The organism is Ruegeria sp. CDSA221 (assembly GCF_059611825.1).
Genome location: NZ_JBXWPK010000009.1, coordinates 1 through 57,671, shown reverse-complemented (window position 1 = coordinate 57,671; position 57,671 = coordinate 1). Strand labels below are relative to the sequence as shown.

Sequence of the window (57,671 nt, the reverse complement as noted above, 5' to 3'; positions counted from 1 at the left end):
GCCGCTGCCGACGGGTCGGTTACCCTCCTACATCAAAGATCATCGCAAGCGGCTGCGCGAACGGTTCCTGTCTGGCGGGTCCGCCGCCATGCCGGATTATGAGCTGTTGGAACTGGTCCTGTTCCGTTCAATCCCCCGGCAGGATGTGAAACCGCTGGCGCGTGCGCTGATGGAAACGTTCGGCGATTTCAATCGGGTGCTGACCGCGCCCGAGGAACGGCTGCGCCAAATCAAAGGTGTCGGGGATACTGTGATCACCGATCTGAAAATCCTTGAGGCCTGCGCCCATCGTATGGCCCGCGCGCGGGTGATGCGGCGACATGTGATTTCCGGATGGGACGCATTGCTGGACTATTGCCACACCACCATGGCCCATCGTGAGACCGAACAATTCCGTGTGTTCTATCTGGATCGCAAAAACGTGCTGATCGCTGATGAGGAGCAGGCCAAGGGCACGGTGGATCATGTCCCTGTCTATCCGCGCGAGGTTGCCAAACGGGCGCTGGAGCTGAATGCCTCGGCGTTGATACTTGTGCATAACCATCCGTCAGGTGACCCGACCCCGTCGCAATCGGATATCGACATGACCAACCGAATTCAGGATGCCTGCCTGGCACTGGGCCTGACGCTGCATGACCATCTGATCATTGGAAAGTCGAACGAGTTGAGCTTCAGGTCCGAAGGCTATCTGTGAGTGCTATTGAACCCAGACCTCGACCCGGCGGTTGACCTTTCGGCCCCATTCCGTGTCGTCGCAGGCCATGGGCATGGCCTCGCCAAAGGCGTCGACCGTGATTTCGACGCTGTCCCCGATAGCGGTTTCAATCTCGGCCAATACGGCATTGCGAACGGTTTTTGCCCGCAACAATGCGATCCGCGCATTGGTTGACGCTGCCCCTTCGCCATCGCTGAAGCCGACAAACCTAAGCTTTCGGGCATCGAGGGTCCCGGATTCCAAAAGAAGGGCAAGATGTCGGATATTGGACCGTGACTGCGCATCCGGGCGCGAGGAACCGGGCTCGAACCGGAAGGACAGTGACAGGCGGGACATGGGTCTGAAAATCTCGACCAGCCGCTGAAGTTCCTCCATACCAACTTCTGATCCGCCCGACGCGATCGCATTGGCAAGTCGATCCCCTTGCACCCCAAGACCCATAGTCTCGGGGGTTTGATCGACAAAGCCAGCTTCGCGTATTGCCATCTGCGCCTCGATTCCTTGGGTGTAGGCCAGGAATTGACGTGCAAAACGCGGCATTCGCCGGTCCGGCAGGTATAGAAACATAGGCGAGGTCAGCGGATAATCTTCGGTCTTGATTGACTGCCGAGTTGCCGCCAGCGCATGACCGCACCCGCCGGTCAAAGGCAGGGCACGCGCGGTGCTGGCTTCGGCTTGGCTTGCGACACCTATTGAAAAGGGATCCGCAGCTACGGTACGCACCAGATCAGTACTGCGGTCATGCCGAATGGCCGCCTCGGAAAGGGCTGTGCCGGAGGGTGCCAGAAGCCTGTCTTCGACATTCTGGGCTAGACCCGAACCGGCTTCCGGAAGGTGCAGTGAAATTGGCGCATCGGGTCCGCCCAACTCGGCCCAACTCGTAATCTCGCCCGAAAACACCCGGGTTAATTCCGCAAGCGAGATTTGCTGTAACGGGTTCGAGTTGGCAACGATTGGTACCAAAGCGTCAAGCGCGATGACGCGGGCCCGGCGGGTGCGGGTCAGATCGCCAAGGCCTACCGCTTGTGCGGCTTGCTCCTCTTCGGGTCGGATTTCGCGCAACGCCAGAACAATATCAGCCTGGTTTTCTGCCTGCGCCCTAAATCCGCGCTCAGTGTTCCCTGCGTCAAAGAAGAACCGACCCAGCGGTGCTGCCCTCCCGGGTTGGTGCAGTTCGTAAGAAAATGTGTTGGCGGTCAGCCTGTTTGGGGTCGCCGACAACCCTTGCTGCTGTGCGAAGCCAACAATCAGCGCTGGTAGAACCTTTTCCGCCATGACCGAAGATCCGGCAAATCGGATTTCAGCCACAAAATCGGTCAGGCTTGGGCAGGCAGGTCCGGTACAGGTCACACCGGACCCATCAACTGTCAGCGTGCCGAATTGTGTTGCCACGCGATAGAACTCGCCGTCAAATCCCAGCAGGTCACCGGTGACTTCAACCTTGCCGTCATGCGACATAAGCGAGATGTCTTGCGCCTGTGCGCCCGAAGCGATTGTAACGGAAGCCAGTGCAGCCGCTGCCACACGAAAGAATGTCATAAGATGCCCGAGCCTGCCTGCGGATTTAGTTTGCGGCGATTGTCAGGTCTTGGAAGAGATTATTCAACACCAGAAACTCTCCGGTGCGGGAGCATTCAGGAAAACTCAGCGTCCTGTCTTTTGATCTCAACCGATCATCCCGCAATTCAAGCGACTGGATGTTCAGGTCGCGCCCGCAATTTTCTGAAGTCACCTCGGTTTCGACAGTGATTTCTATCGACCCGTTTTGGTTGGAAAGACCAGCAGGGAACGAATAGATTTCGATGTTTTTCATGTCCCCGGTTCCGGTATTGCCCAGACGCACTACCTGTCCGGCGCCTTCGGTCGGGGTCTCGGCCGAGACATGGCCATTGCCGCCATAGATGGCCCCGAATTCCAGCGCATGAATTTGCAGGTCAGTTTCACCCTGCCATTGCAGGGCAATGCGTTCGTAATTGGCAATGTCAGCGATATGGGTGGTTGCGACTGTTCCATGCTGGTCTTCAAACGAGATCAGAAAGATCGCATATTCTGACAGGGCCGGGATTGTCATGTCCATGCGCCCTACTGCGTCGGTGCGCTGTGTGACTGTCAGACCGCTATGGTGAATTTCCACGGATTCATTACTGTGGCAGGGGGCGTTGACGACCAGCCGGGCGGCAGCACCGGGAACGGCAGTAGCGCGCGCACTGAGGGTGCAGTCAACGGAATTGACAGGTTCTGATCGACTGGATTCGATAAAACGGTTGTCGGACCCGGTCTCTTCGCTTGTTCCGTGAACCGGCGCAGATGAGGTCAGAACGACTTCGCTTAACCCGGGGATGATTGAAGCCTGATCTGTAACTGATGCCACATCAACAGAAGCCCGCTCCCCTCGCGGTTGCGCAGGGGTTCCGTTCTGCATGAGGTAGCCAATGGCCAATGCACAAGCAACGGTGCCGCCAGTGGTTACGTAGTTCTTAATTACAAACAAGACACCCTCCCCAGTTGAAGGAGCGATTCGCACCCTGCAGTTGAATCACGGCTAATATGTGGCCGTGAGGCGGACTCATTGTGTCTCGATTGTGGTGACGTTAGGTCAACCGGCCATGGCAATGCTTAAACTTCTTGCCTGAACCGCAGGGGCACTTGTCGTTGCGCGACGGGTTTCCCCAAGTTGCCGGGTCGTCTTCGACAAATCCAGGCCGCGCATCACCCGAGGCTTCGGCCTCGGCCACCGCTTCGGCGTGACCAGTGGCCTGATCTACCGCCTGCTGCGCCCGTGCCTGCTGCGCTTGCATCTGGGTCAGCATTTCGCGCTGCTCCTCTTCGGTCAGCGGTCGCACGCGGGACAGCTGCTGGGTCACGGTTTCGCGCAACGAATCCAGCATGGATTCGAACAGCTGGAAGCTTTCGTTCTTGTATTCGTTCAGCGGGTCGCGCTGGGCATAGCCGCGGAAGCCCACGACCGAGCGCAGATGTTCCAGCGTCAACAGATGTTCGCGCCATTTGCTGTCGATCGTGTTCAGCAAGACCTGCTTTTCGATGTTGCGCATGTTCTCGGGGCCGAACGCGGCCACTTTTTGCGCCATCATCTCGTCGGCGGCATTGATCAGCCGTTCGCGCACCTGGTCGTCATCCACGCCTTCTTCGGCGGCCCAGTCCTGAACCGGGGCGTCGATGGTCAGCTTGTCCTTGACCGCCTCGTGCAGACCCTCGGTATCCCACTGATCAGCATAGGATTTCGGCGGCATATATTCGTCGATCAGATCGTCGATCACCTGTTCACGCATGTCTGATACGATTTCTGACAGATCGTCAGCGGACATGATTTCGCGCCGCTGGCTGAAGACCACTTTACGTTGGTCGTTCATCACATCGTCGAATTTCAGAACGTTCTTGCGCATGTCAAAGTTGCGACCTTCGACCTTGGATTGCGCCCGCTCCAGCGATTTGTTCACCCAGGGGTGGACGATGGCTTCGCCTTCTTTCATGCCTAGCGTGGTCAGAACCTTGTCCAGACGTTCCGAGCCAAAGATACGCATCAGATCGTCTTCAAGGCTCAGATAGAACACGGTGCGGCCTGGATCGCCCTGACGGCCTGAACGGCCCCGCAACTGATTGTCGATGCGGCGGCTTTCATGGCGTTCCGAGGCCATCACGTAAAGGCCTCCTGCGGCCAGAACCTTTTCTTTTTCTTCGGCATGGCGCGCCTCTTCAGTGGCGCGCAACTGGGCCGGGTCGGCATCGGGGTTTTCTTCCAGCGCCTGCAGAACCTTCATTTCCACATTGCCGCCCAGCTGAATATCAGTACCGCGACCGGCCATGTTGGTGGCGATGGTTACTGCGCCATATCGGCCCGCATCGGCAACGATCTGCGCCTCTTGCTCGTGTTGGCGGGCATTCAGAACATTGTGCTGGATACCCTCTTTGGTGAGCATCTGGCTGAGCAATTCGGACTTTTCGATGGACGTGGTGCCCAGAAGGACCGGTTGTCCGTTTTTCTGGGCTTCCTTTGTCTCGTCGATCATGGCGCCGTATTTTTCGGCCGCGGTACGAAAGACCTGATCGTCCTCATCCAGACGCGCGATCGGTTTGTTGGTTGGTACTTCGACAACGCCCAGACCGTAGATTTCGGCAAATTCCTCAGCCTCGGTCAGCGCGGTGCCGGTCATGCCGCCCAGCTTGTCATACAGGCGGAAATAGTTTTGGAACGTCACGCTGGCCAATGTTACGTTTTCGGGCTGGATCTGCACGTTTTCCTTGGCTTCGATGGCCTGATGAAGACCTTCCGACAGGCGACGACCTGGCATCATGCGACCGGTGAACTCATCAATCAGAACGACATTGCCGTCCCGCACGATGTAATCTTTGTCACGTGTAAACAGCTTATGCGCGCGCAAGCCCTGGTTCACGTGGTGAACGACTGTGGTGCTTTCAGGATCATACAGCGAATTGTCTTCTGGGATCAGGCCGTTGGCAATCAACTGTTGCTCCAGAAACTCGTTACCCTCATCCGTGAAGGTCACGTTCCGGGACTTTTCGTCCAGCGTGAAGTGATCTTCTCCCAATGACGGAATCAGCGCATCAATCGCGGTATACAGGTCCGACCGGTCCTCGGAGGGCCCGGAAATGACCAGCGGCGTCCGCGCCTCGTCAATCAGGATCGAGTCGACCTCATCCACGATCGCGAAATTGTGGTGTTTCTGGTAAATTTGATCCAGTTCCGCCTTCATATTATCGCGCAGATAATCAAAACCCAGCTCATTGTTGGTGGCATAGGTCACGTCACAGGCATAAGCAGCCTTTTTCTCGGCATCGGGCTGCCCTGACCAGATGACACCGGTGGTCATGCCCACGGCGGCAAACACCTTGCCCATCCATTCAGAGTCGCGCTTGGCCAGGTATTCGTTCACCGTGACCACATGCACGCCCTTACCGGTCAGCGCGTTCAGATAGGCGGGGAGGGTCGCAACCAATGTCTTGCCTTCACCCGTTTTCATCTCGGAAATATTGCCCTGATGCAGGAAGGCGCCGCCCATCAACTGCACATCAAAGGCACGCAGGCCCAGCGCGCGTTTTGCCCCTTCGCGTACGTTGGCAAACGCCTCGGGCAGCAGATCATCCAGGCTTTCGCCTTCCAGCGCACGTTTGCGCAGCTCGGCGGTCTTTGCGATCAGGCCGTCATCCGACAGATTCTCGAACTCGGGCTCCAGCGCGTTGATCTGTTCGATCAGGGGGCGGGTCGCCTTGATCTTGCGGTCGTTCGGTGTTCCGAACACCTTTTTGGCGAGCGTTCCGAGTCCCAGCATGTTCACTCCAGCGGATCTGTTCTTGTCTTGGTTTTGACAGGCTTGCCCACCTTGCGCGCAACCCATAGATACGGGGGGTGAAAGGCGGCCCTGTCCAAGGCTTCAAAGCGATGTAAGCGGCAGGTTCCGGAGTGTCAACGCTGCGCCCTGCCGTGGCAAAGAAATAGGATGATTCCATGCCCAAAGGCCTCACTTTTCTGCCATCGCTGGCCCTTGCAACGGTGATGGCGCTGCCATTGGCCGCCGAAACCAAGCCCGATGCCAGCACGGTGGTCGCCCGCGTAAACGGCGAAGAAATCACTCTGGCGCATGTGATCGCAACAGTTGCGACACTGCCCCCCAACTACCAGCAGGTCGAAGATGATGTTCTGTATGATTTCATCATCGAACAGCTGATTCAGCAGCAGTTGCTGGGCCAAGAGCAAGAAGGGCTGAGCAATCTGAACGCCTTGGCCATCGAGAACGAGACGCGGTCGTTGCTGGCGGTTCAGACTGTAAATGCCCTGATCGACGAAGTTGTAACGGCAGAAACCATTCAGACCGCCTATGATGCGCGCTTTGCCGAGTTTGAAGGCGAAGATGAGTTTAATGCCAGCCATATTCTGGTCGAGACCGAGGATGAGGCCAAAGACCTTAAGGCTCAGTTGGATGATGGCGCCGACTTTGCCGAGCTGGCCAAAGAAAAATCAACCGGTCCTTCCGGCCCGAATGGCGGGGTGCTGGGTTGGTTCGGCAAGGGGCAGATGGTTCCCGAGTTTGAAACCGCCGTTGTCGCGCTTGAGAAGGATCAGGTGTCGGACCCGGTGCAGACACAGTTCGGCTGGCACGTGATCATTCTGAATGACAAGCGCAAATCCGAAGCGCCCGCACTTGATGCGGTACGCGACGAGCTGGCACAGGATCTGCAAAGTGAAGCAATTCAGGCCCGTATCGGCGAATTGACCCAGGCTGCACAGATCGAACGCCCTGCGCTCGAAGATGTGACCCCGGGCATCGTGCGTCAGTTGGACCTGATTCAGGAGTAACCCCGTGGCCTCGATCACCAAAGTCTCTCCGCTGGCCCCGGCGGCGTTTCCCGAATTGCCCGCGATTGACGGTGTGCGCTTTGCGACCGTCGAAGCCGGCGTACGCTATCAAGGCCGCACTGATGTGATGCTGGCGGTCCTTGATCCAGGCACATCAGTGGCTGGGGTCTTTACCCGCTCGGCCACACGCGCGGCACCCGTGCTGGATTGTCAGGACAAGATCGGCGGGCCAAGTGACGGGCCGGCGGCGATCCTTGTGAATTCGGGCAATGCCAATGCATTTACCGGGCATTATGGCCAAAGCTCGGTCGCCGAGGTGACGCAAGCAGTGTCCAAGACCACAGGCGTACCGGTCGAACGGGTTTTTACCTCGTCAACTGGTGTGATCGGTGAGCCCTTGCCGCATGACCGCATCGTGGCGCAGCTTGAGGCCCTGAAATCCGGGCTCAGTCGCCACGCAATCGAAGATGCAGCGCGGGCCATCATGACCACGGATACCTTTCCGAAAGGAGCCTCGGCGCAGGTCGAGATTGATGGAAAAACGGTCTCTATTGCGGGGATTTCAAAGGGTTCTGGCATGATCGCGCCTGATATGGCGACGATGCTGGTTTATATCTTCACCGACGCCCAGGTCGAGCAATCCGCGCTGCAGCAGATGCTGGGTGCGCAAACCGACCGCACTTTCAACTGCATCACCGTCGACAGCGACACTTCGACGTCGGACAGCCTGCTGCTGTGTGCTACTGGGGCGTCGGGGGTGGATGCGACAGACAATGCCGCCTTTGCCGAGGCTTTGGAAACCGTGATGCTGGACCTTGCCCAACAAGTGGTACGCGATGGCGAGGGCGCCACGAAATTCGTAGAAATTCGTGTGACCGGGGCCGTCACCGATGCCGACGCCAAGGTGCATGGATTGGCGATTGCCAATTCACCACTGTTAAAAACCGCCATTGCGGGCGAAGACCCGAATTGGGGCCGCGTCGTCATGGCCATCGGAAAATCGGGTGCAGCTGCCGACCGTGACCTGCTGAGCATTTCTTTCGGAGACATCCTTGTGGCCGAAAAAGGTTGGGTCAGTCCCGATTACCGCGAGGAAGACGCCGCCGAATACATGAAAGCTCAGGACCTTGTAATCGGCGTCGATCTAGGGCTGGGCGCGGGTAAATCCACCGTTTGGACCTGCGACCTGACCCATGGCTATATCGAGATCAACGCGGATTACCGGTCGTGAAAACAGTTCTGGTTTCTGCGGTCGCCCTGATAGACATTGAGGGCCGGGTGCTGCTGGCGCAGCGCCCCGAAGGTAAATCCATGGCGGGCCTGTGGGAGTTTCCCGGCGGCAAGATCGAACCCGGCGAAACACCCGAGGCCGCCCTGATCCGCGAACTGTACGAAGAACTGGGCATCAACACATGGTCCTCCTGCCTTGCGCCGCTGACCTTCGCCAGCCACAGCTATGATGATTTCCACCTGCTGATGCCGCTGTTCGCCTGTCGCAAATGGGAGGGCATTCCGCAATCGAACGAAGGTCAGGCCCTGAAATGGGTCCGCGCCAACGACCTGCGCAACTATCCCATGCCCGCCGCAGACGTGCCGCTGATCCCCATTTTGCGGGATTGGCTTTAAAGTCCCGTCCGATCTTAAGCGAACGCTGGGTCCCTGCGCGGGATATCACCCTTTTGCAGCGTGCAGCGTTTCAGCGCGCGCAAGGCACACAAGCGCAAGCGCTTGATAAGTATCAAATTATCTAGGGGATTTGGTGCCCAGGAGAGGACTCGAACCTCCACGTCCATACGGACACTAGCACCTGAAGCTAGCGCGTCTACCAATTCCGCCACCTGGGCAGGTGTCGTGGAGGGGCGTTTAAGCCTACTGGCGGAAGGCGTCAACCGGATTCGGAAAGTTTTTTGAAAGTTTTTTAACCACTGCTTTCGAGCGTCTGTGCCGCGTTGCTTTTTCGTGGCTGCGCGGCGTTATTGCGCCTTGTTTGAAAGGGCATTGGGCGGTAGATCGGATCAGGACCCAATAGCAGGAGCCCTCAAATGTCCAAACTGGTCACGATTTATGGCGGATCCGGATTTGTTGGCCGGTATATTGCGCGACGTCTGGCGAATGAAGGCTGGCGCGTTCGGGTTGCGGTGCGCCGTCCGAACGAAGCGATGTTTGTTAGACCCTACGGTGCGGTGGGGCAAGTCGAACCTGTCCTGTGTAACATCCGCGATGACGCTTCGGTTGCTTTGGCGATGCGGGGGGCTGATGCGGTGGTCAACTGTGTTGGTGTGTTGAACGAGATTGGCCGGAATGAATTCGATACCGTTCAAACCGAAGGGGCTGAACGGGTTGCGCGTCTAGCAGCCGCTGAAGGTATAACCCGTATGGTCCATATCTCGGCCATTGGTGCTGATGCCGAGGCGGGGAGCGAATACTCTCGTACCAAAGCGCAGGGCGAGGCCGGTGTTCTGGCGCATATGCCGGGTTCAATGATCCTGCGCCCTTCGGTGATTTTCGGAACCGAGGATCAGTTCTTCAACCGTTTCGCTGCGATGACCCGGATGGGGCCATTTCTGCCGCTGGTCGGGGCCCAGACGCAATTTCAGCCGGTCTATGTGGATGATGTCGCTAAGGCTGCGGTGCAGGGCGTGCTGGGGCAGGCCAGCGGGGGTGTCTACGAACTGGGCGGACCCGAAGTGAAAACCTTCCGTGCGTTGATGCTGCAGATGCTGGATGTGATCAACCGCCACCGGATTATCCTTGGGATTCCCTTTTGGGTGGCCCGGATCATGGCGGGAATGCTGGACGTAATGAAATTTGCGAGCTTTCAGTTGTTTCCGAACAATATCCTGACGCGTGATCAGCTCAAGAATCTGCGTCACGACAATGTTGTCTCAGATAGCGCGCTTGGCTTTGCCGATCTGGGGATCGAGCCGGCGACGCTGGAATCGGTCCTGCCGGATTATCTGTGGAAGTTCCGCCCCTCGGGTCAGTATGATGACATACAGAACTCGGCCAGCAATATGCGGACCTGATCAGCTGTAGGCGATGACCAGAAGGATTGCGCCCACTACTACGCGGTAGATCACGTATGGCGTAAAGCTGACGCTGCGCAATAGGCGCATCATTAGCGACAAGGCAAGCAGCGCGGACAGAAACGCAAAGAACGCAGCAACAGCACTGTCGAACGCCAGTTGGGCATTTGCCTGGCGGATGACCTCTGTGGACAGCAGCGCTCCGGATGCCAGAATCGTGGGTATGGACATCAACATCGCGATGCGTGCACCGTCTTCGCGGCTGTATCCAAGCTGGCGCGCCCCGGTGATCGTGATCCCGGACCGGGATGTTCCGGGGATCAACGCCAGAACTTGCCAAAGGCCCATGATCATCGCATCGCGCAGGCCCCAGTCAGAGGTTTCTTTGCTTTGCGGCCCTTTCTGGTCCATCCAGTAGAGCAATATGCCGAACCCCAGCATCGTCCAGCCGATGACCGTCATTGAGCGCAGAGACTGGCTGAGCCCGGTTTTGAACAGGATCGCTCCGACAATGACGGTTGGGATCGTGGCCAGAATCAGCCCCAGGGCCAATCGGGCTTGTGGTGTATCGGTGCGCCCCAAAAGAGCCTGGGGCAGTCCGGAAATCGCCATTTTTACATCAGACCAGAAATACAGAATTACGGCGCCCAGAGTGCCCACATGCACAGCGACATCGATGGCCAACCCCTGATCGTCCATACCGGTCAGGCTGGGTAAAAGTATCAGATGACCCGAAGATGAGATCGGCAGAAATTCGGTAATTCCCTGAATGACTGCTGCAAGAATCAACTGAAAAAGACTCATTTACCTGCCCGTGCTGCCGTCACGTGTTCTTTGTGATCCCTGCGTATAAGCGCGGTAAGGAAAAGAAAAGGATGCAAATAGGTCCGAATCGGAACTAAAATCCTGTATTTCTCACTGGCCATCGGTGGAATCCCGCAAAGTTTTTGAAAAAAGGTCAGCACACTTGACTTTTAATCCCCCTACGCATCTTTTAAAGAGGCGCGACCAAGCCAATTCATGGAGTCTGACCCGTGGCCAAGCAACCGATGCTGAAATTTGTGCAGATCGACCGAGTAATGCCGGAAAAACGGGCCGCCGATGCCCGCACGGAAGACTTTGACGAAATCTATGCCGAATTCGCTGCTGCCAAAGCTGAAGAACAGGCCAGCCGCTGCAGCCAATGCGGTGTGCCTTATTGTCAGTCGCATTGCCCGCTGCACAACAACATTCCCGACTGGCTGAACCTGACCGCAACGGGCCGTCTGGAGGAGGCCTATCACACCAGTCAGGCCACCAACACCTTCCCCGAGATTTGTGGGCGCATCTGCCCACAGGACCGCCTGTGTGAAGGGAATTGCGTGATCGAACAATCCGGGCACGGCACTGTTACCATTGGCTCGATCGAGAAATATATCACCGACACAGCCTGGGAAAAGGGGTGGGTCAAGCCGGTCGTACCGGGTGCTGAGCGCCGCGAAAGCGTCGGCATCATCGGCGGCGGCCCTGGTGGACTGGCAGCGGCGGACATGCTGCGCCGTGCGGGTATTCAGGTCTCCGTGTATGATCGCCATGACCGGGCAGGCGGACTGCTGATGTATGGAATTCCGGGTTTTAAGCTGGAAAAAGACGTTGTTCAGCGCCGCAATGACCTGTTGGCTGATGGCGGGGTTGAGTTTGTTCTGAATTGCGACGTGGACGCCGCCAAATTCGCGGAAATCCGTTCCAAACATGATGCGATTATCATCGCAACCGGCGTTTACAAGTCGCGTGACCTGTCCATGCCTGGCAGCGGTTTGACGGGTATTGAAAAGGCCATCGACTTCCTGACAGCCTCGAACCGCAAAAGCTTTGGCGACGAGGTCGAAGATTTCGACAATGGCCGTTTGAATGCCGAAGGCAAAAAAGTTGTCGTGATCGGTGGCGGTGATACCGCGATGGATTGCGTGCGGACTTCGATCCGTCAGGGTGCGACCTCGGTCAAATGCCTGTATCGCCGCGACCGCGCGAACATGCCCGGATCGCAGCGCGAAACGCAGAATGCCGAGGAAGAAGGCGTCGTATTCGAATGGCTAAGCGCGCCAAAGGGCTTTACCGGCGATGATCAGGTTTCCGGCGTTTTGGTCCAGAAGATGCGTCTGGGTCAGCCCGATGCCACCGGCCGTCAGGCCCCCGAGTTGATCGAAGGCGCGGACTATGTCGAAGACGCTGATCTGGTGATCAAGGCGCTGGGGTTCGAGCCCGAAGACCTGCCCACCCTGTTTGGCCAGCCTGACCTGCCCGTGACCCGCTGGGGCACTGTAAAAGCAGCATTCGAGACCGGCGAGACCGAGATGGACGGTGTCTATGCCATCGGTGACATCGTGCGCGGTGCCTCGCTGGTGGTCTGGGCGATCCGCGATGGGCGCGACTGCGCCGACGCGATCCTTGACCGTTTTAACAACACGGCTGCGGTTGCAGCCGAATAAGCCCCGCGACAGGAGGGACAGAGATGCCCGAATTGCAAGGCCAATGTATGTGCGGCGCGGTCACAGTGACTGCCACCCCGGCGAAAGAATCGTTGGGCGCGTGCCATTGCGACCAGTGTCGCCGCTGGACTAGCTCGATGCTGATAACGTTTCCCGCGCAAGAGGGGTATGCGGCCCTTGGGCCGGTTAAGACCTTTACGTCCTCGGACTGGGCGGAACGTGCATTTTGCGCCGATTGCGGATCGGCCCTGTGGTACCGGATTACGCTGCCGGGTGAAATGCACGGGCATACCCAAATGGCAGCAGGCCTGTTCGACGAAACGGACAACCCGCTGCAACTGGAACTTTATATCGACAAAAAACCCGACGGGTACGCGTTCGCAGGCGAGCGTCGGCAGATGACCAAAGCTGAGGTCGAAGCCATGTACGCCCTACCGGAAGAAGGAGACAGCCAATGACCAAATATGATGCCGATTGGGTGCGGGCCGAAGAAGCCAAACGTCAGTTCATGGCCGAAAACGGTCTCTATTCCGAGGAAGAAGAGCATTCGTCCTGCGGTGTGGGGCTTGTGGTCTCAGTCGATGGCAAGCCGTCACGCAAGGTTGTGGATGCTGGCATCGCCGCGCTCAAGGCGATCTGGCACCGCGGCGCGGTAGATGCGGATGGCAAGACCGGCGACGGCGCGGGTATCCATGTGCAGATCCCGGTTCCTTTCTTCTATGACCAGATCCGTCGCACCGGGCACGAGCCCAAATTGGATCAGCTGATCGCGGTTGGTCAGGTCTTTCTGCCCCGCACCGATTTCGGCGCGCAGGAACAGTGCCGGACCATCGTGGAATCCGAAGTGCTGCGCATGGGCTACTATATCTATGGCTGGCGCCACGTTCCGGTTGATGTCACCTGCCTCGGCGAAAAGGCCAACGCGACCCGGCCCGAGATTGAGCAGATCCTGATCTCGAATTCCAAAGGCGTGGACGAAGAGACATTCGAGCGTGAGCTTTATGTCATCCGTCGCCGCATTGAAAAGGCTGCCGCAGCGGCCGGGATTTCCGGGCTGTATCTGGCGTCACTGTCCTGCCGGTCAATCATCTACAAGGGCATGATGCTGGCCGAGCAGGTTGCGGTTTTCTACCCCGATCTGATGGATGAACGGTTCGAATCCGCCTTTGCCATCTATCACCAGCGCTATTCCACGAATACCTTCCCGCAATGGTGGCTCGCCCAGCCCTTCCGCATGTTGGCCCACAACGGTGAGATCAACACCCTCAGGGGCAACGTCAACTGGATGAAAAGCCATGAAATCCGCATGGCCAGCGGCACCTTTGGCGATTACGCTGAGGATATCAAACCGATCATCGCTGGTGGATCGTCGGATTCTGCCGCATTAGACTCTGTATTCGAAGTTCTTGTACGCGCAGGCCGCTCGGCCCCGATGGCGAAAACCATGCTGGTGCCCGAAAGCTGGTCCAAGCAGGCGGTGGAATTGCCGCAGGCCTGGCGCGACATGTATTCTTACTGCAACTCGGTGATGGAACCCTGGGATGGCCCTGCCGCGTTGGCCATGACCGATGGCCGCTGGGTCTGTGCCGGTCTTGACCGGAATGGATTGCGTCCGATGCGTTATGTGGTCACTGGAGATGGTCTTGTAATTGCAGGCTCCGAGGCCGGGATGGTCCCGATTGATGAGGCCAGCGTGACCGAAAAAGGCGCGTTGGGCCCGGGCCAAATGCTGGCCGTGGATATGAAAAAGGGCAAGCTGTATCGCGATACGCAGATCAAGAACAAGCTGGCCCGCGCACTGCCATTCGGCGATTGGGTCGGCAAGATCAACGATCTGGACGAGTCTCTGGCTGGCATCACCGAAGCGCCGATCTATGCGGGCGAGGAGCTGCGTAAGCGTCAGATCGCGGCCGGATATTCGATCGAGGAACTGGAGCAGATTCTGGCGCCAATGGCCGAAGATGGCAAAGAGGCACTGGCTTCGATGGGGGATGACACGCCATCGGCTGTTCTGTCGAAACAGTACCGTCCGCTCAGCCATTTCTTCCGCCAGAACTTCAGCCAGGTGACCAATCCTCCCATCGACTCGTTGCGCGAATATCGTGTGATGTCGCTGAAAACCCGGTTCGGAAACCTGAAAAACGTGCTGGATGAAGACAGCAGCCAGACCGAAATTATCGTGCTGGAAAGCCCGTTTGTGGGCAATGCCCAATGGGAAGCACTGGCAGAAAACTTCAATGCCCCATTGGCAGAAATCGACTGTAGCTTTGAAGCCGGACAAGGGGCGCTGGGCGCAGCTTTGGCCCGTATTAGAGCCGAAGCCGAAGAGGCCGTGCGCTCGGGCGCGGGGCATTTGGTGTTGTCCGACATGAATTCGGGTCAGGGTCGCGTGGCGATGCCGATGATCCTGGCAACAAGCGCAGTGCATTCGCATCTGACCCGCAAAGGTCTGCGCACCTTCTGTTCGCTGAACGTGCGGTCGGCGGAATGCGTTGATCCGCATTACTTTGCCGTTCTGATCGGGTGCGGGGCCACTGTGGTCAACGCATATCTGGCCGAAGATTCTCTGGCCGATCGTATTGATCGCGGGTTGCTGGATGGCAGCCTGACCGAGAACGTCGCGCGGTACCGCGAGGCGATTGACCAGGGCTTGCTGAAAATCATGGCCAAGATGGGGATTTCGGTGATCTCATCCTATCGTGGCGGATTGAACTTTGAGGCCGTGGGCCTCAGCCGTGCCATGGTCGCCGAATTTTTTCCCGGTATGACCAGCCGGATTTCCGGCATCGGTGTTACGGGTATTCAATCCAAGGCCGAAGAGATCCATGCCAAGGGTTGGGAAAGCGGTCTGGACGTGCTGCCGATCGGTGGTTTCTATAAGGCCCGTAAATCAGGCGAGACCCATGCGTGGGAAGCGACCTCGATGCACATGCTGCAGATGGCCTGCAACAAGGCGTCTTACGAGCTGTGGAAGCAGTATTCGGCCAAGATGCAATCGAACCCGCCGATCCATCTGCGCGACTTGATGGATTTCAAACCGCTGAGCAAGCCGATCCCGATTGAAGAGGTGGAATCTATCACCTCGATCCGCAAACGGTTCGTGACGCCGGGCATGTCGCTGGGGGCGCTGTCGCCCGAGGCGCACAAGACGCTGAACGTTGCGATGAACCGGATCGGGGCGAAATCCGACAGCGGCGAGGGCGGCGAAGATCCGGCGCATTTCGTGCCGGAACCCAATGGTGACAACCCCTCGGCCAAGATCAAACAGGTAGCCTCGGGCCGGTTCGGTGTGACCGCAGAATACCTGAACCAGTGCGAAGAGCTGGAAATCAAGGTTGCCCAGGGTGCAAAACCCGGTGAAGGCGGTCAGCTGCCGGGCATGAAAGTCACCGACCTGATTGCGCGACTGCGCCACTCGACCAAGGGCGTAACGCTGATTTCGCCGCCGCCGCACCACGATATCTACTCGATCGAGGATCTGGCGCAGTTGATCTATGATCTGAAACAGATCAACCCGCGCTGTAAGGTGACGGTCAAGCTGGTGGCGTCCTCGGGTGTTGGCACGATTGCTGCAGGTGTAGCCAAGGCAAAAGCGGACATTATCCTTATTTCGGGTCACAATGGCGGCACCGGCGCGTCGCCTGCGACATCCATCAAATATGCTGGTCTGCCGTGGGAGATGGGCCTGACCGAGGCGCATCAGGTTCTGGCGATGAACAACCTGCGGGATCGCGTGACCCTGCGAACCGATGGCGGCTTGCGTACCGGTCGTGACATCGTCATGGCCGCGATGATGGGGGCCGAGGAATACGGTATAGGCACTGCCGCCCTTATCGCGATGGGCTGTATCATGGTGCGTCAGTGCCAGTCCAACACTTGCCCAGTTGGCGTGTGTACTCAGGACGAAAGCCTGCGCGCCAAATTCACCGGTAATGCCGATAAGGTCGTCAACCTGATCACCTTCTACGCGCAAGAAGTGCGCGAGCTGCTGGCCAGCCTGGGTGCGCGGTCGATTGACGACATCATCGGTCGGGCCGATCTGCTGGCGCAGGTCAGCCGCGGTTCGGCGCATCTGGATGATCTGGACCTCAACCCGCTGCTGATCACCGTCGATGGTGCCCATAACATCGTCTATAATCGTGACAGAGACCGGAACGCGGTGCCCGATACGCTGGACGCAGAAATCGTGCGCGATGCGGCCCGGTTCCTGAAAGACGGCGAGAAAATGCAGCTGTCTTACGCGGTGCAAAACACGCACCGAACCGTTGGGACGCGGGTTTCCAGCCATATCGTGCAAAATTTTGGGATGCGGAACACGTTCCAGTCGGATCACCTGCACGTGAAGCTGCAGGGCTCTGCCGGTCAGTCGCTGGGGGCGTTTGCAGCGCCGGGACTCAAGCTTGAAGTTTCGGGTGATGCCAATGACTATGTCGGCAAGGGTCTGTCTGGTGGTATGATTGTTGTGCGTCCACCGCAGGTCAGCCCGCTGAAGGCAGACGACAACACCATCATTGGCAACACGGTTCTGTATGGGGCCACGGACGGGTATCTGTTTGCAGCAGGCCGCGCCGGAGAACGGTTCGCAGTGCGCAATTCAGGCGCCAAGGTGGTGATCGAAGGCTGCGGCTCGAACGGGTGCGAATACATGACCGGCGGGGTCGCCGTGATCCTGGGCAGTATCGGCGCCAATTTCGGAGCGGGCATGACAGGCGGCATGGCTTATCTGTACGACCCCGACGGCAAGGCGCAGGCGCTGATGAATATGGAAACGCTGGTGACATGCCCCGTGACCATTGGCCATTGGGAAGACCAGCTTAAATCGCTGATCGAAACCCACCAGGCCGAAACCATTAGCCGCAAGGCTGCGGATATCCTACAGCACTGGGAGGTCGAGAAGGCGAACTTTATCCAGGTCTGCCCGAAAGAGATGCTGAACAAGCTCAGCTATCCGTTGGCGGTCGAGGCAACAGCGGTTCCTGCAGAGTAATCTGAGGACTAATGAAAATGGCAACCCCGCGTGTCTTTTAAACCACGTGGGGTTTTCTTTTATTGGTCCTAGGTGGTCGTTTGCTTGTCGAAACGGGCCCAATAAGCCTAGATTTCGTCACTTTTTGTTCGGAAGTTGCGGTTAGGCTGCTTTGCAGTCGTGCGAACGCGTAGGAGTCTGTTAGATGCCAACCACCTATCTTGATCAGTTTTATTCGTTTGACCCCGCGAATCCGCCACCGGGCGGTACATCGGTAGTTGTTGATAAATTCAACCTCACCGATGTGGATGACGATGGCGAGATCGACGCACCCAGCGGGGATACGGTAAACGGCCAGGATGTTACTTCGTCGTGGCCGGGTGATGTTGTTACGATTAACGTGACAGGCGTTGGTAATGTCACCTATACTGGCACAACCTTCTATCTTGCTGACGGAACCCGTGTCTTTACACCAACAGACGGGCAGGTTCTGCAACCGGGCACGTTTGTCTCATCAACCTTTGTCAACACGCAGGGGCCGCTAGATGTTGGCAATCTTGGCCCGCCCTGTTTCACCCCCGGAACGCTGATTGAAACGCCTGATGGCCCGCGTCTTATCGAAGATCTGAAGCCCGGTGATATGGTCATCACATCGGACAACGGTGCGCAGCCGCTGCTTTGGGTGGGGCGGACCACGGTTGAGGCCGAAGGCAAGCTGGCGCCCATCCGGTTTGAGGCTGGCGTGCTAGGGCTGGAACAGCCTTTGATCGTGTCGCCACAGCACCGGATGTTGGTCTCGGACTGGCGGGCGCCGTATTTGTTCGGCCATTCCGAAGTGCTGATCGCAGCGCATTGCCTGGTCAACGGGGATTCTGTTACGCGTGTTGAGGGTGGTCAGATCGACTATATTCATCTTCTCTTTTCGCGCCATGAGATCGTCATTGCAAATGGGGCCAAAAGCGAAAGTTATTACCCGGGGCACGCGCTCTCTCAGTCTGACGCCGAGACAAAGGCTGAAGTTCTGGCCCTGTTTCCCGAATTGCAGACCCGCGATGCGGTCCTGCCAGAAACCGCCCGTCCCGTGATACGTCCGCGCGAGGCGCGCGCTTTGGCGATTTAATCCGTTCCAAACATCGTCGCCGCGTCGTATAGCAACAATATGGCAAAGAAAGCAGCGCGCAAATCGAGCAGTAAGAAAAGTAAAGCGTCGAAGGCAAAGAACCAGACACAATCGCGGATTCGCCGCTGGGTGACCCGCGCGGTATTGGGTCTGGTTGCGTTTGTTGTGGCGCTTGTGGTGCTTTTTTCTGTGGTGAATCCCCCGGTAACCCATACGATCTGGTCTGAATGGCGGCGGCTGGGCAAGGTTCAGCGCGATTGGGTGCCGATTGAACAGATCTCGCCCGTCATGGCGCGATCTGTGGTGGCGGCAGAGGATGCCAATTTCTGCCTGCACTGGGGGTTTGATGTCGATGCCATTCGCGATGCTTTGGAGGAAGGCGGTACACGTGGCGCCTCTACCATCACGCAGCAAGTGGTGAAGAATGTGTTCCTGTGGCAGGGGCGCAGTTGGGTGCGTAAGGCGCTTGAGACATCTCTCACCCCCGTGGTCGAGATTTTCTGGAGCAAGCAGCGCATTCTCGAGGTCTATTTGAACGTGGCCGAGACTGGCGAAGGTGTGTTTGGCGTTGAGGCCGCAGCCCAGCGCAACTTCAATGTGACCGCGGCCCAGCTGTCGCCAGTTCAGGCCGCACGTATTGCCGCAATCCTGCCTTCTCCCAAAAACAGGTCCGTTCGGGATCCGTCGGTCCGCACACGCAGACGGGCTGCCTCGATCCTCGATGGGGCGGCCACCATTCGCGCAGATGGTCGCGCGGATTGTTTCGAGGATTGAAACCCAAGGCCCTGCAAGGCTAAAGCTTGAGTGTAATCACTGGTTCGATTGGAAGCCCATGGCGCGTCTGTTTCATGTTCCCCTGTCCCCCTATTGCCGCAAAGTGCGCCTGTCGCTTGCGGAAAAGAAGATCGAGGTTGAGCTGGTCGAGGAGAAATACTGGGAGAAAGACCCGGATTTCCTGCGGCGCAACCCGGCCGGAAAAGTCCCGGTTCTTCGTCTGGACGGAAAGATCATGTCCGAAAGCAACGCGATTTGCGAATATATCGAGGAAACCCGGCCCGATCCTGCGCTGATGCCCCAAACGCCGGAGGCACGATACGAAATGCGTCGGCTGGTGGCCTGGTTTGATGACAAGTTCCATCACGAGGTAACATCCAAACTGGTTTATGAGCGTGTGAACAAGAAGGTCACCGGACAGGGCTATCCCGACAGTAAGAATGTCAAACAAGGTGCCAAGGCCATCAAGTATCATCTGGATTACATGGCCTGGTTGCTGGATCACCGCCGTTGGCTGGCCGGGGATCAGATGACATTGGCCGATTTTGCGGCTGCGGCGCATCTATCGGCGCTGGATTATATCTCGGACGTGGATTGGAACCGGTCGCAGGCGGTTAAGGACTGGTATGCCAAGATCAAATCCCGGCCTGCGTTCCGGTCAATTCTTGCAGATCAGGTTCCGGGGTTCCGCCCACCGGCCCATTACGCAGATCTGGATTTCTGATAGGGTCGCACAAGGGGGGCTGTTTGCCCCCCATCGCGCCTTGGGGCGCGATTCCCCCGAAGGTATTTAGGGCCAGATGAAGAGCGGATCGGGTTTAAAGGATAGGCTGGTGGCACAGGCGCTGAGCGAGGGCTTTGTGTCTTGTCGCATTTGTCGCCCGTGGGATGTCCCCGAAGTGCCCGCCCGGCTGGAGGCGTTCCTGCAGGCCGAATATCACGGGCAAATGGGATGGATGGCCGAGCGGACCCATTGGCGAGGCGATCCGGCAGCGCTCTGGCCCGAGGCGAAATCGGTGATCATGTTGGCAGAAAGCTATGCGCCCGAACATGATCCAACCGAGATTCTGGACCACCCCGAGAAGGGGGCGATCTCAGTCTATGCGCAGAACAAGGACTATCACGACCTGGTCAAGAAGCGGCTCAAAAGGTTAGCCCGCTGGTTGATAGCCGAGGCTGGTGGCGAGGTGAAGGTCTTTGTCGATACCGCCCCGGTTCCGGAAAAGGCCTTGGGTCATGCTGCGGGGTTGGGATGGCAGGGTAAGCACACCAATCTTGTAAGTCGCGATTGGGGAAATTGGGCCTTTATAGGGTCTGTTTTTACAACTCTGGACCTACCTTCGAATCAAGCAGAGGTGGATCACTGTGGATCCTGCCGGGCCTGTTTGGCCGCCTGTCCGACAGACGCATTCCCGGCGCCTTATCAGTTGGACGCGCGGCGCTGCATTTCTTACCTGACAATCGAACACAAGGGTCCGGTTGATCATGACCTGCGCGCGAAACTCGGCAATCGGATCTATGGTTGCGATGATTGCCTTGCCGCCTGCCCCTGGAACAAATTCGCAGTCACGGCAAGTGACATGCGCTATGCAGCGCGTGAGGATCTGAAGGCTCCTCGGCTGGCGGAATTGGCTGGCCTGGACGATCCGGAATTTCGAACGAAATTCTCGGGCTCTCCAATTAAGCGGATTGGACGGGACCGGTTTGTGCGAAATGTGCTGTACGCCATTGGCAACTCGTGCCTGCAGGGGTTGATACCGATTGCACAGGATTTGACAGAGGATCCGGATTCAGCCGTGGCAGATGCCGCGCGCTGGGCGGTCAAACAACTCTCCTAGGTGCCGCAAACAGGCTGGACGTGTCGGTGCAAACCGCTAAACCCAATCACAGCGAACAGGAAGGAGAACCCGATGGCGCTGGCTTTGGGGGTTGATACAGGCGGAACCTATACGGATGCGGTGCTGGTCCGGGATGAGACTGAGGTGATTGCTTCAGCCAAGTCTCTGACAACGCGGGCTGATCTGGCGATTGGTGTCGGCAAGGCGATTTCTGCGGCGCTGACGCAGGCCCAGGTGTCGCCCGAGCAGATCTCGATGGCGTCCTTGTCAACGACATTGGCCACGAATGCGCTGGTCGAAGGGCAGGGTGGCCGGGTTGCTCTGATCTATATCGGGTTCAGGGAGAGTGATCTGGAAAAGCATGGTCTGCGGGATGCTTTGAATGGGGATCCAGCTTTGGTTGTGGCGGGCGGTCACACGCATGCTGGAACAGAGGCCAGGCCATTGGATGTTCAGGCGATTGAGGCCTTTTTAGACTCTAATTCTGGTATCTCCGGCTTCGCGGTGGCCGGGCAATTCGCCACCAGAAACCCGGCGCATGAACTTGAGGCCGCCCGCATTATTACTGATCGGACGGGTGCGCCGGTGACATGTTCGCACCATCTGTCGGCCAAGTTGAATGGCCCAAAACGTGCGGTGACAGCGGTATTGAATGCACGGTTGATTGGCATGATCGACCGCTTGATCGGACGGGCACAGGATCAGCTTGTGACGCTAGGAATTTCAGCGCCAATGATGGTGGTTCGTGGCGACGGAGCGTTGATGAGCGCCGAACAGGCGCGGGATCGACCGATTGAAACGATTTTGAGCGGCCCTGCGGCCTCGATCGTCGGGGCGCGCTGGCTAACGGGAGCCGAGAACGCGCTGGTATCAGATATCGGAGGTACCACGACCGATGTCGCCTTGATCCGGGATGGCAAGCCCGCCATTGATCCAGAAGGTGCCAGGGTTGGCGGCTTTCGCACCATGGTGGAGGCCGTCGCCATGCGGACCCACGGGTTGGGCGGGGACAGTCAGGTACATGTTGTAACCGAAGGGCTGGGCGGCGGCATCTTCCTGGGACCGCGCCGTGTTTTGCCCGTATCTCTGATCGCGTCAGAAGCGCCCGACGAGGTTCACACGGCCTTGGATGCGCAGTTGCGGGCCCCAACCGTGGGTGAACATGACACCCGGTTCGCACGTCTGGTACCGGGTGTTCATGCCGAAGGTCTGGGGGCAAGGGAAACCGCCCTGGTGGATCGCTTGGGGCAGAAGGTCCTGCCGCTGTCTGAATTGCTTAAAACGCGGATGGAGACAGGCGCACTTACTCGTTTGGTGGATCGTGGAATCGTTCAGGTATCCGGCGTGACACCTTCGGATGCCAGCCATGTCCTGGGCCGTTTGGATGCCTGGGACGCAGAGGCTGCACGCAAAGCGTTGGAACTAGTGGCGCGAAAACGGATTGGCACCGGTGATATGCTGGCTGCAACACCGGATCTGTTGGCGCAGATGATCGTTGATCAGCTGACCGAACAGACCTCTTTGACCTTGTTAGAGACCGCTTTTTCAGAAGAAGCCGAAGATTTCGGCGTTCCGGCACCCGATCTGGCCCGGCATGTTTTGACGCGGAAAGGTCTGGCCGGGCATCGCGGTTTGGTGGCGCTGGACGCGGCACTGAATGTGGATGTGATCGGTCTTGGGGCGTCGGCCCCCAGCTATTACCCCGCAGTCGGGGAAAGATTGCGATGCCGCATGATTCTGCCGGGACACGCGGGCGTGGCCAATGCGATTGGAGCAGTTGTTGGCAGGCTGACACTGCGCCGGGCCGGGACCGTCACGGCGCCATCCGAAGGGCGGTACAGGGTGCATCTTGAAGACGGGCCTCAGGACTTTAGCGATTCTGACGAGGCGATGGCGCTGCTGGAATCCATCCTGAGGGCTGAGGCGGAAGGAGAAGTGCGCGGGGCCGGTGCCGAGGATATCCGAGTGATCGTCGACCGGGATATCCGCACCGCCCGTATCGAAGCGCAGGAGGTCTTTGTTGAGGCAATGATCACCGTCGAGGCCAGTGGAAGGCCGCGGGTGGCGTCTGACTAGCCCCTGATCCGGGCCTAATCCTTACTCGGCCGCGTCGCGTTTGGGCAGAACCCAATCCGGGCGCGGGAAATGGCAGGTATAGCCGTTCGGGATGCGTTCAAGATAATCCTGATGCTCGGACTCGGCCTCCCAGAAATCGCCAACGGGTTCCAGCTCGGTCACGACCTTGCCGGGCCAGATGCCACTGGCATTCACATCGGCAATGGTGTCCAGGGCGACCTGTTTCTGGGCGTCATCGACATAATAAATGGCCGAGCGATAGCTCATCCCCATGTCGTTCCCTTGCCGGTTCACCGTAGTCGGGTCATGGATCTGAAAGAAAAACTCAAGCAGATCGCGATAGGTGGTCACGGTAGGATCGTAAAAGATCTCGATTCCCTCGGCATGGGTGCCGTGGTTGCGATAAGTGGCGTTGGGCACGTCTCCACCAGTATATCCGACGCGAGTGCGGAAAACGCCCGGGCGTTTGCGGATCAGATCCTGCATGCCCCAAAAGCAGCCCCCGGCAAGAACGGCGCGATGTTCGGTCATTCGATCTCCTCCACATGAATCAGGAATTCGCCATAGCCTTCGGCTTCCATCTGATCGCGATGGACGAACCGTAATGAGGCTGAGTTGATACAGTATCGCAGCCCGCCATGTTCGCGGGGGCCGTCGGGAAATACATGCCCCAAATGGCTATCGCCATGTTTCGAGCGAACTTCGGTCCGGATCATACCCAGCGAGGCATCGTGAACCTCTTCAACATGCTCATGTACGATCGGCTTTGTGAAACTGGGCCAGCCGCAGCCGGATTCGTATTTATGCGCCGAGGCGAACAAAGGCTCGCCCGAGACGATATCCACGTAGATGCCGGGTTCTTTGTTATTCAGCAGTTTGCCAGTTCCGGGCCGTTCGGTGCCGCTGTTTTGCGTGACGTGGTATTCCTCGGGCGACAATGCGGCGACGGCCTCAGGGGATTTGGTGTAACGGGTCATTGCTCCTCCGGACTTCTGGTGGTTCGCATAATAGATGGGGATTATTGGCGGAAAGCAAAGGGCGTTCTGCCTAGCTCGCGCAGTTGTGCAAGGTCAGGCCGGTTTTGCAGCGGGTTGGCGGGACAGTTGCACCGCCAGAATGCCCAGTGTTGTGATAAGAACCCCGACCGCATCCAGCGGCCCCAGTTTTTCGCCCAACAAGATCGCGGCGATGGTGACACCAAAGACCGGGTTGAGAAAGTGAAACGTGGCCGCCCGGGTTGCGCCGATCCGATCCAGCAGCAGGAACCAGATGAACGTGGCCAGAAGGCCGGGAAACAGAGTTGTATAGGTGAAGGCCAGGACCAGCGGCACCGTCAAGTGGATATGAATCGTTTCGAATACCGGTGCTGCAACAAACAGAATGGCCGATCCGACCAGCATCTGTAAGCCAACCACCATCATGAAATTCCCGCCCGATGTCGCCCCTCGCACTGCGAGCGTGGCAAATGTCAGCGCAAGCGCTCCAATGCCACAAAGCATGACGCCGAACAGATCAACGCCGTCGCCGATCCGACTGCTCATGATCAGAGCAACACCGGCGAACCCGGCACACAGGCCGACAATTCCAACTGGCCGTAATCTGTCGCCCATAAACAGCCAACTGGCCAAGGCAACCAGCAATGGCATGGTCGAGGCGATGATTGCGGCAACAGAGGCCTCGATTGTTTGCATCGCATAGAAGTTTAGGCCCAAATAAAGGGCATTTTGACATATCCCGAACAGGATGGTGGCATACCATTGTGACCGCGTCAGCCGCCAGCTTTGGCCCATCGCCCGTGCAATCACGACGCCAATCAAACCCGAGATCAGAAACCGCAGAGCCAGGGAAAACAACGGCGATGCGTCCGCCACGATGATCCGGGCCGAGGTGAAGGCCGAAGACCAGATAAACGCAAATGTCAGCCCCATGGCCATTGCGCGAAAATCCATCGCGACCCCCTGTTCAGATTTTCGCGCACTGTTGACCGAATAAGCGCGCACCGCAAGCAGTGCTGTTTTTATTGATTGATCAGCCAATAAACTATAACAGCGTCATGAACTGACATTAATGGGAGGATTGTCGGTGCTATTGGAGTACATACTATCATTTGGCGTCTTGCTGGCGTTGGGCCTTGTTGCCTTCTTTGTGGTGAAGTGGTGGAATCTGCGGATCGTTGGCGTAACGCCGGTTCATCTGTTCACCTTCATCGCGATTCTGTTCACATCCGGGTTGGATGTCGGCCTGATCATGTTTCCGCTGACCGAATTCGGCGGCTATGCCGAAGACCCCGCCTATGCGTTTGCCAACCCACTGGCGATCGAATTCGGGTTCTGGGGCTTTCTGATCTGGGCGTTCTACTTTCTGACCGCGTTCTATTTCTGTGTCATCGAGCCGCGCGTGAAGTTCTTTGAAATCCCACTGGTCAAGCTGATCAACAATGTGGTCATCATCGGCACCTGCGCTTTCACCGCCAGCCTGTTCCTGATCTACCTGCCCGGCTACCTGCCCGAGGTCGGAGACGGCGAGTCAGTGGTCACCACCTTCTATGTCATCGTGTTTGTCGTCATTCTGGCAGCGGCCTATTCTTCGACCGACCTGAAATACGTGCGTATCCTGTCGGTGGGCTCGACCTTTTTGTTCCTGGCACTGATCCTGGGCATGTGGGTTGCTGCGGGCATGGGCGTGAATGGCTTTGTGGAAACCGGAAGCAATGTTGGTGCCTATTTCACCAACCTGCACAAGTTTGTCCTGCCGCTGACAGATTATCACGCCTTCTACCTGTTCTGGTGGTTTGCCTGGTCGATCATGATCGGCCAGTTCACATCTCGCTTTGTAGGTGGGCTGAAGACCTGGCAACTACTGGCTGCTCTGCTGATCTTTCCGTCGATCCCTTTGGCGATCTGGTTCACTGTTCTCTACTATTACCACCTGAACGGCATCAGCACTGCAGGCATCACCAACATCGCGATGGTGATCGTGGGCGTGACCTTTGTGATCAACTCGCTGGATTCGCTGATCAGGCTCTATACAGACAACCTGAACATGACAGTCGCACGATTTGGTAAGGCGGTCTATGTGGCCGGCAACGTGGTGCTGCTGTTTGTCCTGACCCTGCTGTTCCAAAGTCAGTGGTTGCAGATCCAGTGGATCGGTGCAGTTGTTGTCGGCCTCTATCTGGCCTGTGTGGTTTATATCCTGATCACCAAGCGCAAAGAGGTGCTGAGCATAACTGGGATGCCCGAAGACCGTGATCTGGATTTCCACAAGGTCGAGACGGTTCACTGATCAAGATCGAGAAAAAGCTAATACGGGCGCCTCGGTGCCCGTATTTTTTTGGCCGCGACTGTGTAAGCAATGCGGAAAGGGTCAAAAAGGCAAAACAAAGCGACACGTGTGAAATCACAAACTTGCAATATCTTTTACTTATGTTGGCTTAGTTCAATCGTCATTCACTGGAGAGCTCTCTTGAGGTTCCATCTTCCTTGGAGTTGATAACCTCAATGGTCCCTCAGGCGCGTTTTTCACCAATTGTGGCCACACCCAGAACAGACAGGACCTTGGCCTCAATCTGTTCAGCATTCATACCGGCAACCGCATACATATCCGCCGGGTTTGCCTGATCAATGAAGATATCCGGAAACACCATCGAGCGGTATTTAAGGCCCTGATCAAACACACCCTCATCGGCCAGTAGCTGCGCCACATGGCTGCCGAAACCGCCAATCGCACCCTCTTCGATGGTAATCAGCGCCTCATGATCGGAGGCCAGATTCAGGATCAGGTCGCGGTCCAGCGGTTTGGCGAAACGTGCATCGGCTATGGTAGGGGTTATGCCGCGTGCGGATAGGGCCTCGGCGGCTTTTTGTACTTCGGCCAAGCGCGTACCGAAAGACAGCAATGCCACGCGCGCGCCCTTCTGAATTATCCGGCCTTTGCCGATTTTAAGTACTTCACCACGCTCTGGCAGGTCCACGCCCACGCCTTCACCGCGGGGATAGCGGAAGGCGATCGGGCCTTCGTCGTGGGCGACGGCGGTGGCCACCATATGCATCAGCTCGGCCTCGTCTGCGGCGGCCATCACGACCATGCCCGGCAGGTTGGCCAGATAGGCAATGTCAAACGATCCGGCATGGGTCGCCCCATCAGCGCCCACCAGACCAGCGCGGTCGATGGCAAATCGCACGGGCAGGCGCTGAATGGCCACATCATGCACGACCTGATCATAGCCGCGCTGCAGGAAGGTCGAATACATGGTGCAGAACGGCTTCATCCCGCCCGCAGCCAAAGCCGCCGAGAACGTCACACCATGCTGTTCCGCAATCGCTACATCGAAACAACGTGACGGGTAGCGTTCGGCAAACAGGTTCAACCCGGTTCCATCGGGCATGGCGGCGGTGACGGCGACGATCTTGTCGTCCCGCGCGGCTTCTTCCACCAGCGTCTTGCCAAAAACCGAAGTATAGGACGGTGCGTTTGACGGCGCCTTCTTCTGCTCACCCGTCACAACATCGAATTTCGCTGTGGCATGGCCCTTGTCGCGGGCCTGCTCGGCGGGGGCATAGCCCTTGCCCTTTTTGGTCAGCACATGGATTAGGATCGGGCCGGTTGCCCGTGCCTTGACCGTACGCAACACTGGCAGCAGTTGGTCCATATCGTGCCCGTCAATCGGGCCGAGATAGGAAAAGCCCAGCTCTTCGAACAAGGTGCCACCCACGGCCATACCTTTGAGCATCTCTTTGGCGCGCTTGGCCCCTTCGCGGAAGGGTTCCGGCAGCAGGGACACCGCGCCCTTGGCGGCGGCTTTCAGATCGTGGAACGGTTCTTCGGCATAAATGCGCGACAGATAACTGGACAGGGCGCCAACCGGCGGTGCGATGCTCATCTCATTGTCGTTGAGGATAACGATCAGGCGCTTTTTCAGGTGGCCCGCATTGTTCATCGCCTCAAACGCCATACCCGCCGACATCGAGCCATCGCCGATTACCGCAATCGGATCGCCCAGACCTTCGGGCGTCACGCCACCCAGATCTCGCGCCACGGCAAAGCCAAGGGCCGCACTGATCGAGGTGCTGGAATGCGCCGCGCCAAAAGGGTCATAGGGGCTTTCGCTGCGCTTGGTGAACCCGCTCAACCCACCTGGTTGGCGCAGGGTACGGATCCGGTCGCGCCGCCCGGTCAGGATTTTATGCGGATAGCACTGGTGCCCGACATCCCAGATGATTTTGTCACGCGGCGTATCGAATACCGCATGCAGCGCGGTGGTCAGTTCCACCACGCCCAGACCCGCACCCAGATGCCCGCCGGTGACCGATACGGCCGAGATCGTCTCGGCCCGTAATTCCTGCGCCACCTGATGCAGCTGCGCGTCCGAAAACTGCCGCAGGTCGGCCGGGCGGTTCACAAGATCCAGCAGAGGAGTGTTCGGGCGGTCAGACATATGGCGCGTTCCTGGCTTAGCTGTCCCGGGCAATAACGAAGCGGGCGGCGTCCTTCAAGGTTTCAGCCGACGCGCCATAGCCTTCCAACGCGGCGCAGCCCTGTTCCACCAGCTCCGCGGCACGGGTTCTGGCGGCGTCGAGGCCCAGCAGAGACACAAACGTGGCCTTTCCCGCCTCGGCATCCTTCTGAAGGCGCTTGCCCGCAATTTCGGCGTTACCCTCTATATCCAAGATGTCATCTGCGATTTGAAAAGCAAGACCAAGGGATTGGGCATATTGGCGCAAGGGCGCAAGATCAGCTTGGGCCAGACGCGCGCCGGCGCATGCAGACCACTCGATCAGCGCTCCGGTTTTTCCTGCCTGCAAATGGGTGATTTCTTCCAGCGTCAGCGGAGAGTCTGCCGATTCCGCCGCGATATCCAGCGCCTGGCCCAGCACCATGCCCTGCGCTCCGCTTGCCTGCGCCAGAGACAAGGCCAATTCCGCGCGAATTTCGGCGGGGCCAATTTCGGGACGGGTGCAAAGTTCGAATGCCAGCGTCTGCAACGCGTCGCCTGCCAGAACCGCGATGCCCTCATCCCATTTCACATGAACTGTCGGGCGCCCGCGACGCAAATCGTCGTCATCCATGCAGGGCAGGTCATCATGCACCAGAGAATAGGCGTGCAACGCCTCGATCCCCGTGGCAGGCCAGATCGCCCGCGCTGTATCCACATCATGCAGCCGCGCGCTTTCCAGCACCAAAAACCCGCGCAGACCTTTGCCGCCTTGCGTGGCATAGGCCATCGCCTGTGTCACATCCAGATCGTCCAGCGCACCCAGAACCAGATCAAAATGGTCCTGAATCAGCGTCGCATCCTGCGCCAGTCTTTCGCGAAACATTTACTGACCTTCGACAGGAGTCGTCCCGGTCGGTTGACCATCAGCGTCCAAGGTGATGGCGGCGACCTTTTCCTCGGCCCGTTTCAGCTCATCCTCGCAGCGTTTCTTCAGCGCCGCGCCGCGTTCATACAGGGCGATAGACTGATCCAGCGCCACATCGCCGCGCTCCAGCTGGCCGACAACGGCCTCAAGCTCTTTCATCGCCTGTTCGAATGTCATCTGGTCAACGGGTGTGTCTGTCATCGGGCTGCCTTCATCAACTCTTCCACATGGGCACGGGTGGCCTCGGCCAGCGCTTTCAGATCATACCCGCCCTCCAAAGTCGAGACGATACGTCCCGCGCAATGCTCATCGGCAATCTTGCACAATTCGGCAGTGATCCAGGCGAAATCTTCGGTGGCCCAGTTCAGATTGGCCAGCGGATCATCCTGATGGGCGTCAAACCCGGCAGAGATTATGATCAGCTCGGGTTTGAAGGCGCGCAGTCGCGGGAAAGCCAATGTTTCGTAGGCGGCGCGCATCTCGGCGCCGCCAGTTCCGGGGGACAGTGGAATATTCAGGACGTTGTCAAAGGCGCCGGTCTCGTCGGCGCGGCCTGATCCCGGCCACAAGGGCATCTGTTGGCTGGTGATCACCAACGCGCGCGGCTCATCCCACAGCAAATCCTGCGTGCCATTGCCGTGATGCACATCGAAATCCACCACAGCGACGCGGCGCAGACCGTGATGATCCAACGCGTGTTTCACCCCCAATGCGGCGTTGCCGAACAGGCAGAATCCCATGGCGGTTTCATTCTCGGCGTGATGGCCGGGAGGGCGAATGGCACAGAACGCATTTGGGGCTTCTCCGCCCAGCACTAAATCCACGGCTTTTACCACAGCTCCTGCAGCCCTATAGGCCGCATCTACAGATCCCGGCGACATGAATGTATCGCCGTCCACCTGCCGGAATCCCTCTGTCGGGCGACTTTTGCGGATGTCGCGAATATGGCTTTCGGGGTGAATACGCAGCAGGTCATCATCGGCTGCAAGCGGCGCGGTCACACGATCCAGGTCCAGCCTATCCAGCGCATGAAGGATATGTTCCAGCCGCGCGATTTGTTCCGGATGCCCCTCGGGCGTCACGTGCCCAAGACAATCCGCATGGGTCAAAAGGGCAGTTTTCATCACAATCCCCTGTTCATCTGGTCAAAATACCTTCGCCGAAGGCAAGGAACCGCCACGCAGCGGCTCAATCAATCCGGTGCCAGCATGTACCCGGCCCCGCGCACGGTCTGCAGGTACCGGGGTTGTTTCGGGTCTTGCTCGATCTTGCGTCTCAGCCGTGTGATCTGCACATCCACGGCACGCTCCTGCGCCTGACCCTTATCACGGCCCAGATCCTCGACCAGCTTGGCGCGACTGATAGGGGCGCCGGGCTGGGCCGAGAAGATCTTCATCAGCTGGCTTTCCGTTGCGGTTAGGCGGACCGTTTCTTCTCCCCGCCACATCTCACCGCGCTCAACATCATAGCGGATCGGGCCGAGATGCAGAATCTTGGTTGCGGCATCCTGTGCCGGGGTTTCCGGCATCCGGCGCAGGATCGCATTGATCCGCAACAAAAGCTCTTTGGGCTCGAAAGGTTTGGCCAGATAATCATCGGCCCCCGCCTCAAGCCCGGCGATACGGTGTTCGGTTTCGCCCCGCGCCGTCAGCAACAGGATCGGGGTGGTGTGGGTCTCGCGCAGGGCTCTGGTCAGGCTGACACCATCTTCGCCGGGCATCATCACATCCAGAACGATCATGTCGAAATCCAGCCCCGACAGCACCCGACGTGCATGGGCCGCATCCCGCGCCGCGGTCACCAGAAACCCGTTTCGCATCAGGAATTTCTTGAGCAGATCGCGAATACGCTCGTCATCGTCAACGATCAACAGATGGGCGTCCATATCACTCATGAGGTCGTATCCCGCAATTTGGTATAGGCATGACGCATATCAGCATCCATCATTGCTTCAAGCACTTTGCGAAACCCAGACACCGCTTCTGGGCCTGCGTCCTTATAGGCCGCGCGCATCCGCACGCGCTGGGCCTCGGACAGCCTGGTTTCAAGCGCCCTCCCGGCTTCGGTCAGAAACAAGTGCCGTTCGCGCTTGTCCACCGTACCGACCCTGCTTTCGACCAACCCATCGTCAATCAATGTCCGAAGGACCCGGTTCAGAGACTGTTTCGTCACTCCTAGAATAGCAAGCAGGTTATTGACGGTCGTCCCCGGCGCGCGATTAATAAAGTGGATAGCACGGTGGTGTGCCCGCCCATAGGCCAGCTGTGTCAGAATGCGATCCGGGTCCGCCGTGAACCCGCGATAGGCGAAAAACATCGCCTCGATCCCCTGCCGCAGCTGTTCATCCGTAAGAAACAACAGGCTTTCTCCGCCAAAGGCCTGGGCGGGGCGGGTATCTGACATATTCTGCCTCATTCGTTACACAGGTCCGAGTTTATGTCAGCGTTGTTGACATTCCAAGAGCGGACAGGTATCGAATCGCAGTTTTTGCGCAACTTTATGCCCACTTCGGACCTATATTGCGCAATAATTGGAATATTCAACCCAGGCAGGGAGGTTTCGCATGGCGGGGTATGATGATCGTGACGGTGTCATCTGGATGGATGGAGAACTTGTGCCCTGGCGCGAGGCGAATGTCCACATTCTGAGCCATGCGATGCACTATGCGTCTTCGGTCTTTGAGGGCGAGCGGGCCTATAACGGCAAAATTTTCAAAAGTCGGGAGCATTCTGAACGGCTGGTCGCCTCGGCCGAGGCGCTGGACATGCCGATGCCCTATACGATCGACCAGATCGAAGCGGCAAAGGAAGACGCGCTGAAGGCAAGTGGCCTGCAGGACGCCTATGTCCGTGCGCTGGTCTGGCGTGGTTCGGGCGAGGATATGGGCGTGGCTTCGGCCAAGAACCCGGTCCGCATGGCCGTAGCGGTCTGGCCCTGGGGTGCCTATTACGGCGACGCCAAGATGCAGGGCGCAAAGTTGGACATCGCCGAATGGAAACGCCCCAGCCCTGAAACCATCCCGGTTCACGCCAAGGCGGCGGGTCTCTACATGATCTGCACCATCTCCAAGCACAAGGCCGAGTCCAAGGGCTGCTCGGATGCGCTGTTCATGGACTGGCGCGGCTATGTCGCCGAAGCGACCGGGGCCAACGTGTTCTTCGTCAAAGACGGTGAGGTTCATACCCCTCTGGCCGATTGCTTTTTGAACGGCATCACCCGTCAAACCGTGATCCAGATGCTTAAAGACAAAGGCATCACCGTGCATGAGCGCCGCATCAAGCCCGAAGAGATGGCCGATTTCGAACAATGCTGGCTGACCGGCACCGCCGCCGAGGTCACGCCTGTGGGCCAAATCGGCGACTATAGGTTCGAGGTCGGTGACCTGACCCGCGAGATTGCCGCCGATTACGAAAAACTGGTGCGGGCATAACCTGCAACCAAGTTGAAACCCCGCCTTGGCGGGGTTTTCTGCTTTTGGGCAACCGTTAACAGCTACGGGTAGATATGTGAGTGCGTAAATTATCTTACAATGACCGAATTGAGCCCATAGTTACAGGTGCTGCACCTTGTCTTAGTGTTGGGTAAGGAGCTTTATGCGTTCTGGGTGCGAGGGGCATGGGATTCTCGAAGACACTCGCGGAAACTGAGGTTACGAAGTGGTCAGGTAGGGTATACCCGACTAGTACCATAATGATATGTACCCCTAGGGTGAGCATAAATCAGGCGCGCTGCCTTTGGTTGAGTGAGTGCTCTCTATGACAAAGCAACAAGCTAGGCTTTTGGGGATCGCGTCATCAATCGTGTGGTTTTGCTCCGGGTGTGTGGCTCTGTCAGAAAACGCCCCGGTTGACGTTTGGGAGCATTGTCGCGCTAACGATAGCTGCACGATTGAGTATGACCATTTATCCACGCAAGAAGGCGAGCCGTACTTGTTCATCGGATACGTCATGGATTCTGAACAAGCTCGATGGGGCCAGTTTCGAAGGGCAATTCAGGCATATCCAGATGTACAGAGCTGCCTCACAGAAGAAGAACAAAACAAAGAACGACCAAACCTACTTAAGTTTGATTGGGACAGAGTTGGTACGGGGCAAGGAGCCGCAGTCTGTGTGTTTCGGATAGCTAGAAGCCTGTCAAATCAAGATAGGATTCAAAACTGGTTTATATACCATCAATTTAAGATTGCGGGACCTCACAGGTCTCGAAGCGAAAACTTCGTGCCGACTAGAGACAATGAACCGGTTGCATCAATGACCGGCTATTGGACAGTAGAGCAGTACCGTAAACATACACCGTCAATGATTAGAACCTTAACCGGGTTTGATACGGTGATTAGGTACGAAGTGATATTGAGATTTTCTGATAATAATCAAACAGTTAGTGCATCGGTGCTTGCGACAACTAATTAATTTTAGGAAGCGAAACCCTTAGCAAAACTCCTACTTAACCGTGAATCAAGTCGAGTTGACCGGATCGGGCGGTTTTCATAATTCTTGTAAAGCGAACACTCAGGCAGCTCATAAAATGCTCCAAGCGTTCTTCTGAATTGGGAATGCTGTAGAGTTCATAGTCTGGGCGTTCAGGCCTGTGCGCAGTCAAGGGCAGTTTTGTCAGCTCATCAGACTATGCACTTGCATTCCTTCAACCCGGACTACTCGCTCTGCAAAGCAGACTCTAATCCTAGAAATCCACGCCGCGCTGAGCTTTGATTCCGGCTTGAAACGGGTGCTTTTCCTCGGTCATTTCGGTGACCAGATCAGCATAGTCGCGCAGTGGTTCTGGCGCATCGCGGCCGGTCAGGAACACGCTGGTCTTGTCGGACCGCGCCTTGAGCCCGTCGATCACCTGATCGACGGTCAGATATTCATAACGCAGGGCAATATTGATCTCGTCCAGAACGACCAGATCATACTCACCGCTCTCCATCAGCGCGCGCGCCCTGTCGAAGGCCGCATTGGCAGCGGCGATATCGCGCTCGCGGTCCTGGGTGTCCCAGGTAAAGCCCTCGCCCATCGTGTGCCAGGTGACCAGATTGCGCTCTTCAAAAAACCGCCGCTCGCCGGTTTTCCACTTGCCCTTGATGAACTGTACGACGGCAACTTTCTGACCCCATCCCAGCGCTCGGATCACGACACCAAACGCGGCCGAGGATTTGCCCTTGCCCTTGCCGGTATTGATCAGCACCAGACCACGGCCCGGGTCGACGGCCTCAGAGACCTTTTTGCGGTGCTTGGCCTGCACCTGCTGCATCTTTTCTTTGTGATCCTGCGCGTCGCTCATTCGGGCACCTCTGTGATTGTTGGGCCCAAACTAGGGCAAGTTTGAAAAAGGTAAAGTCACGCTTTGTGATCGGTCAGGGACCGAGCCTTGCCGCGTTCCAGCCCCAGCTGGTGTTCGCGCCAGATCACGACCACATTGCCCGCAATCACCAGCGTCGCACCCAACAGGATCGCAAGCGTCGGCAGCTCATCAAACCAGATATAGCCGATGAATATGGCAAACAGCATGGTGGTATAGTCATAAGGGGCCAGCATCGAGGCCTGACCAAAGCGATAGGACGAGGTGACCAGAATCTGTGCAACACCGCCGATCAACCCCATTATGATCATAATTAGAGCCTGATTAAGCGTCGGCATGGTCCAACCCCAAAACGCGGTCAGAGCTGAAAGCAGGGTAGCGGTCATCGAGAAATAGAACACGATCGCGGCCGGGTGATCCACCTTGACCAGCTGCCGGATGTGGATCTGCACAAAGGCACGGGCGAGTGTGGCCGCCAGCACGCAAAGCGCCCCGATTGTGGCTGCCATCTCCATCTGGGTGGTGCCCAGCCTGGGCCAAACCATAATCAGCACGCCCAACAATCCCAGCGCGACGGCACCGATGCGGATCATGCGAATGCGCTCGCCCAGAATCAGCGCGGCCAGAATCAGGGTGAAGATCGGGGTGGCATAGCCAATCGCGGTGACCTCGGGGAGTGGCAAGAGGCTGAGACCCGTAAAAGTCAGACCCATGGCGCTGGTGCCCAGAACGCCGCGCCAGAAATGACCCATCGGCTTTTTGACCACAAAGCCCTGCGCCAGCTCTCCGCGCCAAAGCAACCAGGCAATGATGACGGGAATGGCGAAGAGCGACCGGAAAAACACCAGTTCACCGGGCGGGAAATCTTCGGACAGGGCCTTGACCAGTGCAGACATTGAGGTGAACAGAACCAACGCGGCCAGTTTCAGGCCCACGGCAAGCATGGGTCGGTGGGAAGTCAGGGATTGTGCCATTGGCCGGGAACCTGAGCCTTTGACTGGGAAAGATCAACGATTGGATTGTACCAATCAGGCAGATTTCCACGTGTCGGGCAGGGGTTGGCCGATCTCTTCGCTGAACGCCTCAAGAAACCGGATCATCCGTGCCACACGCGCCTGTGCCAATTCGCGCCCGTTGGGCGTCAGCATGTCTGCCGGCAGGCTCAACAGTTTGACCTTCCAGTGGTCAATCGAGAATTGCTGATCGTTCAGATCACGGGCGCGGGCAAAGGCATCCTCGGCGTCATACAAGTCGCGCCCCAATGCGCCAGCCACTACGAAGGTGCGCGCAATGCCGATGGCCCCCAGTGCATCAAGCCGATCTGCATCGCGTAGGAAGCGGGCCTCGGGTGTTTCTGGCGGTATCCCGGCCGAGAAACTGTGTGCAGCAATGGCGTGCTGGATGGCGTCGATCTCGGGTCGTGAAAACGTCAATTCCTCCAGAATAGGCTCTGACTCGGCAGCAGACCGGCGTGAGGCCAAGTGGCGGTCGGGGTCATCTTTGGGCAAGTTGACTAGGTCATGAAGATAGCTTGCCGCAAGCAGAACCCGAATATCTGCTTGCGTGTCCGCGATGGCCTGTACATTGATCCAAACGCGATCCAGATGCGCCAGATCATGGGCAGGATCTGTTTTCATGCGCTGTGCGACGATGCCGCGCAGCCGGGTGCGCAGCTCAGCCGATATGGCCACGGTTCTCGCCGATCTGACCCCGGTGCAACAGCAGGTGGTCAAGGATTACGCAAGCCATCATCGCTTCGCCAACCGGAACCGCACGGATGCCGACACAAGGGTCATGGCGGCCTTTGGTGATGATCTCGGTCTCTTCTCCGGACTTGGTGATCGTTTTGCGCGTGGTCAGAATCGACGAGGTCGGTTTGACCGCAAAGCGTACGACTATATCCTGCCCGGTCGAAATCCCGCCCAGTATGCCGCCTGCGTGGTTCGAGCTGTATTGCGGGCCGTTCTGCCCCATGAAGATTTCATCGGCATTGGCCTCGCCGGTCAGTTCAGCGGCGGCCATGCCTTCGCCGATCTCAACACCTTTGACTGCGTTGATCGACATCATCGCTGCGGCAAGATCAGTGTCTAACTTGGCATAAACTGGCGCACCAATCCCGGCAGGGACACCACGCGCAACGACCTCAACCACTGCCCCGACCGAATTGCCGGACTTGCGTAACCCGTCTAAATAGGCGGCCCAATCTTCGGCGGCTGTCGCATCGGGCGTCCAGAATGGGTTCTGTTCAATCTGTGACCAATCGAAATTCGTGCGGTCGATCTTGTGCGGGCCAATCTGAGTCATGTACCCGGTGATTTGCACATTCGGTGCGATCTGCCTGATCGCTTCGCGGGCCAGGCCCCCGGCGGCAACGCGCGAGGCGGTTTCGCGCGCCGAGCTGCGGCCACCGCCGCGATAATCGCGGATACCGTATTTTTGCCAATAGGTGATATCAGCATGGCCCGGGCGGAACTTTTCCATGATATCGCCGTAGTCTTTTGACCGCTGATCAGTGTTCTCGATCATCAGCTGGACCGGAGTTCCGGTCGTCTGCCCTTCGAACACGCCGGACAGGATTTTCACCTGATCGGGCTCGCGCCGCTGGGTGGTGTATTTATTCTGTCCTGGTTTGCGCTTGTCCAGCCAGTGCTGGATCACCTCTGCGTCGATGGTCACCCCCGGCGGGCAGCCATCAACAGTGGCACCCAAGGCGGGACCGTGGCTTTCACCCCAGGTGGTGACGCGGAAAAGATGGCCAAAGCTGTTCATCGACATAAGGGGTGCTCCTTCTGAGCATCGTGATTAGCGGGCAAGGCCCGTAGCCTCAAGCGGATTTGCGGTTGGGGCCCAGCACCCCAACCCTTTCCGGTCAGGCCGCCGAGGACAGCTGCGTCCGCATCGCGGTGATTTTCAACGCCGCCTGTGCCGCCTCGCGCCCCTTATCCACGAAATGCGCGCGGTAGATGGTATTGTGGTGGTCCGTCTCTTGATACTGGTGTGGCGTCAGCGAAACAGACAGAACCGGAACACCGGTATCCAGACCTGCGCGCATCAACCCGTCGACCACAGCTTGCGCCACGAAATCATGCCGGTAGATGCCGCCATCCACCACAAAGGCCGCGCATGTCACAGCTGCATAGCGCCCAGTCTGGGCAAGATCGCGGGCCAGCAGGGGCATTTCGAACGCACCTGGAACGTCGAACACGTCCACTTGATCGGCGGGTATCAATTCCAGAAATCCGTCGAGTGCACGGTCGACAATATCGGCATGCCAGCTGGCCTTAACAAACGCATAGCGGGTGTGTGTCATCAAGATCTCCTTCCGGTTTGGTGGTCTGCTGGCGGTTGCGAAAACCGGTTCCCACTTTTCGCTGCCAGCACGACATGACACGTCACCCAAGGCGATCACGAGCAGGCGCGCGGGGTTACCGGCACACTGCACGTTCTCTTTCATCCGGACTGTAACCGTCGGCTCTGGCCTCTCACCAGATCTGCTGACACCCCGAAAAGGGGCCGCTCGCGGGCTTACGGGTCATCGCCCGCATACCGCCGGTGGGGAATTCCGCCCCGCCCTGAGAACGAGGCGCACCTTGCCAATAGGTGCGCGGTTCTGCAAGAGCTTTTGCAGGAGGACCGCCATGCACCCCAATCCCGCCTTCCGCGCCGAGGATCGTGACAGTCATATTGCTTTTGCGCGCGAGCGCGCATTTGGTGTTTTGGCTTTGTCAGCGGACCAGGGGCCTTTGCTTAGCCATGTGCCGTTTCTGTTGTCAGAAGATGGCGCAGAAGCCTCGCTGCATCTGGTGCGGTCCAATCCGATCGTCCGGGCATTGAATGAACCGCGCACGGTTCGAATCGCTGTATCGGGGCCTGACGGATATATCTCGCCCGACTGGTACGGGATTGAGGATCAGGTGCCCACTTGGAACTATGTGGCGGTGCACCTGACCGGAACGCTTTCGCTTCTTCCGCAGGACGCGTTGCGCGATTTACTCGATCGTCAGTCGGATTTTTATGAGCGCCGGTTGAACCCCAAGCCACCCTGGAGCGCCAGCAAGATGAGCGCGGAGGCTCTGGACAAGATGATGCGCATGATTGTGCCCTGCAAATTGCAGGTAGATGACATTCAGGGCACCTGGAAGCTGAACCAGAACAAGCCGGACGATGTCCGTCTAGTCGCCGCAGATCATGTGGCGGTAGACGGGTTCGGAAGCGAGACCACTCACCTCGCCGCGCTCATGCGGTCTAGGTGAGCGGACGGGCTGGTCAGTTGCTGAAGGTCGCCAGATAAGCGGCGACATCCTCAGCCCCTTTTTTCAGTTTGACGCTCATGTTCGGACGGGCGGTTTCGTCATCCAGATAATCCCTCAGGAAAACAATCGGGTCCTGCGAATATTCGACGATGTTTTCCTGTGTCCAGACCAGCCCTTCCTGGCCTGCACGGATCATGTCATCGGTGTACATCCCGATTGGTAGGCGTTCGCTTCCGTTCAGGTAATCGGTTTCTGTTCCGGCCACCCGGCCTACGACCCCATAGAGATTCGGCCCGGTGATGCCGCCTTTGACCAGAACTTTTCCATCTTTGATAATTGCATGGCACGAAGAGCACCGATTGTAGAGGCTTTCCCCCTTTGCCGGATCGCCGGCGGCGAAGGATTGCGATGAAAGAGTCAGGGCGAAGGTCAGAGTGGCTGTAAAAAGCTTTGGCATGGAAAAATCCCGTTAAGGTTGGTCCTGTTACAGGCCCTTGGGACATTCCAGCCAAATGTGCAATCGAATTGAGACTCGTCTAGTGTGTTGAAAAATATCTATTTTTAACTCATTATTTTTACCAAGGTAGATTCAATCGAAGTGGATTTTTGCGTGGCAAAATCAGGTCAGAATTTTGCAGATTTTCGCCGATCAACAGTCTTCGGTTCTGTGTTGTGAGGGTGTTTTCGTTGCCTGGTTGCCATCCGAATCACTCCGTGAACCACCCGCGCGGCAGGGCAAACCTTCACGGGTAATCCGGCCCATCCCTTGAAAAAAACGCCTTTCGTTGTGACATGAATGCCAAGATGCGGCGTAGTGCGCGCCTATGACCGCTGGACGAACCGATTTCTCCCGGATAGATAGCCGCGATGAGACGCCGCTTTGATGCGGTGCTGATGCATGTTTGCCCGGTATTGCCGGGCGCCGGAATCGGAGAAAACCTCGTGTCCCACGCAGAAGACCACGAAGGCACCCGCAGAGATTTCCTCTACTACGTCGCTGGCGGCGCAGGTGTCGTTGCGACGGGTGCAGCCGTATGGCCCCTGATCAACCAAATGAACCCCTCGGCAGACGTTCAGGCCCTGTCCTCGATCCGCGTGGATGTGAGCGGTGTCGAGCCCGGAACCCAGCTGACCGTCAAATGGTTGGGCAAACCCGTGTTCATCCGTCACCGCACCGGTGTCGAAATCGACGAAGCGCAGAAGCAGGACGCCGATGGCGTGGATGCCCTGCCTGACCCGCTGGCCCGTAACTTCAATCTGAATGCTGATGCACCGGCCACGGATGCAAACCGCGTGATGCCGTCGCCGGAAGGCGAAGCCGCAGGTGCCTGGATCGTCCAGATGGGCGTCTGTACTCATCTCGGTTGTGTCCCGCTGGGCGATGCTGGTGACTTTGGCGGCTGGTTCTGCCCCTGCCACGGTTCGCATTACGATATGGCTGGCCGTATCCGCAAAGGTCCTGCACCTGAAAACCTGCCCGTTCCGCCCGCTGAGTGGACGGACGCCAGCACCATCAAACTCGGCTAAGGGAGACCCAGATGTCCGGAATTCCCCACGATCACTATGAGCCGAAGACAAGTGGCGAGAAGTGGCTGAACAGCCGCCTGCCCATCGTCGGCCTGATCTATGACACCCTGATGATCCCAACCCCCAAGAACCTGAACTGGTGGTGGATCTGGGGCATCGTCCTGGCGTTTTGCCTGGTCCTGCAAATTGTCACCGGTATCGTTCTGGTGATGCACTACACTCCGCATGTTGATCTGGCCTTCGCTAGCATCGAGCACATCATGCGCAACGTGAATGGCGGCTATATGCTGCGGTATCTGCACATGAACGGCGCATCGCTGTTCTTTGTCGCGGTATACATCCACATCTTCCGCGGCCTGTTCTATGGCTCATACAAAGCCCCGCGCGAGGTTACGTGGATCATCGGGATGCTGATCTATCTCTGTATGATGGGCACTGCCTTTATGGGCTATGTTCTGCCCTGGGGTCAGATGTCTTTCTGGGGTGCGACCGTGATCACCGGCCTGTTTGGTGCGATCCCGTTTGTGGGTGACGCGATCCAGACTTGGCTGCTGGGCGGACCGGCTGTGGACAACGCCACGCTGAACCGCTTCTTCTCGCTGCACTACCTGCTGCCCTTTGTAATTGCGGCGCTGGTCATCGTGCATGTCTGGGCTTTCCACACCACCGGCAACAACAACCCGACAGGTGTTGAGGTTCGCCGCGGTTCGAAAGCCGAGGCCGAGAAAGACACGCTGCCCTTCTGGCCTTACTTCGTGATCAAGGACCTGTTCGCACTGGCGGTCATCCTTGTTGTGTTCTGGGCAATCGTTGGTTTCATGCCGAACTATCTGGGCCACCCGGATAACTACATCGAAGCCAACCCGCTGGTAACACCGGCACATATCGTGCCCGAATGGTACTTCTTGCCGTTCTACGCGATCCTACGTGCCTTTACCGGCGAGGTCTGGGTTGTTCAATTCGCCAGCTTCATCACCGGCGGCATCATTGACGCCAAGTTCTTTGGTGTTCTGGCGATGTTTGGTGCGATCCTGGCTATGGCTCTGGCGCCGTGGCTGGACACGTCGACCGTACGTTCGGGTAAATACCGGCCGATGTTCAAATGGTGGTTCTACCTGCTGATCGTCGACTTCTTTGCCCTGATGTGGCTGGGTGCGATGCCCGCAGAAGAGCCCTATGCGACCTTCTCGTTAATCGCATCGGCCTACTGGTTCGGCTATTTCTTCGTGATCCTGCCGGTTCTGGGTGTCATCGAAAAACCCGATGCACAGCCGGAAACCATCGAAGAAGACTTCAACGCGCATTATGGCAAGGCTGACGCCGATGCCACGCCGGCCGAGTAAGAAGAGGGACCGGAAACATGTTCAAGAAACTTGCAATCGGTGCCGCGTTTGCTATCGCACTTGCTCCTGTCGCGTCTAACGCGGCAGGCGGAGGCGAACAGCATATCGAGGACTTCCAATTCTCATTCGAAGGCCCGTTCGGAACCTGGGATCAACACCAGTTACAGCGCGGCCTGCAGATTTACACCGAGGTTTGCGCGGCCTGTCACGGCCTGCGCTATGTGCCTCTGCGTGACCTCGAAGCGCTGGGCTATTCGGAAGACGAAGTCACCGCCTATGCGGCGGGCAACTTTGAAGTGTTCGACCCCGAGCTGGACGATTTCCGCCCGGCTAAACCCGTTGACCATTTCCCCGCCAATGATGGCGTTGGCGCACCCGACCTGAGCCTGATGGCCAAGGCGCGTGCCGGTTTCCACGGCCCTTACGGTCTGGGGATCAACCAGCTGGTCAACGGCATGGGCGGCCCGGAATACATCGCCTCGTTGCTGGATGGTTATACGGGCCACGAAAAGGAAGAAGCGGGAACGGTTCTGTACGAAAACACCGCCTTCCCCGGTGGTTGGATTTCGATGGCGCCCCCGCTTTCGGATGAGCAGGTCGAGTTTGCCGATGGCCACGCAAATGACGTCGAGCATATGTCGGAAGACGTTGCAGCCTTCCTGATGTGGACGGCTGAACCGAAGATGATGGAGCGTAAGTATTCGGGCTTTGTCGGTGTTGTCTTCCTGACGCTTCTGTCGGTCCTGCTGTACCTGGTCAACAAGCGTCTGTGGGCAGGCGTTAAAGGCAAGAAGAAACACTAAGCGTTTTTCTCAGACACGTTAGAAACCCCCGCGCCATTGGTTGCGGGGGTTTTTTGTTGCTTGGGGGTGGAAGGGGCCAGCCCCTTCTTGGCCTGCGGCCAATTCATCCCCGAGGTATTTTTTGGCCAGATGAAGAGGCGGATCAGGCGCTGAGCTGCGTATCCGAGCGGCCGGTGATCGTCGCGGTCACGATTTGCCCTTCGGGTTGAGGGGTATTGAATGTGACTTCGGTGAATTGCGCGGTCCGGCCCATATGGGGGGTCTCCATCAGGATGTGATGGGTTTTGCCGAGTTGAGCGGTCAGGTGCTTGGCAATCTGCACCTCGCCAGCGGTACGCAGACGGGCGGCGCGGGTTTTGATGACATTGCCGTTGACCTGCTGCGGAATGCGGGCGGCGGGTGTACCTTCGCGTTTGGAGTAGGGGAAGACATGCAGCCATGTCAGATCGCAATCGGCAACCAGCCTTAGCGAGTTTTCGAAATGGGCCTCGGTCTCGGTCGGGAAACCGGCGATGATGTCAGCGCCAAAGGTCATCTCGGGGCGCAGCTTGCGGGCCTCTTGGGTAAAGCGGATCGCATCGTCACGCAAATGGCGGCGTTTCATCCGCTTCAGGATCAGATCGTCGCCATGCTGCAGCGACAGATGCAAGTGAGGCATCAGGCGGCGTTCTGTGGCAATAGCCTGCATCAGGTTTTCATCGACCTCGATCGAATCGATCGAGCTGATCCGCAGGCGCGGCAGGTCCGGCACCAGTTTGAGGATGCGCATAACCAGATCGCCCAGTTTCGGTTGGGCAGGCAGGTCAGCGCCCCATGAGGTCAGGTCAACGCCGGTCAGAACGACCTCATTATAACCCTTATCGACCAGACGCTTGATCTGGTCCACAACAACGCCCGCGGGGACGCTGCGCGAATTACCGCGGCCATATGGGATGATGCAGAAGGTACAGCGGTGGTCACAGCCATTCTGAACCTGTACATAGGCGCGGGAACGAGTGCCAAACCCGTCGATCAGGTGGCCAGCGGTTTCGGTAACCGACATGATGTCATCAACCTGGACGGCTTCGGTTTCACCAATGAAATCCGCCGCCATGCCTTTCCAGGTTTCGGGCTGCATCTTTTCCGTGTTGCCGATCACCGCGTCGACCTCTTCCATCTGAGAGAAGGTCTGTGGTTCCGTCTGCGCAGCGCAGCCGGTCACAATCAGCCGGGCATTCGGGTTTTCGCGGCGCAGTTTGCGGATTTCCTGCCGGGCCTTGCGCACGGCTTCGGCGGTCACGGCGCAGGTGTTCACCACCACCGCATCGGTCAGACCGGCCTGTTGCGACAGCTCTTTCATCGCCTCGGTCTCATAGGCGTTCAGGCGGCAGCCCAGCGTGGTGAATTTGGGCGGGTTCATCCCAGCGACCTTAGGAATTCCGGCGTCAGCAGGCCCGAGAAGACATGGGCCGTGGGGCCGGTCATCCAGACGCCATCGTCGCGCCAGTCGATCCAGATTGTGCCGCCGTCCAGCTCGATCTGAACCTTGCGTCCGGTCAGGCCGCGCCGGGCTGCGGCCACGGCCGTTGCGCAGGACGAAGAGCCAGAGGCCAGGGTGATGCCAACGCCCCGTTCCCATACGCGCATGCGGATATGATCCGGACCGATCAGCTGTGCCACTTGTACATTGGTCCGTTCTGGATAGAGCGGATGATATTCATACCGTGCGCCGAACTCTGCCAGCGGAATCGCCTCGGCATTGTCGACAAAGAAGGTGCAATGTGGGTTTCCCATGCCGGTGGCGGTTGGGGCGCCTTCGATCGGCAGTTCCAAGGTGTCCACGTCTTCGGTCAATGGAATCTCGTGCCAGTTCAGCTGCGGCAGTCCCATATTAACCGAAGTCAGCCCGTCCCCCGCATCGCTTGCATACAGCGTTCCCCGCTCGGTGGTCAGGGTCAGGGTCTGTTTGCCGGTTTCCTCCATCAGAAACCGCGCGATACAGCGGGTGGCATTGCCACAGGCGGCCGAGGTCGAGCCATCGGCGTTGTAGAACACCAGATGGGCATCTGACGCGCCATTTTCGATGACGGCGAGCTGATCAAAGCCGACCCCAAATTGCCGATGCCCAATGGCTTGGGCCAAGGCTGGTGTCACCCCGACCTCATGCGCGCGCGCATCCACAATGACAAAGTCATTGCCCAGCCCATGCATCTTCATAAAGGGCAATCCGGTGTTCTGAATTCCTTGCATGGCGGGCATATAACGTTGCTGCGGATGGGAATCCACCCTGTGGCGCAGATTCGTGAAAAAAGGGGTTGACCCCCTTGCGCCACCTGCCTAAGTAGGCCGCCTATCGGGACGCCGTTTCGAAAGAAACTACAGGCGTAACGAGGTGTGAAATAAGGTCTTGAACCCAGTCGGGAAAATGCCTTACAGAGCGCCACGGATCCAAAGGATCCAAACAAAAGAGTGGGCCGTTAGCTCAGTTGGTAGAGCAACTGACTTTTAATCAGTGGGTCGCAGGTTCGAATCCTGCACGGCTCACCACTTTTTACATAGCACCAAGGCGTTACGCAGGATCAGATTGATGCGAACGTATAACCACACCGCATGTGCGATGATCTGCCGAGGAGATCCGTGGCGATTGTAGCTTATCGGCGATGGCTGCTTCGATGTCACCTTCGTCCAATTACGGGTGTGAGAATCCAAACGGCAAGTTGGCGGGACAAAACCCTTCGAACTGCAGAAATCACTTTACGTTCAAGGGTTTGCGACTTCTGTTAGCCTCTGAATGTAAATGGTGCCTCAAGAGGGACTCGAACCCCCGACCTTGTCCTTACGAAGGACCTGCTCTACCAGCTGAGCTATTGAGGCAAGCGAGGCTCGTTTAAACCCTCGTGCGGGTGCTTGCAAGCGGTGAAACCCCGGGTTTCATGACCTCAGAAGCACCTGTTTCCGCATTTTGTTATCACCGTTCATTGAGGGTCCGGCGCGCACTGGAAATAGGAACCGGGTTGACTGCAGTTATATATTTCTATATTTCATGAAATATGGAAATTATAGCAACAGAACAACTGGCGACTTTGGGTCACCCGCAACGGCTTTCAGTGTTTCGCATGTTGATGCGACGCTTTCCTGACGCTGTCCCGGCCGGAGAGCTTGCCTTGGGGCTGGGGATCAAGCCCAACACATTATCGAACTATCTGAACGCGTTGCGACAGGCGGGGCTGGTCCGGCAGAATCGGTCTGGTACCTCTTTGCTCTACTCGATCGAGATGCAGAATGTGCAGCAGATGCTGGATTACCTACTGAACGATTGCTGCCGCGGACGCCCCGAAATCTGTATCCCGTCAGGCTGGGAAAGCGACAGATCAGCGGACCGAAAATATAACGTTCTTTTCCTGTGCGTTGGCAATTCCGCCCGTTCGATATTTGCTGAATCTATCCTTCGCGCGCTGGCGGGTGAGCGTTTCAACGCATATTCTGCGGGAACGCAGCCTTCATCCGGGCTCAACCCTATAGCGGTGCAGGTCCTTAAGGACAAAGGGCATGATGTTTTGGCTCTGCGCTCGAAACATATGTCAGAATTTGCCACCTCTGACGTGCCCGAGATGGATTTTGTCTTTACCGTCTGCAATCAGGCCGCGAATGAGGAATGCCCCGCCTGGGATGGCCAGCCGATCAGCGGTCACTGGGGCGTGGTCGACCCGGTCATGGCGACAGGCACGAAGGCTGAAAAAAGCCTGGCCTTCCAGAACGCCTATGGTTCGCTGAGGCGTCGGATTGAGGCCTTTGCCGCTCTGCCAGTCGAAAGCCTCGACCGGATCGCCTTGCAATCTGCCGTCGATGATATCGCCCGAACACCCGATGAGGACACATTATGACTACCTTCGCCGTGAATGGCCTTGGCCGGATGGGCAAGCTGGCCCTGAAACCCCTGTTGGAGAAAGGCGCGAAGATCGCCTGGATCAATGACGGGGTCGGTGATCCGGAAATGCATGCGCATCTGCTGGAATTCGACACGGTTCATGGCCGTTGGGATGCCGATTTTGACTATGACAAAGACAGCGTCACCATAGAGGGTATGCGCTTGCCGTTTGTCGGTACCCGCGACCTGAACGCGCTGCCACTGGACGGGGTCGACGTGGTGATTGACTGCACCGGCGCCTTCAAAACCGAGACCAAGCTGGCGCCATATTTTGATGCAGGCGTCAGGAAGGTTGTCGTCTCGGCACCGGTCAAGGATGGCCCGACCGCCAATATCGTGATGGGCGTGAACGAAGGCACATATGATCCGAGCGCGCATCACATCGTGACGGCTGCGTCCTGCACCACCAACTGCCTGGCGCCGGTGGTCAAGGTGATCCACGAAAATCTGGGCATTCGGCACGGGTCGATGACCACGATCCATGATGTGACGAATACGCAGACCATCGTGGACCGACCCGCCAAAGACCTGCGCCGCGCGCGCTCGGCCCTGAATTCGCTGATCCCAACCACCACCGGCTCGGCCACGGCAATCACCTTGATCTACCCCGAGCTGACAGGCCGGTTGAACGGCCACGCGGTCCGGGTGCCGCTGCTGAATGCCTCGCTGACCGATTGCGTGTTCGAAGTGGAGCGGGAAACAACCGTCGAAGAGGTCAACGCGTTTTTCAAAGAAGCCGCCGATGGAGATTTGAAGGGTATTCTGGGTTATGAGACCCGCCCTCTGGTCTCGACAGACTATACCAATGACCCGCGCTCCTCGATCATCGATGCCCCGTCGACCATGGTGGTGAATGGCACACAGGTGAAGATCTACGCCTGGTATGACAATGAGATGGGATACGCGCACCGTCTGGTCGACGTCGCCCTGATGGTCGGAGCAGCCCTGTGACCCAGAAGCCCGAAGGGTTGTCCGCCTATATCGCGGTCACGGCGGCCTATTGGGCATTCATGCTGACCGACGGCGCACTCCGTATGCTGGTGCTGCTGCATTTTCATACGATGGGCTTCTCTCCGGTCCAGCTGGCTTATCTGTTTGTACTGTATGAAATCGCCGGCATCGGCACCAATCTGGCGGCGGGCTGGCTAGCGGCTCGGTTTGGGTTGACCTCGACACTTTATGCGGGGCTTGGCCTGCAGGTGGGGGCGCTGCTGCTGCTGACTCAACTAGACCCTAATTGGGCAATTCCTGCCAAAGTGGCCTTTGTCATGATCGTTCAGGGTGCCAGCGGCGTGGCCAAGGATCTGGCCAAGATGTCATCGAAATCCGCTGTGAAACTGCTGGCTCCGACCGAGGATGGTGGCCTGTTTCGTTGGGTGGCCCTTCTGACGGGGTCCAAGAATGCCGTTAAGGGGTTGGGCTTTTTGCTGGGCGCAGGTCTGCTGGCCACGTTTGGTTTTAACTGGGCGGTTCTGGCCATGGCTATGGTGCTGGGCGTCATCCTGATCGCGGTCGTTCTGTTCATGCCTCCGGGCCTGCCCAAAGGACGCAAAGGCGCAAAATTCTCTGAGGTTTTTTCGAAATCCCCCAATATCAACTGGCTGTGCCTGTCCCGCATGTTTCTGTTTGGCGCGCGCGATGTGTGGTTTGTGGTCGGGATTCCGATCTATTTCTATGCGGTATTGTCCGACGGGTCCGAAACCGGGAACCGAGCGGCCTTTTTCATGATCGGGACATTCATGGCGGCCTGGATCATCCTATACGGCGCAGTTCAGGCCAGCGCCCCGAAGATCCTGCGCGCCTCTGACCGGTCCGAGCCCCAATTGATCCGCGCCGCACGCGATTGGGCCGTAACCCTGTTCTGCGTGCCTGCCGCCCTGACCGTCGCTGTGGCTTTGTCCTCGGGGCCCGCCACTTGGCTGACCATTACGCTGGTGATCGGCTTGCTGATCTTTGGAGTGATCTTTGCCGTGAACTCCTCGCTGCACTCCTATCTGATCCTGTCCTTTTCTCAGGCCGAGCGGGTCACGATGGATGTCGGTTTCTATTACATGGCCAACGCGGCCGGCCGATTGCTGGGCACAGTGCTGTCTGGCCTCACTTACCAGATCGGTGGTTTGGCAATGGTTCTGGGAACAGCCGCAACAATGGTCGCTCTGTCCGCGATGGCCTCGGACAGGATGCAGGACCGTTTGGCGGTGGGTTAGCATTCTCACCAAGCTTGCTCGCGAATGCGGCATGGACGTCATTATTTTTGCGGATGAATTCTGTGACGGGACAAGTGGAATTAGCCCTTACATGTTACGCTATCCGGTAGAAACGATTTGTTGGCGATGCCGCAGGGCATTTCAGCGGATCCAATTTGTTGTTTCAAAATCTCAGTGGCACACTCGGGAAGCGCGCAAAGCCACGCGTTCGAAAGCTCACTGAAGCAAAAGACTATTTTGATTGGTACCCAAGCAATAAGGCTTGCAGTGGTTCGTGGCCGACCGCTCAGCCTTAACAATCCGATATCACTGCCCAGAGGCATTTGACCTGGAATGCCACCACTCGAATTGCATGAGGTCCGAGCATCAGCATTCCTTGGTCGGGTAGAAGCTAATGTCACACCACCGTGGCTATTCTGCAGCGTTCGGAACCGTCGCTTCTGCGTACATTCCCTTCACACGTTCCTTTGTTGGATCGAAATGCGGGAATGGCACGATCTTGGCTTTCAACCGCTTTTGTTGGCCGTCCAGCTGCCCGATTTCGATGTCCGCTCCAACGATGGCATGGGTAACCGAAATCCGACCCAAAGCGATGACCTTGCCGAGGATGGGTGATTTCATCGCGCTGGTAATCTCTCCGACCTGCGCTTTCCCAACGCGCACGCAGTCACCGGGTGAGGGGACCGTACCCCCTTCGATCTCAAATCCAACCAGTTTGCGGTGTGGGTGGACCTTGCGCTCCTCTATCGCCGCCCGCCCGATGAAGTCGTCGGTCTTTGATTTCAGCGGCACAGTAAAGCCGATGCCGGCCTCGAACGGATCGGTCTGATCGTCGAATTCTGACCCGGCAAAGATCAGACCGCCCTCGATCCGCAACATGTCCAATGCGGCCAGGCCCAGAGGCGCAATGCCATACTCTTGGCCCACCTCCCAGACACGATCAAAGATTTCGACGGCATCCTTGGGATGGCAGAAGATTTCATACCCAAGCTCTCCGGAATAGCCGGTCCGAGAAATTACAACAGAAGTCCCCTGCACATCACCAACCCGCGCGACCGAAAGCCGGAACCACGGCAGTTCGTCGATCGTTGGTTGCTGAGGCGGTGTCCAGAATATCTTGGAAAGTATGTCGCGGCTATGCCGCCCCTGAACTGCAATGTTGTGCAACTGGTCCGTAGAGTTGCGCACCCAGACATTCATATTGCGTTTGAGCGCCTGTTCCTGCAGCCACAACCCGCTGGTGTCATTCCCACCGATCCAGCGGAAGTTCGTCTCACCCAACCGGTAGACGGTGCCATCGTCGATCATACCGCCGTGCTCATAGCACATGGCGGTATAAACGACCTGACCAACGCTCAGTTTTTTCATGTTGCGGGTCACGCAAAGCTGCATCAGTTCTTCGGCGTCAGGTCCCACGACTTCGTATTTGCGCAGCGGGCTGAGGTCCATGACAGCAACCTTGTCCCGGCAAGCCCAATATTCGGCAATCGCGCCATGATTGGTCATCGTGTTGGGCAGCCAATAGCCATTGTATTCGACGAAATCACGGGTGTGCCGTGCAAAGCAGTCGTGAAATGCTGTTTTCTTAGTTTCTTCCACATCCGCCTCCGCAGATTTTCTATAGCCATAGGACCGCTTGAATTCCTCGGCCGCCTTATAGGTTCGCACTTGAATGTCTGTTGGATTCCAGCCATTTGCCGGGTCGATATCGCAGGGACAGCCGGTGCTGACGCAGACCAGATCGGTCAGGGCGCGCAGCAGGACGAAGTCACCGGGTCGCGACCACGGATCGTCCATGCCAATGGCGTTGGTGTCATCCAGCATCGTGTTGAAAAAGAAGTTGATCGCTGGCCAGCCACCGCGCGGCTTGATGCCATATTGGTCCAGATCCTTGTTGATATTGTCCGAACAATTCACATGGCCGGGGTAACCAAGGTCTTCGTAATATCGCGCCGTACAGGCCAGACCGAACGTGTCATGGCGCCCACAGGTATCTTGAACGATTTCGATCAGAGGCTCTTGATCTACTGACCAGTACTTTGAGAAAATCCCGGGTTGAGGATACAAGCTGCCCATCAGGCTGCGTGTTGTTGTCGGGTCGATTTCACGCTCGATCCCCTGATCCAGTGCGCGGCGGCTGAATGCCTGAAAATCGGAACACTCTCGGCCACGAATATCGACGATCTGGATGAATTCACCGGCCTTCACTTCATATGAGTGCGCATTTCCCGGCTGAATATTGAAATCCTTAAGCGGATCGGCCAGCGGATCGGGCGGTCCGACATCGGGCTTTTCCAATCCGGGCGCTGAGCGCTGGATGTACAAGATGATATCCGTAGGAGGGTTGTTGTCCTCGGGGCGCATAGCCTTGCCTGGTGCAGCGACAATCAAAAGACCATCGCTTTCTGCCACGAAATGCACCATGTCGCCGGGGCGTGACCCGTCAGCGAATGCCCGGATTGCGTCGCCTTTTCCGATGTCGAAGCCCGCGATTTCCAATGCACGCAGAACTTTTTTGCCAGATGCTGATCCATTTGCGAGGGTTGCGATCAAACCTTCGGGCCGTCCATGCCCCTGTGTGCCCAGCATGGCTGCATCGGAGCTTCGGTCAGGGGAAAAGAAGACCATCTCAGCCGGTTGCATCCCATCGCGATCCAGCAGCGTGATGGTATCGCCCTTGGACACCGGTACCGCGCGCGACCCCATTCCGGGGATCGGGTGGCGTTCCGTTCCATGCGGCAGGATCGGAAGGCCGGGGGCCAGAACCCCGCTGCGTTCGAATGGAACTTCGAAGACCGGCTTCACATTCATAGTGTGTTTTCCTGAATGGCTTCGGTTGCACCGCGATGGGTGACCACCAAGAGGTATCCCGCCTCGGTTCGCGAATAGTGGCTGAACCCGGCAGCAAGGCTGACAAAATCGCCGCTGCGATATCGAAACCCGTCGTGGTCGGTCAGATCGCCCTCAAGCACAAAGAACTCTTCCGGCCCGTAATGGACATGAGGGTTCGAACGTGTGCCTGGCGCCATCTTCATCAGATAGCTGCCTTGTCCGGTTTCTTCATCGAAACTGATATTCTTCCACCAGACCTGCGCATCGGGCAGGCCGTCCATCCGCATCCGGACAAATCCGGGGTCATCGAAGCGGATAACGGTGCGTGCGCTCTGTTGTTGTGCCATCTTAGTCGAGCCCCAACCGCTTTTTGCGCTGATCAGCCCAGCTGCTGATCGCCATGTCGAAGGTAAGCGCCATCAGCGAGACATTTATGCCGAGCACAAAGTTCTTGCCCAGTTCGGTACCTGCCAGAGTTCGTTGAAGTTCCTGCCCCAGATCCTGCGTTCCAATGAAGGCCGCGATAATGACCATGAAGAAGGCGAACATGATGGCTTGATTAAACCCGACCGCCATAGTTGGCAGCGCCAGAGGGAACTGAACCGACATAAGTTTTTGCCGGCGGGTCGAGCCGGACATATCTGCTGCCTCGGTCATTTCCGGCGGCACGTTGCTGAGGCCAATAATGGTGTACCGGATCAGCGGGACGGCGGCGAAGATCAGAATCGAGAACACAACCGCGACATCATTGACCCCGAACAACATGATCGCAGGGATCAAGTAAATGAAGCTGGGGAAGGTTTGCGCAGTGTCGCAAGCCAGCAAAATGCTCTTGGACCAACGCGCGGACCGCGCTGCGACAACGCCCAGGGGGATACCGATCATGGTTGCCAGCGCAACGGCCGAGATCACGGTATACAAAGTTATAACCGACCGATCCCACCAGCCCGAGAACGCGACAATCGTAAAGAAGACTGCTGCGTAGATGCCGGGCTTTCGGCCACCAACCCAATAAGCAAAGGAAACAACCAGAAGGATGAACGCGGGAGTTGGAATGGCGAGTAGCGTATTCCGGAATGGAATCAGAACCTTGACGTTCAGAAACCAGCGCAACCATTCGGTTGTCCCTTTGATCATGTCGATGGCCAGGAACGACTTGATAACCACGTCGATTTCCTTGCCCTGGCTTAGATGCTGCTTGCGGCCAATTTCGGCCAGGATCGGGAAGACCTGAGACAGCAGAGTGAACCCAACAAACAGACCCAGTGCGACCAGCGAAATCTGGTGGCGCTTCCACCATGGGGTGCCGCGTTCGAAGTGCACTGGCTGTTTGACGACCCAGGCCTTTGACATCCGATCCAACGTGACAGCCAGAAGGACGATGGTTACGCCAATCTCGAAAGAACGGCCCAGCTTGAAACTACCCATCATCGCCAGCAGTTTCGCGCCAAGACCGGGCATTCCGATAAAGGCGGTCAGAACAACCATCGCAAGACACAACATGATCACCTGATTGACGCCGACCAGAACCTCGGTCCGCGCGGCTGGAACGTAGACGTGGCGCAACATCTGCCATTTGGTACATCCAGACATCTGGCCTGCTTCGATCACTTCGGGGCTGACTTTTTTCAAGCCCAGAGTGGTCATCAGGATCATCGGCGGGATGGCAAAAGTAATTGTTGCGACGGCCCCAGCTGTCGGTCCGACCTTAAAAAAGATCACTGCTGGCAAGAGATACGTAAAGAAGGGCAGGGTTTGCAGCACGGACAGCATGGGTTTCAGCATCCGCTCGAACCAGCGGTATTTCCAGGCGGCGATGCCCAGTATCAAGCCCAAAAGAAACGCCAGCGGTGCGGCAACCACGATGACAGACATCGTCTGCATGGCGATCTTCCACTGTCCGATCGCGGCCGTCCAGATGAAGGTTCCCGCGCCTAATGCGGCCAGACGCCAACCACCTACGGCGTAGCCGACGACGGCTGCCACTGCGGCGATTGCGGACCATGGGATCGGGCCTAGATTGGGCCAACGGCGCTTGCCTTCCAGAAGGTTCGCTGACGTATCCAGCAGGAACTCGAGCGGACCTTCGGCGATAAATCGTGTGACATAGATCAGGCCAAGATCATTTTGGATAAAGTAGAAGACTGCATCCAGAACCTGCGCCGTTGGCGGAATCGCGGCTTCGGGGATGCGGTTTAGCCATTCGGGCAGAACTCCGAAAGCTTTGGCAACGATCAGCACGAAGGCGGCGGCCAGCAGTGTAGTCAGGACTCTGGTTTTTCCCCACGTCCCGTCTGAAGTGTCCGGTACTTCGGTGGACAGCGCCGCCATCATTCAGCTCCAAGCAGAACATTCAATGCGGCGTCACGTTCCAGAACACCGGTGACAACGCCTTTGTCATCCGCCACCGGCAAAAGAATGCGGTTGTCGTTGACAAGAACCCGCGCCAGTTCGTGAATGGTTGATCCACCATTGATTGGTGCGCCCTCCAAGGCATGACCGTTCACAGGTTTTGCCAGGCCTTTGGCATGTACGACCCGGGCCTTGTCGACATCTTCGGTAAACTTGGCCACGTACTCGGTGGCAGGGTTCATCACAATCTTGTCGGGGGTGTCACATTGTTCGACCGCGCCGTTGCGCATGATTGCAATCCGGTCTGCCAGACGTAGCGCTTCGTCAAAATCATGCGTGATGAAAACGATGGTTTTGCCCAGCATCTCTTGCAATCGCAGGAATTCATCCTGCATTTCGCGGCGGATCAGTGGATCAAGCGCCGAGAATGGCTCGTCCAGAAACCAGATATCGGGTTCAATGGCGAGCGACCGGGCGATTCCCACTCTTTGCTGTTGGCCGCCGCTCAATTCCCGTGGGAAGTATTCTTCCCGACCTTCAAGGCCCACCAACTTGATGACTTCCAGCGCGCGTTCGCGCCGATCATGACGATCTTGTCCGCGCATTTCCAACGGAAAGGCCACGTTGTCCAAAACCGTGCGATGTGGCAGCAGTCCGAAAGACTGAAACACCATGCCCATCTTGTTTCGGCGCAATTCAATCAGATCGCGCTCGCTCAGGCTCATGATGTCCTGACCGTCAACCTCAATCGTTCCACCTGTAATGTCGTGCAGGCGCGAAAAGCAACGTACCAGCGTCGACTTGCCTGACCCTGACAAACCCATGATGACCAGCATTTCGCCGCGGCCAACCTCAATCGAGACATCCTTGACACCGGCGATATAACCATCTGCACGGATTTCATCAAAACCGCGGCCAGCGGGCATGGACTTCAGGTAGCTCTCTGGCGAGGGCCCAAACAGTTTCCATACATTTTTGGCTGAGATGACAGGCGCTGTGGCGGACATGGCTGCCTAACTTTCTTGTTGAGCGCGGCCTTGCATCGATCAGATGGTCAAGGCCGCGCCAGTTTCGGTGGATGTAGCCGGATTATGAGCTGCAGGAACTGATCCAAGGATCGATGACAGCGCGGTTGGCGTCCAGCCATTCTTCGGCGGCTTCTTCCGGTTCAAGCTCATCTGTGTCGACCAGCTTCGCCATCTCAGCAATCTGCGGATTGGTGAAAGAAATCTCTGTCAGGGCGCAATACGCGGCCGGCCATTTGTCTTTCATACCATCCCAGGCTGCCTTTTTCAGGTAGCCTTTGGCGGGGTTGCCGCAATCATACAACGCATTCGGATTAGGACCCTTGGCCGGGTCTTTGTCGCATCCGTCTTCCCATGCTGGGAACTCAACGAACTCACCAGGCCAGACGGCTTCGGCAAAGTTTGGCGTCCAGTTAAAAACCAGTACCGGCGTTTTGTCGGCCTCAGCCGCGCCAATCTCGGCCCAAAGGGCTGCGGCTGAACCCGCATTGATCACGGTAAAGTTCAGATCAAGTGCTTCGGCGCGTTCTTTACCATGCTTCAACCAGTCAACTGGACCATCCAGATACCGTCCCTTGTCGCCGGTTTCGGCTGTCGCGAACAGGTGCGCGCAGTCGTTCAATGCATTCCAATCTGGCAGGCCCGGGCAGGATTCCTTGGTCCACATGGGATACCACCAATCCTCACGTGTAACCGCGTCATGATCACCTGCGTCATGCAGGCCACCTTTTTCCAATGCCGCCCTGTAGGACGCGCCAAACGCGCCTTCCCAGACTTCCATCTCCAACGCCACATCGCCCAGGCGCACCGATTCATAGACCGCCTGGCTGTCGGTGGTGACGTATTCGACGTTGTTGCCCATCTCTTCAAAGATCAGGCCGACAACGTTCGACATCACGATCTGGCTGGACCAATTGTGAATTGGGATCACGATCGGGTCGCTGCTGTCTTCTGCAGTCGCCCCTGTTCCCGCTACTGCTGCCAAAGTTGCAGCAGAAAGGAGGTTTGTAAGTTTCATGTTTGCTCCCTGAGTGATGTTCATTTTTTAGGTTGTGGACTCTTCCGGCCCCGAATTTGTGCATTCTGCGCAGAATCGCCCCAGACGCAGAACAGAAATTTGAGGGTCTTTGACCATAAATTCTTGAGGCTAACCCGACTTTTTGCTATCTTAACAATTAGTTGCCTGATCGATTGCCAGCAGATGAGGCCAAATGTTTTTCGATCGCTATAACGTCCAGTTCGGGAATCCGCTCTGAAATGCCAAAGAAAACTTCAGTCACAGGGAAAGTCCTTCCACCGCTCGACTATTTGTTGGCGTTTGAAGCTGCCGCAAAGGCGCAGAGCTTTGCGCAGGCCAGTAAGGTTCTGAACATCTCTGAAACGGCGATCAGCCGCAAAGTGCGGTTGCTAGAGCAACACTATGATGTGCCGTTGTTTGTGCGAGGGCACCGTTCTGTTTCGCTTACCCAACAAGGGGCCATCCTGCTGGCAACCGTGGAGAAGTCGCTGGACCTGATGCGGGATGTCAGCCGGGATATGCTGGCCAAACATCAGGCCAACACGGTATCGATCTCCGCCACCAACTCTGTTGCTTCTCTTTGGCTGATGCCGCAACTTCGCAAGTTCAACAAATCAAATGGCCGCATCCGTATTTCGCTGGTCTCTTCTGACAGCGACGCAGAGTGCCTGTCGGATTCGATGGACTTGACGATCCTGCGTGGAGATGGCGATTGGCCGGGATACGAGGCACAGCTTTTGTTCGGAGAAACCGTATTTCCGGTCTGCAGCCCAGAGTATCTCAAGAGCAACCCCAAAGCGGCAGATATATCTGCGCTGCCGGAACTGGACCTTATTGAAGTGGCCAGTGGCCATGCAGAGTGGATGACATGGCGCACTTGGTTCAGCGGCAATGGAGTATCGACGTCCTCGATGGAACAGGCAGTGGAGTTCAATACCTATCCGTTGTCAGTGCAAGCAGCTGTCGATGGACTGGGAATTGCATTGGGTTGGGCTCATCTTGTTGATCCTTTGCTTGAAAGCGGCACTTTGGTCAGACCGGTTCTGGGCGCATCAGTGCGAACACAGTCCGGATACTACCTGTTAAAAAGGCCTCTTCACAAAGCTTTCCCAGAGCAGCGCATCGTTGAAGATTGGTTGCTTGGTCTCAGCGCGGGTCGGAAAAGATACGCCTGATTGCTGTGGCCAGCCTCTGTTTCCTTATGATGAATCCAGTAGCACCTCCAGGGAGTGTTAAACTCGCATATTGACCCTAGGGAATAAATATTTACTTTAAAGAAAAATATATGCGAATCTGGTTCGGCTCTTTGCCGTTCTGGTTGGAACACTATTGGCCTATTTTATGCAGGGAGACCGAAACCCAATGAGCTATAAATCTGACATCGAAATTGCGCGTGAGGCGAAGAAGAAGCCGATTCAGGAGATTGG

49 protein-coding genes, 3 tRNA genes and 1 riboswitch (1 of these 53 running past the window's edge) are annotated in these 57,671 nt (G+C 57.4%); of the genes, 24 read left to right on the top strand and 28 right to left on the bottom strand.

From position 1 onward, the window contains the following. Positions 1-694, top strand: the 3' portion of a protein-coding gene (gene radC, locus AC2FJ5_RS14400; protein WP_282022167.1) for a RadC family protein. It extends 62 nt beyond the left edge of the window; only the last 694 of its 756 coding nucleotides appear in the window; its start codon lies off the left edge, out of view; the stop codon is at positions 692-694. 3 nt (positions 695-697) lie between these two features. Here radC and AC2FJ5_RS14395 read toward each other — a convergent pair whose 3' ends face one another. The 3 genes from AC2FJ5_RS14395 to secA form a co-directional block, all read right to left on the bottom strand. Continuing rightward, positions 698-2,254: a phosphate ABC transporter substrate-binding/OmpA family protein gene (locus AC2FJ5_RS14395; RefSeq protein WP_496793765.1), complete on the bottom strand. Its 1,557-nt coding sequence runs from the start codon at positions 2,252-2,254 to the stop codon at positions 698-700. Between the two features lie 25 nt (positions 2,255-2,279). Beyond that, entirely contained in the window at positions 2,280-3,206 is a 927-nt protein-coding gene (locus tag AC2FJ5_RS14390) for a hypothetical protein (protein ID WP_496692628.1), read from the bottom strand. A gap of 100 nt (positions 3,207-3,306) precedes the next feature. Continuing rightward, positions 3,307-6,024: a preprotein translocase subunit SecA gene (gene secA, locus AC2FJ5_RS14385; RefSeq protein ID WP_496793763.1), complete on the bottom strand. Its 2,718-nt coding sequence runs from the start codon at positions 6,022-6,024 to the stop codon at positions 3,307-3,309. Between the two features lie 176 nt (positions 6,025-6,200). Between secA and AC2FJ5_RS14380 the strand changes: the two genes are divergently transcribed. Genes AC2FJ5_RS14380 through AC2FJ5_RS14370 form a run of 3 tightly spaced genes read left to right on the top strand, consistent with a single transcriptional unit; the run spans position 6,201 to position 8,675 of the window. Further along, complete coding sequence (locus tag AC2FJ5_RS14380) at positions 6,201-7,049, top strand: peptidylprolyl isomerase (protein ID WP_142637319.1); 849 nt, start codon at positions 6,201-6,203, stop codon at positions 7,047-7,049. A 4-nt stretch (positions 7,050-7,053) separates the two neighbouring features. Continuing rightward, positions 7,054-8,280 carry a bifunctional glutamate N-acetyltransferase/amino-acid acetyltransferase ArgJ gene (argJ, locus tag AC2FJ5_RS14375; RefSeq protein ID WP_496793762.1) on the top strand — a complete coding sequence of 409 codons (1,227 nt, stop codon included), beginning with the start codon at positions 7,054-7,056 and terminating at the stop codon, positions 8,278-8,280. After that, a complete protein-coding gene (locus tag AC2FJ5_RS14370; protein ID WP_496793760.1) occupies positions 8,277-8,675 on the top strand; it encodes a (deoxy)nucleoside triphosphate pyrophosphohydrolase in 399 nt (132 codons plus the stop codon). Before argJ ends, AC2FJ5_RS14370 begins: the two co-directional genes overlap by 4 nt. A 131-nt stretch (positions 8,676-8,806) precedes the next feature. Here AC2FJ5_RS14370 and AC2FJ5_RS14365 read toward each other — a convergent pair. Then, positions 8,807-8,893, bottom strand: a tRNA-Leu gene (locus AC2FJ5_RS14365). A 198-nt stretch (positions 8,894-9,091) separates the two neighbouring features. Between AC2FJ5_RS14365 and AC2FJ5_RS14360 the strand changes: the two genes are divergently transcribed. Then, positions 9,092-10,075: a complex I NDUFA9 subunit family protein gene (locus AC2FJ5_RS14360; RefSeq protein ID WP_496793758.1), complete on the top strand. Its 984-nt coding sequence runs from the start codon at positions 9,092-9,094 to the stop codon at positions 10,073-10,075. On the opposite strand, the gene AC2FJ5_RS14355 is transcribed toward AC2FJ5_RS14360, so the two are convergent. After that, positions 10,076-10,879, bottom strand: coding sequence for an undecaprenyl-diphosphate phosphatase (locus AC2FJ5_RS14355; RefSeq protein ID WP_142640289.1), 804 nt, complete (start codon positions 10,877-10,879; stop codon positions 10,076-10,078). Between the two features lie 230 nt (positions 10,880-11,109). Here AC2FJ5_RS14355 and AC2FJ5_RS14350 point away from each other — a divergent pair, with 230 nt between their 5' ends. From AC2FJ5_RS14350 to AC2FJ5_RS14315, 8 genes are all read left to right on the top strand, one after another. After that, entirely contained in the window at positions 11,110-12,543 is a 1,434-nt protein-coding gene (locus AC2FJ5_RS14350) for an NAD(P)-dependent oxidoreductase (protein ID WP_496710612.1), read from the top strand. A gap of 23 nt (positions 12,544-12,566) precedes the next feature. Beyond that, complete coding sequence (locus AC2FJ5_RS14345; protein ID WP_496710613.1) at positions 12,567-13,001, top strand: GFA family protein; 435 nt, start codon at positions 12,567-12,569, stop codon at positions 12,999-13,001. Further along, on the top strand, positions 12,998-17,530 hold the full coding sequence (gene gltB, locus AC2FJ5_RS14340; RefSeq protein ID WP_496793757.1) for a glutamate synthase large subunit: 4,533 nt from the start codon (positions 12,998-13,000) through the stop codon (positions 17,528-17,530). Before AC2FJ5_RS14345 ends, gltB begins: the two co-directional genes overlap by 4 nt. 184 nt (positions 17,531-17,714) lie before the next feature. After that, the gene (locus tag AC2FJ5_RS14335) at positions 17,715-18,629 is read left to right on the top strand and encodes a Hint domain-containing protein (protein ID WP_496707315.1); all 915 of its coding nucleotides are present in this window, start codon (positions 17,715-17,717) and stop codon (positions 18,627-18,629) included. A gap of 39 nt (positions 18,630-18,668) precedes the next feature. Continuing rightward, positions 18,669-19,403 (top strand): monofunctional biosynthetic peptidoglycan transglycosylase, encoded by a 735-nt coding sequence (gene mtgA / locus AC2FJ5_RS14330; RefSeq protein WP_142640279.1) that lies wholly within the window; start codon positions 18,669-18,671, stop codon positions 19,401-19,403. 58 nt (positions 19,404-19,461) lie between these two features. After that, positions 19,462-20,127 carry an FtsZ-binding protein FzlA gene (fzlA, locus tag AC2FJ5_RS14325; protein WP_271951686.1) on the top strand — a complete coding sequence of 222 codons (666 nt, stop codon included), beginning with the start codon at positions 19,462-19,464 and terminating at the stop codon, positions 20,125-20,127. A gap of 76 nt (positions 20,128-20,203) precedes the next feature. Next, complete coding sequence (queG, locus tag AC2FJ5_RS14320) at positions 20,204-21,241, top strand: tRNA epoxyqueuosine(34) reductase QueG (protein ID WP_496793756.1); 1,038 nt, start codon at positions 20,204-20,206, stop codon at positions 21,239-21,241. Between the two features lie 72 nt (positions 21,242-21,313). Further along, positions 21,314-23,317, top strand: coding sequence for a hydantoinase/oxoprolinase N-terminal domain-containing protein (locus AC2FJ5_RS14315; protein ID WP_496793755.1), 2,004 nt, complete (start codon positions 21,314-21,316; stop codon positions 23,315-23,317). 21 nt (positions 23,318-23,338) lie between these two features. Here the strand turns inward: AC2FJ5_RS14315 and msrA are convergent, their stop codons facing one another. From msrA to AC2FJ5_RS14300, 3 genes are all read right to left on the bottom strand, one after another. Continuing rightward, positions 23,339-23,848 (bottom strand): peptide-methionine (S)-S-oxide reductase MsrA, encoded by a 510-nt coding sequence (gene msrA / locus AC2FJ5_RS14310; protein WP_282022325.1) that lies wholly within the window; start codon positions 23,846-23,848, stop codon positions 23,339-23,341. After that, positions 23,845-24,294 carry a peptide-methionine (R)-S-oxide reductase MsrB gene (gene msrB / locus AC2FJ5_RS14305; RefSeq protein ID WP_496699291.1) on the bottom strand — a complete coding sequence of 150 codons (450 nt, stop codon included), beginning with the start codon at positions 24,292-24,294 and terminating at the stop codon, positions 23,845-23,847. Before msrB ends, msrA begins: the two co-directional genes overlap by 4 nt. Before the next feature lie 93 nt (positions 24,295-24,387). After that, positions 24,388-25,266, bottom strand: coding sequence for a DMT family transporter (locus tag AC2FJ5_RS14300; RefSeq protein ID WP_496703193.1), 879 nt, complete (start codon positions 25,264-25,266; stop codon positions 24,388-24,390). Positions 25,267-25,405: 139 nt separating this feature from the next. Between AC2FJ5_RS14300 and AC2FJ5_RS14295 the strand changes: the two genes are divergently transcribed. Then, positions 25,406-26,602, top strand: a complete 1,197-nt coding sequence (locus AC2FJ5_RS14295; protein ID WP_496793815.1) for a BCCT family transporter — start codon at positions 25,406-25,408, stop codon at positions 26,600-26,602. 223 nt (positions 26,603-26,825) lie between these two features. Here the strand turns inward: AC2FJ5_RS14295 and dxs are convergent, their stop codons facing one another. The 6 genes from dxs to AC2FJ5_RS14265 form a co-directional block, all read right to left on the bottom strand. Further along, positions 26,826-28,754, bottom strand: coding sequence for a 1-deoxy-D-xylulose-5-phosphate synthase (gene dxs / locus AC2FJ5_RS14290; protein WP_496793753.1), 1,929 nt, complete (start codon positions 28,752-28,754; stop codon positions 26,826-26,828). Positions 28,755-28,770: 16 nt separating this feature from the next. Further along, a complete protein-coding gene (locus tag AC2FJ5_RS14285) occupies positions 28,771-29,637 on the bottom strand; it encodes a polyprenyl synthetase family protein (RefSeq protein ID WP_496751092.1) in 867 nt (288 codons plus the stop codon). Then, the gene (locus AC2FJ5_RS14280) at positions 29,638-29,880 is read right to left on the bottom strand and encodes an exodeoxyribonuclease VII small subunit (RefSeq protein ID WP_037313918.1); all 243 of its coding nucleotides are present in this window, start codon (positions 29,878-29,880) and stop codon (positions 29,638-29,640) included. After that, positions 29,877-30,803: a histone deacetylase family protein gene (locus AC2FJ5_RS14275; protein ID WP_496793751.1), complete on the bottom strand. Its 927-nt coding sequence runs from the start codon at positions 30,801-30,803 to the stop codon at positions 29,877-29,879. Before AC2FJ5_RS14275 ends, AC2FJ5_RS14280 begins: the two co-directional genes overlap by 4 nt. Before the next feature lie 68 nt (positions 30,804-30,871). Then, positions 30,872-31,573 carry a response regulator gene (locus tag AC2FJ5_RS14270; protein WP_142640254.1) on the bottom strand — a complete coding sequence of 234 codons (702 nt, stop codon included), beginning with the start codon at positions 31,571-31,573 and terminating at the stop codon, positions 30,872-30,874. Next, positions 31,570-32,082 carry a MarR family winged helix-turn-helix transcriptional regulator gene (locus AC2FJ5_RS14265; protein ID WP_142640252.1) on the bottom strand — a complete coding sequence of 171 codons (513 nt, stop codon included), beginning with the start codon at positions 32,080-32,082 and terminating at the stop codon, positions 31,570-31,572. Before AC2FJ5_RS14265 ends, AC2FJ5_RS14270 begins: the two co-directional genes overlap by 4 nt. A 160-nt stretch (positions 32,083-32,242) precedes the next feature. Here AC2FJ5_RS14265 and AC2FJ5_RS14260 point away from each other — a divergent pair, with 160 nt between their 5' ends. Next, entirely contained in the window at positions 32,243-33,109 is an 867-nt protein-coding gene (locus AC2FJ5_RS14260; protein WP_496793750.1) for a branched-chain amino acid aminotransferase, read from the top strand. A gap of 1,250 nt (positions 33,110-34,359) precedes the next feature. Here the strand turns inward: AC2FJ5_RS14260 and cobO are convergent. From cobO to AC2FJ5_RS14235, 5 genes are all read right to left on the bottom strand, one after another. Then, positions 34,360-34,959, bottom strand: coding sequence for a cob(I)yrinic acid a,c-diamide adenosyltransferase (gene cobO, locus AC2FJ5_RS14255; RefSeq protein WP_496702830.1), 600 nt, complete (start codon positions 34,957-34,959; stop codon positions 34,360-34,362). A gap of 56 nt (positions 34,960-35,015) precedes the next feature. Beyond that, a complete protein-coding gene (locus AC2FJ5_RS14250; RefSeq protein WP_142640242.1) occupies positions 35,016-35,951 on the bottom strand; it encodes a DMT family transporter in 936 nt (311 codons plus the stop codon). Between the two features lie 54 nt (positions 35,952-36,005). Next, positions 36,006-36,668 carry an HD domain-containing protein gene (locus AC2FJ5_RS14245; protein WP_496702828.1) on the bottom strand — a complete coding sequence of 221 codons (663 nt, stop codon included), beginning with the start codon at positions 36,666-36,668 and terminating at the stop codon, positions 36,006-36,008. Next, the gene (aroC, locus tag AC2FJ5_RS14240; RefSeq protein WP_496702826.1) at positions 36,652-37,752 is read right to left on the bottom strand and encodes a chorismate synthase; all 1,101 of its coding nucleotides are present in this window, start codon (positions 37,750-37,752) and stop codon (positions 36,652-36,654) included. Before aroC ends, AC2FJ5_RS14245 begins: the two co-directional genes overlap by 17 nt. Before the next feature lie 94 nt (positions 37,753-37,846). Next, positions 37,847-38,287: a 6,7-dimethyl-8-ribityllumazine synthase gene (locus tag AC2FJ5_RS14235; protein ID WP_142640236.1), complete on the bottom strand. Its 441-nt coding sequence runs from the start codon at positions 38,285-38,287 to the stop codon at positions 37,847-37,849. A 128-nt stretch (positions 38,288-38,415) separates the two neighbouring features. Further along, a riboswitch (FMN riboswitch) is annotated at positions 38,416-38,561 on the bottom strand. Between the two features lie 54 nt (positions 38,562-38,615). Between AC2FJ5_RS14235 and AC2FJ5_RS14230 the strand changes: the two genes are divergently transcribed. Continuing rightward, positions 38,616-39,230, top strand: a complete 615-nt coding sequence (locus AC2FJ5_RS14230; protein WP_496793749.1) for an FMN-binding negative transcriptional regulator — start codon at positions 38,616-38,618, stop codon at positions 39,228-39,230. 13 nt (positions 39,231-39,243) lie between these two features. Here the strand turns inward: AC2FJ5_RS14230 and AC2FJ5_RS14225 are convergent, their stop codons facing one another. Then, positions 39,244-39,687 carry a c-type cytochrome gene (locus tag AC2FJ5_RS14225; protein ID WP_496692653.1) on the bottom strand — a complete coding sequence of 148 codons (444 nt, stop codon included), beginning with the start codon at positions 39,685-39,687 and terminating at the stop codon, positions 39,244-39,246. 485 nt (positions 39,688-40,172) lie between these two features. On the opposite strand from AC2FJ5_RS14225, the gene petA reads away from it, so the two are divergent. From petA to AC2FJ5_RS14210, 3 genes are read left to right on the top strand one after another with little or no spacing between them, the layout of a single operon-like run. Then, positions 40,173-40,757 carry a ubiquinol-cytochrome c reductase iron-sulfur subunit gene (petA, locus tag AC2FJ5_RS14220; protein ID WP_142640296.1) on the top strand — a complete coding sequence of 195 codons (585 nt, stop codon included), beginning with the start codon at positions 40,173-40,175 and terminating at the stop codon, positions 40,755-40,757. A gap of 11 nt (positions 40,758-40,768) precedes the next feature. Next, positions 40,769-42,100: a cytochrome b gene (petB, locus tag AC2FJ5_RS14215; protein ID WP_142640230.1), complete on the top strand. Its 1,332-nt coding sequence runs from the start codon at positions 40,769-40,771 to the stop codon at positions 42,098-42,100. A 17-nt stretch (positions 42,101-42,117) separates the two neighbouring features. Beyond that, a complete protein-coding gene (locus AC2FJ5_RS14210; RefSeq protein ID WP_142640228.1) occupies positions 42,118-42,903 on the top strand; it encodes a cytochrome c1 in 786 nt (261 codons plus the stop codon). A gap of 142 nt (positions 42,904-43,045) precedes the next feature. On the opposite strand, the gene mtaB is transcribed toward AC2FJ5_RS14210, so the two are convergent. Both mtaB and dapF read right to left on the bottom strand, forming a co-directional pair. Then, the gene (gene mtaB / locus AC2FJ5_RS14205) at positions 43,046-44,302 is read right to left on the bottom strand and encodes a tRNA (N(6)-L-threonylcarbamoyladenosine(37)-C(2))-methylthiotransferase MtaB (protein ID WP_496793747.1); all 1,257 of its coding nucleotides are present in this window, start codon (positions 44,300-44,302) and stop codon (positions 43,046-43,048) included. Then, positions 44,299-45,141 (bottom strand): diaminopimelate epimerase, encoded by an 843-nt coding sequence (dapF, locus tag AC2FJ5_RS14200; protein ID WP_271951728.1) that lies wholly within the window; start codon positions 45,139-45,141, stop codon positions 44,299-44,301. Before dapF ends, mtaB begins: the two co-directional genes overlap by 4 nt. Before the next feature lie 212 nt (positions 45,142-45,353). Between dapF and AC2FJ5_RS14195 the strand changes: the two genes are divergently transcribed. Continuing rightward, positions 45,354-45,429: transfer RNA gene (locus tag AC2FJ5_RS14195), tRNA-Lys, on the top strand. A gap of 251 nt (positions 45,430-45,680) precedes the next feature. Here the strand turns inward: AC2FJ5_RS14195 and AC2FJ5_RS14190 are convergent. Beyond that, a tRNA-Thr gene (locus AC2FJ5_RS14190) sits at positions 45,681-45,756 on the bottom strand. Between the two features lie 176 nt (positions 45,757-45,932). On the opposite strand from AC2FJ5_RS14190, the gene AC2FJ5_RS14185 reads away from it, so the two are divergent. Genes AC2FJ5_RS14185 through arsJ form a run of 3 tightly spaced genes read left to right on the top strand, consistent with a single transcriptional unit; the run spans position 45,933 to position 49,017 of the window. After that, positions 45,933-46,766: an arsenate reductase/protein-tyrosine-phosphatase family protein gene (locus AC2FJ5_RS14185; protein ID WP_496793746.1), complete on the top strand. Its 834-nt coding sequence runs from the start codon at positions 45,933-45,935 to the stop codon at positions 46,764-46,766. Further along, positions 46,763-47,761 (top strand): ArsJ-associated glyceraldehyde-3-phosphate dehydrogenase, encoded by a 999-nt coding sequence (locus AC2FJ5_RS14180; protein ID WP_496703176.1) that lies wholly within the window; start codon positions 46,763-46,765, stop codon positions 47,759-47,761. Before AC2FJ5_RS14185 ends, AC2FJ5_RS14180 begins: the two co-directional genes overlap by 4 nt. Next, on the top strand, positions 47,758-49,017 hold the full coding sequence (arsJ, locus tag AC2FJ5_RS14175) for an organoarsenical effux MFS transporter ArsJ (RefSeq protein WP_496793745.1): 1,260 nt from the start codon (positions 47,758-47,760) through the stop codon (positions 49,015-49,017). Before AC2FJ5_RS14180 ends, arsJ begins: the two co-directional genes overlap by 4 nt. A gap of 411 nt (positions 49,018-49,428) precedes the next feature. Here the strand turns inward: arsJ and AC2FJ5_RS14170 are convergent, their stop codons facing one another. The 5 genes from AC2FJ5_RS14170 to AC2FJ5_RS14150 form a co-directional block, all read right to left on the bottom strand. Further along, positions 49,429-51,828, bottom strand: a complete 2,400-nt coding sequence (locus AC2FJ5_RS14170) for a trimethylamine N-oxide demethylase (protein ID WP_496793744.1) — start codon at positions 51,826-51,828, stop codon at positions 49,429-49,431. Further along, the gene (locus tag AC2FJ5_RS14165; RefSeq protein WP_496793743.1) at positions 51,825-52,196 is read right to left on the bottom strand and encodes a cupin domain-containing protein; all 372 of its coding nucleotides are present in this window, start codon (positions 52,194-52,196) and stop codon (positions 51,825-51,827) included. Before AC2FJ5_RS14165 ends, AC2FJ5_RS14170 begins: the two co-directional genes overlap by 4 nt. Position 52,197: 1 nt before the next feature. Beyond that, the gene (locus AC2FJ5_RS14160) at positions 52,198-54,180 is read right to left on the bottom strand and encodes an ABC transporter permease (RefSeq protein ID WP_496793741.1); all 1,983 of its coding nucleotides are present in this window, start codon (positions 54,178-54,180) and stop codon (positions 52,198-52,200) included. Then, entirely contained in the window at positions 54,180-55,208 is a 1,029-nt protein-coding gene (locus tag AC2FJ5_RS14155) for a quaternary amine ABC transporter ATP-binding protein (RefSeq protein ID WP_282027611.1), read from the bottom strand. The genes AC2FJ5_RS14160 and AC2FJ5_RS14155 overlap by 1 nt, the downstream gene beginning before the upstream one ends. An 82-nt stretch (positions 55,209-55,290) precedes the next feature. Beyond that, the gene (locus AC2FJ5_RS14150; protein ID WP_142640207.1) at positions 55,291-56,244 is read right to left on the bottom strand and encodes an ABC transporter substrate-binding protein; all 954 of its coding nucleotides are present in this window, start codon (positions 56,242-56,244) and stop codon (positions 55,291-55,293) included. A gap of 239 nt (positions 56,245-56,483) precedes the next feature. Here AC2FJ5_RS14150 and AC2FJ5_RS14145 point away from each other — a divergent pair, with 239 nt between their 5' ends. Continuing rightward, positions 56,484-57,419: a LysR substrate-binding domain-containing protein gene (locus AC2FJ5_RS14145; protein WP_496694612.1), complete on the top strand. Its 936-nt coding sequence runs from the start codon at positions 56,484-56,486 to the stop codon at positions 57,417-57,419. Positions 57,420-57,671: the final 252 nt, after the last annotated feature.

Excerpts from the sequence above, each read along its gene's own strand:
- AC2FJ5_RS14395 (WP_496793765.1), bottom strand. The coding sequence starts at position 2,254 with ATGACATTCTTTCGTGTGGCAGCGGCTGCACTGGCTTCCGTTACAATC.
- secA (WP_496793763.1), bottom strand. The coding sequence starts at position 6,024 with ATGCTGGGACTCGGAACGCTCGCCAAAAAGGTGTTCGGAACACCGAAC.
- AC2FJ5_RS14380 (WP_142637319.1), top strand. The coding sequence starts at position 6,201 with ATGCCCAAAGGCCTCACTTTTCTGCCATCGCTGGCCCTTGCAACGGTG.
- AC2FJ5_RS14360 (WP_496793758.1), top strand. The coding sequence starts at position 9,092 with ATGTCCAAACTGGTCACGATTTATGGCGGATCCGGATTTGTTGGCCGG.
- AC2FJ5_RS14355 (WP_142640289.1), bottom strand. The coding sequence starts at position 10,879 with ATGAGTCTTTTTCAGTTGATTCTTGCAGCAGTCATTCAGGGAATTACC.
- AC2FJ5_RS14345 (WP_496710613.1), top strand. The coding sequence starts at position 12,567 with ATGCCCGAATTGCAAGGCCAATGTATGTGCGGCGCGGTCACAGTGACT.
- gltB (WP_496793757.1), top strand. The coding sequence starts at position 12,998 with ATGACCAAATATGATGCCGATTGGGTGCGGGCCGAAGAAGCCAAACGT.
- AC2FJ5_RS14335 (WP_496707315.1), top strand. The coding sequence starts at position 17,715 with ATGCCAACCACCTATCTTGATCAGTTTTATTCGTTTGACCCCGCGAAT.
- mtgA (WP_142640279.1), top strand. The coding sequence starts at position 18,669 with ATGGCAAAGAAAGCAGCGCGCAAATCGAGCAGTAAGAAAAGTAAAGCG.
- fzlA (WP_271951686.1), top strand. The coding sequence starts at position 19,462 with ATGGCGCGTCTGTTTCATGTTCCCCTGTCCCCCTATTGCCGCAAAGTG.
- queG (WP_496793756.1), top strand. The coding sequence starts at position 20,204 with ATGAAGAGCGGATCGGGTTTAAAGGATAGGCTGGTGGCACAGGCGCTG.
- AC2FJ5_RS14315 (WP_496793755.1), top strand. The coding sequence starts at position 21,314 with ATGGCGCTGGCTTTGGGGGTTGATACAGGCGGAACCTATACGGATGCG.
- msrA (WP_282022325.1), bottom strand. The coding sequence starts at position 23,848 with ATGACCGAACATCGCGCCGTTCTTGCCGGGGGCTGCTTTTGGGGCATG.
- msrB (WP_496699291.1), bottom strand. The coding sequence starts at position 24,294 with ATGACCCGTTACACCAAATCCCCTGAGGCCGTCGCCGCATTGTCGCCC.
- AC2FJ5_RS14300 (WP_496703193.1), bottom strand. The coding sequence starts at position 25,266 with ATGGATTTTCGCGCAATGGCCATGGGGCTGACATTTGCGTTTATCTGG.
- dxs (WP_496793753.1), bottom strand. The coding sequence starts at position 28,754 with ATGTCTGACCGCCCGAACACTCCTCTGCTGGATCTTGTGAACCGCCCG.
- AC2FJ5_RS14285 (WP_496751092.1), bottom strand. The coding sequence starts at position 29,637 with ATGTTTCGCGAAAGACTGGCGCAGGATGCGACGCTGATTCAGGACCAT.
- AC2FJ5_RS14280 (WP_037313918.1), bottom strand. The coding sequence starts at position 29,880 with ATGACAGACACACCCGTTGACCAGATGACATTCGAACAGGCGATGAAA.
- AC2FJ5_RS14275 (WP_496793751.1), bottom strand. The coding sequence starts at position 30,803 with ATGAAAACTGCCCTTTTGACCCATGCGGATTGTCTTGGGCACGTGACG.
- AC2FJ5_RS14270 (WP_142640254.1), bottom strand. The coding sequence starts at position 31,573 with ATGAGTGATATGGACGCCCATCTGTTGATCGTTGACGATGACGAGCGT.
- AC2FJ5_RS14265 (WP_142640252.1), bottom strand. The coding sequence starts at position 32,082 with ATGTCAGATACCCGCCCCGCCCAGGCCTTTGGCGGAGAAAGCCTGTTG.
- AC2FJ5_RS14260 (WP_496793750.1), top strand. The coding sequence starts at position 32,243 with ATGGCGGGGTATGATGATCGTGACGGTGTCATCTGGATGGATGGAGAA.
- cobO (WP_496702830.1), bottom strand. The coding sequence starts at position 34,959 with ATGAGCGACGCGCAGGATCACAAAGAAAAGATGCAGCAGGTGCAGGCC.
- AC2FJ5_RS14250 (WP_142640242.1), bottom strand. The coding sequence starts at position 35,951 with ATGGCACAATCCCTGACTTCCCACCGACCCATGCTTGCCGTGGGCCTG.
- aroC (WP_496702826.1), bottom strand. The coding sequence starts at position 37,752 with ATGTCGATGAACAGCTTTGGCCATCTTTTCCGCGTCACCACCTGGGGT.
- AC2FJ5_RS14235 (WP_142640236.1), bottom strand. The coding sequence starts at position 38,287 with ATGACACACACCCGCTATGCGTTTGTTAAGGCCAGCTGGCATGCCGAT.
- AC2FJ5_RS14230 (WP_496793749.1), top strand. The coding sequence starts at position 38,616 with ATGCACCCCAATCCCGCCTTCCGCGCCGAGGATCGTGACAGTCATATT.
- AC2FJ5_RS14225 (WP_496692653.1), bottom strand. The coding sequence starts at position 39,687 with ATGCCAAAGCTTTTTACAGCCACTCTGACCTTCGCCCTGACTCTTTCA.
- petB (WP_142640230.1), top strand. The coding sequence starts at position 40,769 with ATGTCCGGAATTCCCCACGATCACTATGAGCCGAAGACAAGTGGCGAG.
- AC2FJ5_RS14210 (WP_142640228.1), top strand. The coding sequence starts at position 42,118 with ATGTTCAAGAAACTTGCAATCGGTGCCGCGTTTGCTATCGCACTTGCT.
- mtaB (WP_496793747.1), bottom strand. The coding sequence starts at position 44,302 with ATGAACCCGCCCAAATTCACCACGCTGGGCTGCCGCCTGAACGCCTAT.
- dapF (WP_271951728.1), bottom strand. The coding sequence starts at position 45,141 with ATGCCCGCCATGCAAGGAATTCAGAACACCGGATTGCCCTTTATGAAG.
- AC2FJ5_RS14185 (WP_496793746.1), top strand. The coding sequence starts at position 45,933 with ATGGAAATTATAGCAACAGAACAACTGGCGACTTTGGGTCACCCGCAA.
- AC2FJ5_RS14180 (WP_496703176.1), top strand. The coding sequence starts at position 46,763 with ATGACTACCTTCGCCGTGAATGGCCTTGGCCGGATGGGCAAGCTGGCC.
- AC2FJ5_RS14170 (WP_496793744.1), bottom strand. The coding sequence starts at position 51,828 with ATGAATGTGAAGCCGGTCTTCGAAGTTCCATTCGAACGCAGCGGGGTT.
- AC2FJ5_RS14165 (WP_496793743.1), bottom strand. The coding sequence starts at position 52,196 with ATGGCACAACAACAGAGCGCACGCACCGTTATCCGCTTCGATGACCCC.
- AC2FJ5_RS14160 (WP_496793741.1), bottom strand. The coding sequence starts at position 54,180 with ATGGCGGCGCTGTCCACCGAAGTACCGGACACTTCAGACGGGACGTGG.
- AC2FJ5_RS14155 (WP_282027611.1), bottom strand. The coding sequence starts at position 55,208 with ATGTCCGCCACAGCGCCTGTCATCTCAGCCAAAAATGTATGGAAACTG.
- AC2FJ5_RS14150 (WP_142640207.1), bottom strand. The coding sequence starts at position 56,244 with ATGAAACTTACAAACCTCCTTTCTGCTGCAACTTTGGCAGCAGTAGCG.
- AC2FJ5_RS14145 (WP_496694612.1), top strand. The coding sequence starts at position 56,484 with ATGCCAAAGAAAACTTCAGTCACAGGGAAAGTCCTTCCACCGCTCGAC.